Source organism: Candidatus Paceibacterota bacterium (genome assembly GCA_035452965.1).
In the GTDB taxonomy this organism is placed as follows: Bacteria; Verrucomicrobiota; Verrucomicrobiia; order Limisphaerales; family UBA8199; genus UBA8199.
This window is the reverse complement of the sequence record DAOTCE010000005.1, coordinates 57,227-111,422: the sequence shown is the minus strand read 5'-3', so window position 1 is coordinate 111,422 and position 54,196 is coordinate 57,227. Positions and strand designations below refer to the sequence as shown.

The following is a 54,196-nucleotide window of genomic DNA, read 5'->3' as shown; positions in this document are numbered from 1 at the left end:
GGGCGGATTGGCCGCCCCATACACCCGGCTCTTGCCGTCCGCCAAACCCGTCAACTGCGCCGGCGTGATATCAGCCGTCGTGCTCGTTGTTGGATTCGCCACGTAGTTGACCGCGTCCGCTCCAGCAATTGAAATGCCGCTCACGCTTACCGCTTTGCCTGCCCCTACGTTCCTATCGCTGAACTGTGCCGTCGCGTAGCTCGTGCTCAACACGTCCCCGCTCACCCGGTTGTCGCTCAAAGTAACAGTCGCGTTGATCGTCCCGTCATACACCCTGTCTAAACCGGTCGCGGCAACTACCAACGAGCGGGCGCTGATGTCCGCCGTCGTGCTCACGTTCGTCGCGGCTAGCATGTAGTTGATCGCAGTGCTGCCACTCAGACCCAGATTGGTGATATTGACCGTTTTGCCGGTGCCCACGTTTTTGTCCACGAAGACCGCCGATCCGCTGGAGCCCAGATTGACGTCGTCACTGCCAAAAATACCGCTTAACGACCGGTCGGTAATGGTCGCTGCCGTGGTGCCATCGTAGGTTTTGTCCGCCACCGTAATGTTGGGCGTTACGGTTGCCGGCGTAATGTTGGCCGCGAGGTCCATCGGCTGTACCAATACGTATTTGGAAGCGTCCGGCCCCCCAAGGCTCAACCCGCTCACACTCACCGGCAAGCCCGCGCCAACATCGGCAGCGCTGAAAGTGGCCGCGTAACCATTGGTTACCAACTCCACCACATCCCCAGCGATTACCCCGTTCAGCACCACCGAACCATTTGTCCGCAAGGTCGCTAACGCCGTCCCGTCGTATACCTTGCTGTCCGCTGCCAGCCCGGAGACAATTGTGACCGCGGGTTGGACGACTACCACATCCACCCAATAGTTGTTGCCATTGGCAGAGTTGGTCGGAAAAGCGCTGGCCGCACTCTGAAGATACACACCATTGGGCGTCGTCGGACTGTTGGTCAGTGCGTGGAGCGGCGGATTAATCACTCCATTTGTTAGATTCCCCGGCTGCACCGCCGTATCCACCGCATAACGCCCATTCGTAAGGTGATACGACACCACGTAGGTCGTGTCGGCCGCAATCGGCACTGGATTGGTGAATGCCTGATACTGCCACCCCGAAGTTGTCTCGTTCTCGAAGGGCACACGGGCCAGCAATGCCTGATCCGAGTCCCTCCACAGATTGCCCACGTGCGGTCCAGCGTTGCCCGCCCCTTTGTAAAAACGGACCCCCGTCACATACCCAGCAACCTCACTCCGAAACCGCGTCCCCAGCTCATAGGGATTCGGATCCCCCGGGTCATAGAAGGAGGGCATGGTGGGTGTCGCTGAATTAGCCCAGATGCTATAAACCGCTTGATCGGTCGTGGTGAACGAGGCGGTGAAGACATTCGTCAGCGCATTGCCCGCCACATCCTTTACCCCTCCCGCCCCGTTCGCCACCACCACCGTGTAGCTGCTCGAAAGCGACAGCTCACTATCGGGCGTCAGCACTGCGGTGTTGCTCGCAGAGTCATACGCCACCGTGCTCGCCACCAAAGCTCCCGCGGCATTCGTCAAGCTGATCCCGTTGCTGATGCTCAACGGATCCATCGCTTCACTAAATATCACTCGTACCACCGCCGCCAGACTCACTCCCACCGCCCCGTTGGCCGGTTCCACCCCAAGCACCACCGGCCCAGCTGTGTCCGGAATTACCGTGGTAAATGACGCCGTAAAGACATTCGTCAGCCCGTTGCCCGCCACATCCTTCACCCCCCCCACCCCACTCGCCACCACCACCGTGTAGCTGCTCCCAAGCGCCAACGCACTATCCGGCGTCAATACCGCCGTGTTGCTGGCTGTATAATACGCCACCGTGCCTGCCACTATCTGCCCCAGTGAGTTTGTCAGCGTGATTCCGTTGGTGACACTCAACGCATCCATCGCCTCACTAAACGTCACCGACACCACCGTCGCCGGGCTCACCCCCTCCGCCCCGTCAACAGGACTCACCCCCACCACCGTCGGCCCGTTAATGTCCGGCCCGGAATCAGGTGTAAATACCACATCGACCCAGTAGTTAGCGGCGTTGTAACTATTCGCAGGGAACGCGCTGCTTGTGCTGTAGACAAACACGCCATTGCCCCCCCCATCGCTGCTCGACAATGCCCGCAACGGATAGTTCGTCACACCCAACGTAAAGGCGCCCGCTGTGATAGAGTAGTGCCCCGCTGGCGCGTGATATGACACCACATACGTTGAGTTGGCCGCAATCGGCACCGGATTGGTGAACGCCTGAGACTGCCAACCCGTGCCCGTTTCGTTCAAAAACGTCACCCGCGCCAGCGGCGTCCCGTCCCCCCCCCACAGATTCCCCACGTGTGTGCCCGTATTGGCGGCGCTCTTGTAGAACCGTATCCCCGTAACATAGCCGCTCAGGGCACTCTGAAACTTCAGCCCCACCTCCACCGCACTCGAATCACCGCCATCCGCTGTCCCGCTGAATTCGTCCCAGAGGCTAAATTCTGTTTGATCCGTCGTGATGAACGACGCAGTAAACACATTCGTCAGCGTATTACCCGCGAGGTCCGTCACCCCAGCAGCCCCGTTCGTCACCACCACGGTGTAGGTCGTCGCGGGAGTCAATTGACTGGTAGGCGTCAATACCGCCGTCACCTCCAAGGCCGAGGGATTGTAAACCACCACCGCCGGCACCACCCCACCCCCGGAATCTCGCAGGCTGATCGTGTCGCCGTTGATCGTCGACGGTTCCATCGCCTCGCTGAACGTCACCACCACCTCCGTCCCCAGGCTCACCTCCACCGCTCCGTCCATCGGACTCACTCCCACCACCTCAGGCGGCGTCAGGTCCGGCGCTTCGGTCGTAAAGCTCGCCGTAAAATCGCTCGCCAGATAATTAGTCGCCACATCCGCCACCCCACCCACCCCACCTCTCACCCGCACCGTGTACACATTCGTATATGCCAACGGACTATCGGGCGTCAAAATCGCCGTGTTCGTCCCAGCGTAATAGCTCACGCTCGCCGCTACTAGCCCTGCCGTAGCGTTACTGAGCGTGATCGCCGTGCCGTTGGTAACGCTCGCCGCATCCATCGCCTCGCTGAACGCCACCGCCACCGCCGTCCCAACACTCACTCCCTCCGCCCCCTCCCCAGGATTCACCCCCAGCACCACCGGCGCATTCGTGTCAGGCCCCATACTTTCCACAAATACTACATCCACCCAGTAGTTGGCTGCGTTATAGGTCTGGTTGGGAAAAGAGCTGTTATTGGTCTGAATGAATACACCGTTGCCTCCGTCCACACCGTTCGCCAATGCGTGCAGCGGCGGATTATCCTCTCCCGCCGAGGTAAAATACCCGCCGTTGACCGCATAGTGGCCTTGCGGAGTAAAATACGACGCCACGTAAGTCGTGTTCGAACCAATAGCCACCGGGACCTCGAAATTGACCTCCTGCCACCCGTTGCTGGTCTCTCCAGTGAAAACCGCCGTGGCGAGATTCAGCCCGCTCGTGGTCCAGAGATTGCCGAGGTGTGTTCCGCCGTTCCCAGCGCCTTTGTAAAAACGAATCCCCGTCACATACCCGTCGCGGTCACTCCTGAATTTCACTCCCAACTCATACGGATACGCGTCGTCCACCGCCTCAATTGCTGGCGTCGCTGTGGTCGGCCAAATGTGGTAGTTCAACGTGTCGGTCGTCGTGAAATCAGACGTATAATCACTTGCCAACGCGTTGCCTGCCACGTCCTTTACCCCCCCCGCCCCGCCTTTCACCGTCACCGTATAAGCTGTCGAGATCAACAGAGTATCGGTAGGCGCGAGGACCGCCGTTGCGGTTTGCGTGGAGGGATTGTAGGTCACCGTGGCTGCCACCGGCACTCCACCCAAGGTTTCATTCAACCTGATCGTGTCCGTGTTGACCGTGATCTCGTCCATCGGTTCATTGAAGCTGATCGTCACTGCCGTGCTGACGCTGACCCCCGTTGCCCCGTCCGCAGGCGTGATCCCAGTCACGCTGGGCGGATTGGTATCGGCCGAGTAGGTTATCACGTAGTCGCCACTCACCACCGGAACGGCAACATAGTGAACCCCCTTCATCCATTTCAATGAGTAGACCACGGGTTCAACCCCACGGCGGACTTGACTGACTGTGTCCCCTGCAGGAATCGGCACCAAAGCTTGAATGCCGCGTGCCCTGGAATCTGCTACGACAGAGAAACTAAGATTAGTGTTGTCCCAGGACACCGATGCAAACCGGGAATTGTTTCGGCCATCGAGCCAAGTCAACATCTGCTGGCCCGAGACTACCGGCACACCCCGAGCGATGGCTGAAGTGATGATCGCGTTCCTCCACAACGAGGACTGGCGCTCGGGAGAATCCGCGTCAGTGTGTATGTTTGCGACATACGCGCCGTAATAGCTTTCGGGTCCCAATGCTCGATTGAGCAACGTATCAATGGTGTATGGGTAGCCTTGTCCGGACTCATCTGTCATTTGTGTGGCGGCTTGATACACGTCAATTACGTTGCCATTCATCGTCGCAAAACGCATTGGCATCGCCGAACCAGTGAATACACCCGGCTGATTGGCAACCCAGGCAGCGGGAAAATAGTAATAAGTTGTGTTCAAACGAATGCCGTAGCTCAACTCCACTTCAGGCAGCGTTGCGTAATCACTCCAGGCAACACAGTGAATTCGATGCGATGCGGGAGCCGGGAGACCGGGATGCTCGGCGTTGAATTGGGCAAATTGACTGGTGAAGTCATCGTCCAGACTCGCCGGCGTATAGCCGGAACACTCCGTGTCAATGTGAATCCCGATCTCGAATCCGTTCGTGTTATAGAATTGGTCATTCTTGCCCGTCTTGGTCAAATCCTCGCCAGGAAAAACGTAGACTGAGCTGCGGATCGTCTCCCAGTCCTCCACGGACCCGCCGACAGGGCTAGCCGCTAATTGCTGGTCGAAGGCGGCAGCCGTAGTTCCTGATCCATGATTGTCAGAGGTCATCACCACGACCGCCCTATGGCCGTGCGGAAAGTACCAAAACCGTGGCAACAGCTTGCCGGGAAAGGTCATGGAAATAATAAGGTTGGCCAACAGACGTTGCTGCTCGTCGGCTTGTGGGATGGCAATTTTGCTCGGATCAACCCAGTCAGGCTGAGAATCCCCAGGCGCGTTTCCGTAGAACATGTCGTCAGGACGGATAACGGCGTAAGGACCTTCAACTTCTACATCGCGGTTCTGATTCACCCACGCCGGGTTGCCTTGGCGCGTAAAAACAACCGATCGGGCCAGGTCGTAAGCAAACGCGGCCGCCTGTCCGCCATTCAAGCCAATGCTTCGCAATGTCACCGCCGGATTTACCGTCGCCAGAGTCGCGTTTGCATAGAGCGTCGCCACCGTTGTGGCACCGTCCAACGCATACAGATCCGCTGTCCCGTGATATTGGATCGTCTCGGCAACGATCCCCATCCCCGGACCCGACGCCGTGTTCACCAGCAGGTAGGCCTCCGAGAGGTTTGTGCCCGCGTCGCTCAACCCGAGCAAACCGGCCAGCTTCTTGTCCGGGCGCATGGCAACCAGCTTCCCTCCCCCATACACCCAATTGCTCAAGGTGGTCACCTGCGAAGAACTCAAGGCCATTTCCCCGAGGATCACCAAATCGTAATTCGTCAGGGTGGCCTCGGCCACGGCCGAAATGTCCTGCAGCGCAAAGCAGTTCAATCCCTCAGCCAGCAGAATTTCCGCATAGTACTCGCTGAACGGATTCCCGGCATTCGTTACCACAAGGATCGGCCCGCCAGGTCCTCCGTTGTAAGGACTGCCAGACAAGGCCGGGGATCCTAATCCAATCAACAACGCCACAAACCACATGCAAGCCAGTGCAATCGGCCGTTGTGGTGCGCAGCGTGACGGCAGGATGTCTGCCCCGGTTGCTCGGCTAAACGACATGTGCCGCAATACCAACTCAATCACCCTAAACCGATACCAAGCAGACCATGCCTCAGTCGCCTGCAGCCGACTACTCTTGATAGCGCTCATAAATTACATTGAGGAACACTGGCCGGATCCATGCTAGACACTGAAGCAGGCAGCCAGCGGCCCAGCAGACTGGGCAGGTTTGAAACCAGCACAAACAACTTGCTGAGGCCAGAGTTGCACATGGGTTATTATCTGAAACAAGTGTTGGCGATGCTACTCATTCCAATACGGAACTCTTTGTCCGTAGAAAACCCGACTCTGCCAGCTCGTGTTCGTGCAACTCGGCTTATTCAATCAACCTGATAGGAACCTGCGCGTGCTTCGCTGCTATCAACAGGATTTACCCCGTCCGGAAGTTCCATTAACAGCAGCTCCTCAACGACGCCGCTCTGGCAAGCGATTGGGTGGCCGTGAGAGGGCGACGACATTTGCCCCATTTGCTCGACGTAAAGCAGTCTAGACAAGTCTGGAGCGCATCCCCCCGCACACGGCCCCAGCGAAGCAGTTTGTGGCCGGATTCAGTGTCCGGCCACCTGCCAGACACCGCCAGCGACCAATAGGTAGTGCATACCAGACTACTCGCAAACACTCCTAATTCAGCAGCTTACGAGCCCCTCCTGGCACGAGTCACCGCCTTTGTTGCGCCTACGTCACGAAACCGAGTGGTTTAACCTAAGAATGCCCAAACCCTCCTGCGCCCTCACCGGATTCGCTCCTGCTCCTCTTCCTATCCACACCGGCAGTTCGAGAAGATCTCTCCCCAAAGGTGAGGGGAAGGCGGGCAGCTTTGCCCTGCGCATGAACCCGACCAGGCGACCACCCTCTACCTGTGTGCTGGCCGTCCCCCGTCCGACCTCCCGGCCGTCGCGTGGCCGTCCAAGGGCCATCCCATGGCGGCTACTCCAAAGCAGTGGAGGCGCCCTCCGCAGCCGGAACCTGCTGGAATAAAGCCTGAATATCCTTGCCTTAATCCCCTTCAGCCATATGCATCGGTTCCTCCGCTCGCCAGCTGCCGTCCAAACCATTACAATACAATGGCTTCAGACTGAAACTTGCCCCGGCTGCACCAGCAAATGGTCCCTCCTATTGTCCGAGACTCTTTACCCGATACAAGCGCTGCGTGCTGGTGCTAACGGAATTGGTCCCAACGGCTGTCGTTCCGTTCGCCCGCACATCCGGCAATATATCTGACCAATCTGCACTCGCTACATTATCCTTGTACTGTAGCCTATAGTCCTGCCCGACGATAGAAGTCCAGGCCACCGTCACGAGGTTGTTCGAGAACACCACCGATAATATTCCGATCGGATTGGACACCATGATGCTCACCGTCGCCGGGCCTGAATTCATCTCGCCATCGCTTGCTTGATAGGTGAAGGAGTCTACTCCGCTAAAGTGGTTTGTCGGGGTGTAGGTGAATCCACCGGCAGGGTTCATATTCACAAGCCCCTGAAACGGGCCATTCACCAGTATTGCCGTCAGGCCCCCCCCTTCAAGATCACTGTCGTTAGTCAACACCCCTGGGGCGGGAATATCCAACATCCCGCCGCCACCCAAGCTGTAATCATCGTCATTGGCCACCGGCATGTCGTTCACGCTGGTCACCTGGATTGTCACCGTCGCCACCTCACTGGTGAGACTGCCGTCATTAACAGCGAACGTGAACCTGTCCGGACCATAGTAATTGCTGGTCCCGCGATATACCAAATCCGGCGCTACCCCGCTCAATATCCCGTTGGTCGGCCCTTCCAACACCACGTAGCTGATCTCCGACCCGTCCACATCACTGCCCACAAGCGTGATCCCAAAGCTTTCGTCCTCCCCGTTCGTCACACTCTGACTGATGGCAATCGGTGCGTCATTAACTGGGCTGACCGTGATGCTCACTGTGCCCATCGCCTGCTGACCCGCCGCGCTGACGGCAAAAACGAAGCTGTCAGCCCCAAAATAATTGGTGCTGGGTATGTAGCTGACCGCCCCGGTGCTCATGTCCAAGCTACCCAAGGTACCATTGGTCGGATTGGTAAGAATCGCATAGCTCACCGTGCCGCTGCCACCGCCCAACAATGTCAGATTCGCGGTCGTGTCTTCCAACACCCCCACCACCAGGTTTGTTGCCACAGGCCCGGTCGCCCCATACGCATAAATGCAGTAGTTGTAACTGCCGCCCCAACTGGCGCTGATCGGATCCGGCCATGGACCGTAATCATGCAGTGCCGCAGCAAGTGTGCCCTCGCTATCGGAATAATAGACTCTCGCGTTAATGTCATCCGAGCAGATGGCCAGCCAGTAGTAGGCGCCGTTGGTCAGCACTAGGGAACTCATCAGGGGAAAGGCCTGCCAGCCATCGGCCGGATCGCTCACCTCGAATGTGCTGCCAAGTAGTCGCCTCGGCTGTCCATCATCGTCCGTGTAGATGGCACACTTGTAGTGACCGGAAACAGGCGTCACTTTCGCCTCAATCCCCGTCACAGTCATATTCGAGGCGGCTTGGAAGCGGCAAGCGTTGATCCAAGCCCCGTTGTACCAAAGGAGATCAAGCCCCCCCCCCTCCTTGTCGTTTCCAATGCTGGAGGGATGTCTGAATGTCGTGGCAAAGGCCCAGACGAGATCGTCGGCCAGAAGGTTAGTGGCCAAATCACACACGCCTCCCGCGCCGCCACGCACGATCGCTGTGTAGGTCGAAGCTTGTGCCAGCGGCTCAACGGGACTCAGTGTCGCCGTGAAGGTGGCATTGTCATAAGATACTGTAGCCAACACTGGTGCGTTAGTCGAATCGCGCAACAGGATTGTGTCCGTGTTGATGGCCGAGGCTTTCATCGCCTCGCTAAAAGTGACGCTGACCTTTGCATCCAACCTGACATCCAACGCACCATTCGTGGGCGCGGTTGAAGTGATGCTTGGAGGCGTCGTATCTAATGCGTAGCTGACTTCGTAGTTGCCATTTGTTGCCGGGAAAAGGACGTAGGGAATTCCTTTAACCTGCTTCACGTAGAAATTTGTCGCGGCTTCCCCGTTCCAGGTAATACTGGATATCTGGTAGTTGCTGGGTATCGGGACCATTGCCTGGAGGCCTCTAGCGCTTGCATTCGCTGAGACTGAGAAGGTCTGCTTGCCGCTTGTCCAATTGATGTCACGGATAGAGGACTGATTTCGGGCGTCCAGCCAGTTCAGCAATTGACGGGCGGAAATAATTGGCACTCCTCGGCTCACAGCCGACGCGAATATTGCATCCGCCTGCGGCTCAGAATTGGCATCCGTGTGCATATTCGCCACAAATGCACCATAATACCCCTCCGGTCCCAGCGCCCGGTCCAGCAAAGTGTCTATCGTGTGCGGAAAGCTCTGGCCTGATTCATCCGTCATTTGCGTCGTCGCTTGATACACGTCAATCACGCTGCCGTTCGCGGCGGCAAAACGCATGGGCATACCCGAACCAGTCATGAAGCCCGGCCGGTCCTTGACCCACGTCTCTGGCCAATGGTAGTAGCTGGTCTCCAGGCGAATGCCAAACTGGCGCCCCACCTCAGCCGGGGCGGTGTAGCCGCTCCAAGCGATACAGTGAATTCGATGCGTCACCGGCGCGGCCACACTCGGGTACTTGGCCATTAGTTGGTTGAGTTGATTGGTGAAGTACGCGGCCAATTGCGCCGGTGTGTAGTCAGTGCAATCAGTGGTTAGATGCAAGTTGATCTCAAAACCGTTCGTTTGATAGAAGACGACTTGAGTGTCATTCGTCAACGACGGACTGGGAGAAAGGAAGATATATGCAGTGCATCGAGGTGCCTCCCAGTCGTCCACCGAAGCTCCGGGAGGACTCGCCGCCAGGTATCGATTGAATCGCTGGACTGCATACGACCCGCCATACAAGGACGCATGATCATCACCTGTCATCACAACAACAGCCTCATAACCGTGGGGGAAGTACCAAAAGCGCGGCAGCAGGTTCTTGTCGGCTTCCATGCTGAGAATCAAGTTGGCCAGCAAACGTTGTTGTTCGTCGGCCTGTGGAATGGCGACTTTGTCCAAGTTGATCCAGTCTGGCTGCGGATCAAAGCTGGCCGGTCCAAAGAAGAGATCATCAGACCTCATCGGAACAAATCCATCGCGCTCCTGACCCGCCCATGCCGGATTGCCTTGACGGGTGTAAACAATGGATCGGGCCAGATCATAAGTGAACGCCGCTGCCTGCCCTCCGTTTGAACCAACACTTCGCAATGTCACCGCCGGATTCACCGTCGCATTGGTGGCGTTGGAATATAGCGTCGCAAGGCTGACCGCGCTCCCCAGCGTGTATCGGTCGGCGGTCCCGTGGTATTGCATCGTTTCACTGACAATCCCCGCTCCAGGCCCGTTTGAGGCATTCACCAACAAGTAGCCTTGAGAAAGGGTTGTCCCGGTGTCGGTCACCCCAAGCAATCCAGCCAGCTTCTTGTCCGGGCGCATGACGATCAGGTGCCCGCCGCTATTCACCCAGTTGCTGAACGTCGTCACTTGCGGGGTCGTCAAAGTCATCTCACCCACAATTACGACATCGTATGCCGCCAGCGTTGCGCTCGAAATTGCTGAAATGTTCGTAAGCGCGAAGTAGTTCAATCCTTCGGCCAATAAAATCTCCGCGTAATACTCAGTGAAGGGGTTCGCCGAATTCGTGACCACAAGGATGGGTCCCCCCGGACCGCCATTGTAGAGACCGGCCGTCATGGCACGGTAATCACCAACCATCAGAAGTGCTAAGACCCACCAAAGCAAGAGCCGCGCCCGGCGTTCAGGGCTTTCGCCTGCTCGCGCACGGCGTCCCGTCGTGACCCGGGCGTATGACAATTCCTTCGAAATCGGGCAGAACACGTTGAGTGAGCACGAAAGAAGTCGGGCAAGAGCCCGGCGAAGCGGATCAATGCTAATCGGGCCGATCCTCACCTGATAATTACCTCGCGCGAAGCATCCGCGCATGAATGCTGGGGTCCAACTTCAGTCTTGAGCACGTCAGTTTTCTCCTAAGTCACCGAGACATTTTACGCGGTAAAAGCGCTGCCCGGCCGTACCGACGGCATTGGTCTGGAAGGCTGTAGCCCCACTTGCAAGCACGTCCGATAGTGAATCCGTCCAATCCACCTCCGCCCAATTGTCCTTGTATTCCAACCGGTATATCCTTCCCGCAATCGCATTCCACTTTACTATCACCTCTTCATTCGACACGGCGACCGACGAGACTTGAATCGGGTTAGATACTGCGATGCTTACCGTCGCGGGGCCCGAGTATGCCTGTCCATCGCTCGCTTGATAGGTGAAGGAATCTACTCCGCTAAAATGGTTCGTCGGCGTGTAGGTAAATCCGCCGGAAGGGTTAAAGTCTAATTCCCCCTGAAGCGGACCATTCACCAGTATTGCTGTTAGGCTCCCCCCTTCGGAATCGCCGTCGTTGATCAACACCCCGGGTGCTGAAATCTCCAGGACCACTCCGTCGCCGAGAAGGTAAACTTCATCTGTTACCACCGGCGCGTCATTGAGGTTGGTCAACTGGATCGTCACCGTCGCCACCTCACTGGTGAGACTGCCGTCATTAACGGTGAACGTGAAACTGTCCGGACCATAGTAATTGCTGGTCCCGCGATATACCAGGTCCGGCGCCACTCCGCTCAATATCCCGTTGGTCGGCCCTTCCAACACCACGTAATTGACCTCTGGCCCGTCCACATCACTACCTGTAAGTGTGATCTCGAAGCTCTCGTCTTCCCCGTTGGTCACACTCTGGTCGAAGGCCACCGGCGCGTCATTGAGGTTGGTCAACAGGATCGTCACCGTCGCCACCTCACTGGTAAGACTGCCGTCATTAACACTGAACGTGAAACTGTCCGGACCATAGTAATTGCTGGTCCCGCGATATACCAGGTCCGGCGCCACTCCGCTCAATATCCCGTTGGTCGGCCCTTCCAACACCACGCAATTGACCTCTGGCCCGTCCACATCACTGCCTGTAAGTGTGATCTCGAAGCTCTCGTCTTCCCCGTTCGTCACTCTCTGACTGACGGCAACCGGCGCATCGTTAACCGCAGCAATCGTTATCGTGAAACTGATTGCGCCCGACTCGTTGGCCCCACCATTGGCCGTCCCCCCATCGTCCACCGCCTGCACCGTCACCTCTGCCACCCCCTCACTGTTGCCCGCAGTCGTAAACGTCAGCGCCCCCCCTGGCGAAATCGCCGGCCCACTACCAAATATTGTTGCGTTGCTCACACTCAATACGGCGATACTCGTTATCCCCTGAGCCAATTCGTTCACCGGCCCCACGCTCGCCGCTGCAAAGCCCGCCAGACTGACATCCCCGCTGTCTTCCAGCACTACCACGTTGTTGCTGGTCAGCGTCAATGTCGGCGCGTCATTCACTGAGCTGACCGTGACGCTGACTGTGCCCGTCGCCTGCTGACCAACCGAGCTGACGGCAAAAACGAAGCTGTCAGCCCCAAAATAATTGGTGCTGGGCGTGTAGCTGACCGCCCCGGTGCTCGTGTCCAGGCTACCCAAGATGCCATTGGTCGGATTGGTGAGAATCGCATAGCTCACCGTGTCACCGCCACCACCCAACAGCGTCAGACTGGCGCTCGTGTCTTCCAACACTTCCACCGCCAGATTCGTTGCTACTGGCCCGCTTGTCCCATGCGCATAAATGCAGTAGTTGTGGTTGCCGTTCGACCCCAAAATGACTGGATCAGGCCATGCGCCGTATTCGAGCAATCCAGCGCGAAGCATGCCGCCAGTATCCGAATAATAGACTTCCGCGTTGACGGCATCCGACCAGATGGCCAGCCAGTAATAGGCACCGTTGGTCAGCACCAGGAAACTCGTCAGGGGGAATGTCTGCCAGCCATCTGCCGGATTGCTCACCTCGAGTGTGCTGCCGAGTAGTCGGCTTGGCTGCCCATCATTGTCCGTGTAGATGGCACACTTGTAATGACCGGAGATCGCTACCACTTTGGCCTCCAACCCGGTCACGGTTATGTTCGACAAGGCTTGAAAACGGCAGGCGTTGATCCAATCGCCGTTATACCAGATGATATCCGTCAGGCTCCCGTTGTTCGTGTTGCCGATCAGACCAGGCGCTGGGGCGACGCCGACAAGGATACTGAGCGCCTGCGTCGCAGACTGGGACGGATTACCGCTATCGGTCACACGCACGGCAAAATTGGCGGTCCCGGGGGTCGCCGGCACCCCAGCGATGACGCCGCTATTCGTGTTGAGCGTCAACCCGGCCGGCAGCGCCCCGCTCACAAGTGACCAGCTATATGGCGTAAATCCACCGCTCGCCACAAGCGTTGCCGAATAAGCCTGGTTCAACAAACCGTTGGGCAGTGAACTGGTCGTGATGGTTACCGACTGCCCAGGCCCTGTCGTGCCATACGCATAAATGCAAAAATTGAAGTCGCTGTCCCAGCTCTTATTCATCGGATCCGGCCACGGACCGTAGTTGTAGCGTTCCGAGGCAAGCGTGCCTCCATTATCCGAGTAATAGACCTTCGCGTTGGGATCATCCGACCAGATAGCCAGCCAGTAATAGACACCTTGGGCTAGTGCCACCGGCGAAGCCAGCGGGAAGGCCCGCCAGCCATCTCCCGAGTTGGCGACCTCAACTGTGCTGCCAAGTAATCGGCTCGGCTGTCCATTGCTCTCGGTGTAGATAGCACACTTATAATGGCCGGAGATCGCCACAACTTTGGCCGAGATTTCTGTAACCGTTAAGTTCGACGAGGCTTGAAAACGGCAAGCGTTAACCCAGGCACCGTTATACCAAAGGTTATCCTTCAGGCTTCCGTTGTTCGTATTGCCAATCAAACCGGGCGGTGGGGCGATGTCGATGAGGATGCTGAGCGCCTGCGTCGCGGTCTGAGCCGGATTGCCGGCGTCGGTCACCCTCACCGTGACATTGGCAGTCTCGAGGGTCGCCGGGGTCCCGGAAATCACGCCGCTGCTCGTGTTGAGCGTCAAACCGGCAGGCAATGCCCCGTCCACGAGCGACCATACATAGGGCGTGAACCCACCACTCGCTGTCAACGCCGCTGAATAAGCCAGATCCAAGAAGCCGTCGGGCAGTGAGCTTGTCGCAATGGCAACTGGCTGGTTTGTCGCAGCCTCAATAGTGATTTGCTGAAACAGGCTTTTCGCCGCCTGATAACGAGCCTGAACCTCAGCTCGTTGGGTGGTGAAATAGGAAGCCCACGCCCCGCCGACTGACGTCCGTTGAATCAACTGCTCCATCCAATCAACGAAAAACTGCGCATCCGCCACGCTGGCCCGCACCGGCTTCTGATCCACAGTCACAAATACTGCCGCGGTGTGCACCGCGTGCCCACTGCTTCCCATCCTCCGCGCGCATAACCAGCCGCTGTTCGTAAAATTCACTGCTGTGTTCAACGTCACCGGTGCTCCAGCCGAGGCTGTCGCCGATTGGCTGGCAACCACCACTCCGTCGCGCACTAGCTCCAAGGTCCCGCTTAACGTCTGGGTCGCGGTCCACTGCACACTCACCTGGACGTTGCCGCCGCCCGTCAGATTAATCTCGTCTCCGGGGCTGTTCGTCCCATTCACCTTCAACTCTACAAACTCGCTTCGCCCGCTCCGCGACACCACTGTCCGGCCATTTTTGATGCCTTGCAGCCAGTTGTGATAAGTCAATTGGTTGCCCGCGCACTGCGAATACGTCAACCACGCGCCGATATCGGCACCGCACGGATAGTCCGATCCGGCGGCGATTCCCGGTCTGAAGCCACAGTTCAGCAACCGATAATATGCGCGGATGAAACCATCACCCCCAGTCACATCTTCAGAAATGAAATCACAAGCCCCCAAGGCCACCTCCACCGGATAGTCGACCGGCGTGCAGCAGGTCAGGGTCTGTGGAAAGGTGTCGTCGAGGAATTGCATGTGAACAAACCCGGCGATCGCGCCCTGCCGACGCGCCCAATCAAAAATGGGATAGGTCATTTCGTTCCAGATTTGCGATGCGTTCGTCAAGCCCAGCGCAACGATGTGTCCCCCGAGCGCCTGGTATGGATATTGAGTATAGGTCGCATCCCAGTGCCACTCGGCATCCCAATGAACTATGCGACCGGCGGTCGACACCGAGGCGTCCTGGCCCGTCACCAAGGGAAGGTCGGTCGCCGGATTCTGCACCTCGCCGTTGCCCATGTCCGCCAGCAGCGAAATCACCGACAAATCCATGCTCACCATCGTGTTGTAGATGCTCGACACGCTGACTGGGGCGCCACCACAACTGCGGTGGACATGCATGTCGCCCGAATACCAGCCCACGGGCTCCGGACCCGCCGCCTGGAGGCATAGGCCGAACCCCGGCAAAACGCCCAGAACGAAGAGCAACAAGGGGCGACTTAACACGAGGAAGTCTCTTCTGTACATCATCAATCTTCAGCTGGCTTGCCGACTCAGGCCTCTAACACTTCTCTCATCGATAAGGAACTGCTCGCGAAGGTTTAGCTCCGTCGAGAGAGCAACGCTACGAATCTGCCACGCCGGAATCCTCGCCGCGAATGGAAGTATTACTGAATCTGTTTACGTAAAAGACCCGAACCGATCGCCCCCCCCGCCCGGGCTCCTTGGCAGGCTTGCTTTTCCCCCGATCCGGGTTAGGTCACAACGGTGCCAGCCAGCGCTGTGCGCCGCCATTCATGCAGGCGCTGCAGCCCCTCTTCCAGCGTGACCTGTGCCGTAAAGCCCAAATCCTCACGGGCCCTTGTGATGTCGGCCAAACGTCTGGCAGCGAGATTCAGCGCTCGGGGCGGATGAAATTCGGGCTGGAGATGATGCGCACCAGTGATGTTCTGCATGGCCCGCCAGAGGTCCAGCAGGCTCGTCTCGCTTCCGCCGGCGACGTTGTAGAAGCCAAAATCCTGAGGCGATTGCGCCGCGAGGATGTTGGCTCGCGCAACGTCTCCGACATAAACAGTGTCCATTGTCGTGGAACCGTCGCCATGAATCTGTGGCCGCTCACCCTTGTCGATGCAGTCCAGCCACCGGACAAAGACCTCTGTGTAGGCCCCGGTGACATCCATCCGAGGACCGTACACGTTGAAATAGCGAAGCCCGATGCTGCGCAGGGCCTTGTGATCATAGAAGTGCGTTGCGATCCCCTCGTTCATCAGCTTGGCTGCACCATACAAAGTCCGGTTGTTGTACGGATGGTGGCGTTCGTCGGTCGGGAAGACATCCGCCGGACCGTAAATCGAGGCTGAGGATGCGAAAACCACCTTCTTCACGCCCGCCTCGGCCGCCGCTTCAAAGACATTTAGGGCGCCTGTGACCAGCACATCAATACACTCGCGCGGGAGCTCAGCGCACAGGGTTATGCGAATCGCCGCCTGATGGAAAACGTAATCGCAGCCGCGCACAGCGTCAGCGACCACCGCGCGGTCCCGAATGTCGCCCCGGATGAACTTGATCGGGTGACGTGCGGACGCCGCGGCCAGGTTATCCATGCGCCCCCGCACCAGATTGTCCAGTACACGGATCTCGCCGGCGCAGCCGTCTACCAGACAGTCAACGATGTGCGATCCGATCAAGCCGGCTCCGCCAGTAACCAGGACTGTCGCGTCTTTCAAACATTGCTTCATATGAATTTTGATTTGTATGGCCGGCCCGGTCAAGTGGCAGCCTGCCGGCCAGTGCGCTCCACCGTTACGATCGGACGAGTTGCCTGGCCGGGTTCCCCACCACCGTCACCCCTGCCGGGACGTGCTTCGTTACCACTGCTCCCATGCCCACCAGGGCCCCCGCTTCGATCTCAAGCTTCTGCCGGATCATTGCCCCGGCGCCTATGTAACAGCAGCACCCAACCCGGACAAATCCGCTGATCACGGCTTGTGGGGCGATCAAAGCGCAGTCGGCGAACACTGAATCATGCCCAATAACACAAGCGGGACTGAAGGAAACATGATTGCCGACGCTGACGCCGCCGCCGATGCTGACCCCAAAAGAGACATAAACTCCCAGCCCCAGCCGGGCCCAAGGTGAAACCGACGCCCGGGGATGAACCAGCGTCGCAAATCGGTCTGGAGCAAGACCGGTTGATTGAATAATCTCTGGCCGCCGCCGGTAGCTGACATCGCTGCCAATGACATTGATGAACCAGCAATCGTCGAACCGAGTTGCTTCGCGAAGACCACCCAGAACCGGCAGGTCGAGATAACGGCTCCCTGACGGTCGTGCGTCGTCCAGAAAGCCAGCCAGTTCCCACGTCTGCGCCTGGACATTAATGCTGTGGACGATGTCAAGCACGTCATAAGCGCTGCCACCTGTCCCGAGGATGATCAATCGGCGAGCCATGCCCCCATCAACGCGCCGGGGCCATAGCAACTACTTTGGCCAACTGCTCAACGACGTAATCCTGGTCCCGCTCTGTCATTTGATGATACAGGGGGAGGAGAACGCAATGTTCCTGCGCGCTTTCGGATTCCCGGAGCGGCCAGCGGCACGGGAGATCCGCGTAGGCCTGCTCGCGATGGATGCACATGATCCCGCGCCTTGTCGCCACACCTTTGTCAAGCAGTTGCTGCATGACCTGTTGCTGGTCCAAATCTTCCGACAGGCGAACGCAATAACTCTGCCAATTGCTTCGCGCCCAGGCTGGCTCGCGGGGCGCCTTCAACCCCGGTATTCCTTCCAGTTTCCCGCGATATCGCTCCGCCATCAGTCGCCGCTGCCGGATCAGGTCCGGCAGCCGTTTGAGCTGTTCCCTGCCAACGGCTGCCTGGATGTCGGTCATCCGGTAATTGAAAGCCGTCTCCGGATACGACTCAAAGATGACCCGCCTGGCTTGATGCCGCACCGTGGTGGTGACGTTCATGCCGTGATGACGCAACCGCCGAAACCGCTCGTCCCACGCAGCGTTAGATGTTGTGATCATCCCCCCATCTCCAGTCGTGAGCAGCTTGCGGGGATGGAAAGAAAAGCAGCAGACATCGCCATGAGGTTTGCCTATCTTGTCCCATTCGCCATTACATAGGATTTCACTGCCAATGCCGCAGGCGGCATCCTCCACGACCGGGAGAGAATGACGCTTGGCAACCGCCAGGATCGCCTTCATGTCGCAGGGCATCCCGATCTGGTGGACACAGAGGATCGCCTTCGTCCGGGGTGTAATCGCCTGTTCAATCAGGTCGGGATCCATGTTGAAGGTGTCCGGCTGGATATCAACGAATACCGGCGTGGCCAGGCAAAAGCGGACGCTGTTGGCGGTGGCGATGAAGGTGTGACTGACTGTGATCACTTCGCTACCGGGCCCAACTCCCACCGCAAGCAATCCCAAATGCAGCGCAGTCGTGCAACTCGAGACGGCGCAGGCGTGGTGGGCACCGGTATAGGCCGCGAATTCCTTCTCGAAAGCCTCAACCTCGGGACCCATCGTAACCCATCCCGAGAGAATGGGCCGTCGCGCCGCCTCAGCCTCCCGTTCGTCAATCCACGGGCGGTAAACGGGGATGAATCGTTGTGGCTCAGACATTTGTTGCCACCTCTTTCTTCCTCCAGTTGTGAATGATCTCCTGCCCCAGAAGTTCCTTTGGCGACTTCTGCAGGCTCTGATACCACTCTTTGAGCTTAGCCAGCCCCTCCTGCAACGAGACCTTCGCCTCGAATCCAAGCACCTTCTTCGCCTTTGAGGCGTCTGCGCGCAGTTGCATAATGTCAGCGGGCCGCGGCGCATCGTGCGTCACATTCACCTCTGTTCTCCCCACTACCTTTGCAACCTCGATCGCCAATTGGTTGATTGAAATGTCCATTCCGCTGCCAAGATTGAAGGTCTGCCCGACCGCTTCCTCTACCAGGCCGGCCATGAGCACCCCCCTGGCCATGTCGCCAACGTAGTTGAAATCACGGGTCTGTGTGCCGTCACCGAAGATGACCATTGGCTCCCCGGCCATGCAACGCAGCAGGAATCTGGGGATCACCTCTCCGCAGTCGCCCTCATGATGGCAGCGGGGGCCATAGTTGTTGAACATTCGTATGACCACCGCGGGAAAATGGTAGGTAACAAAGAAGGCGCGGGCATAAGCCTCGCCGGCCAGCTTTCCGGCCCCATAAGCGTTGGTCGGCATATTCCCATGCTCTTCCGTAATCGGTGTCCACAACGGCATTCCGTACACCTCGCCCGTCGAGGTATAAACAAACCGCTTCACGCCGGCTTCCTTGGCCGCGAGCAGCACCTGAAGCGTTCCCGTTGCGTTGACTTCATGATTCTCCAGGGGAGAGTGCAGCGAGTGCCGAAGGCAAAGACAGGCCAAATGATAGACGATATCGATCCCTCGCATCAACTCCGCCATGCGCGCACCGTCGCGGATGTCCGCCACTTCCAACGTGACCTGATCCCCAGGAAGGCCTGCGAGATTCTCGCGCTTTCCGTTGACCAGGTTGTCCACCACCACCACCTGGGCCTTGTTATCGCATAGCTGCCGCACGAGTTCGGAGCCGACAAATCCCGCCCCGCCTGTCACCAACACTCTCGCTCCGTCCATTGTCTTTGCATTCATTATCTGTGCTTTCCTTTCGCTAATAGTTTAGCCAAACGCCGGCTTGGCGGCGGTATCAGTTAGATATCCTCACTGGCCAGCCATTTTATTTGCGCGCTCGCAACAACACTCTTCGCCCGCAATTTCCAGAGCCTAGGCTCTCAAGGCACAACCGCTCCTACAACATCAAATACTACGGTAGGACATCCGTACTGCACCGGAAGCTGAGGAGGTCTTTGGGCACTTGGTAACGGAAATTTGGCAGTTGGCCGGACGAGTCGAGTGGGTGAACCGTGCAGAAGCTCGGGGTTGAGAAATGACTATTCACAGAACCTGCATTGACCCACCCCTACACACCACGCGCCTCGAAGCTCCAAATTAGAGTAACCGAGGCCTTCGGCGGAGCCGGAGGCGCTATGCTGGCGACCAGTGTTCGTAGTAAATCAGCTCGGCCAACGGCTTCCGTTCTTTGGCGGGGAGCTGATCGGCAGGATAGCCAAGAGGGGTAAACGCGATGGGCTCGATGCCCTCCGGGAGAGACAGGATTTCGCGGGCGGCCGCCGGGTCAAACGCGGCCACCCAGCACGTCCCCAATCCCGCGTTGGCCGCCGACAACACCAAGTGGTCCATTGCAATGCTGACGTCAATGTCGGCATAGTTCTTTCCATCGCACCGCACCCATGCTTCGCTCGGCACGGCACAGATGCAGATCACCCAGGGAGCCTGCCCAAACCAGTCGCGATGATAGATGCGCTTCAGCTCTGACCGGCGTCCCGACGTATTCATGACAATCAACCGGAAGGGTTGTCGGTTAGCCGCGGTTGGTGCCATGCGTGCTGCCTCCAATACGCATTTCAGCAGCTCATCTGGCACGGGATCGGGCTTGTAGGCTCGCACGCTATAACGCCTCACTATGAGTTCTGAGAAATCCATATTTGCCTCGTCCTTGCCTGGAGACCGCGCCGTTTACGGTCTGGCCCGGTTCAACTGCGAATTAGCACATCACGGATCATCCGGCGGTGTAATAGCACACTTCAGTTCTTTGACCAAATCCAGGCACTGGCTCAAACCAACCGCACTGACACGAGTTCAGCCTTGGGCTTCACCGCCCGCACTTGAGGTGGCGCGGGTCAGGTAGAATTCTGATGCTGTCAGAATAAGGTGTAGATAAAGGGCGCCACGCCCGTCCCTGATAGAAAGATCAGCAGCCCGAAGAACAGCAAGAAGAACAGGATCGGCAGCAACCACCACTTCTTATTGTGCCGGAGGAATCCCCATAGTTCCGTGAACAGGTTGCCTTGCTTCTGACCATGATCGGCAGCCGCCTTCTGGAATTCATTCAACTCTTGTTCGCTCATAGTTCCCAACTTCTGTGAGGTTTAACTTAGTATTGATGAAAATAGCTCTGAACATCGGAGGGGGTAGTTTTGGAGATCCAAAAGCTTGAACGGTCTGAAGCCGGTTTCCGCATCAGCAAATCCCGTCCCCGCAGCCGAAAGAACGCTGCTACGGGGGTGATAATCAGGTAGAAGAGTATGATCAACGTCATTTGCGAGATAACCCAGCCGATGGGAAAAGCCAGGATCATCCAGCCGACGAACAACCAGCGAACAGCTGCCGGCTTAAGCAGGCCTAGAACTCCGATGACGACCGCCAAAACTGCCAGGCCCAGACCCGCCTCCGGGTGCCGTTTGATCAGCCATTGATAAGCTCCGATGGCAAGGAAGAAGAGCAGCCATGTCGCGGCAAATTGCCGGAGGACCCTGCTGGTGGGATGGAGGGGCAGGTCAGACAGCTTCATAATCCGGTAGCATCAATCGAGTTCAAATTGGGCCAGATACTTGGCGCGTTCGGCCTCGGTGACAGTCTTGTTCATCTTCTCCTTGCGCAGGACGAAGTCTTCAAGGACAAGCACGTCCATATCGGTCGCCAGGAAGCAGCGCAGCGCATCTTGTGGAGTGCAGACAATCGGCTCCCCCCGCACGTTGAAGCTCGTGTTGACAATAACAGGGCAAGTCGTCAATCGCTCAAAGGTCTTCATCAGGCGATAAAATCGTCCATGTCGCCGCTCATCCACAGTTTGGACCCGGGCGCTATAATCAACGTGCGTTATGGCAGGAACGGTGGAACGCACAATATTCACCCGCTGGCGCAGATCCGGGTCCCCGGACATTTTCCGCATGTCGTTTTCGGAAAGGTTCAGCCGATGTTTCTCCCGCACCGGCGCAACCAGCAGCATGTAGGGGCTTTCCTGCGATTGGCGCATCTCAAAATAGTCGTGAACCCGCTCCTGGAGCACACATGGGGCGAACGGCCGGAAGCTCTCGCGGAATTTGATCTTCAGGTTCATCGTGGCCTGCATGGCGCTGCTTCGGGCATCGCCGATAATGCTGCGTGCTCCAAGCGCGCGCGGTCCGAATTCCATCCGTCCATGGAACCAGCCGACAATCTGTCCGCTCGCCATGGATTGCGCAATGTGTTCGAGCAGCGACCGTTCATCCGTAAAGCGCTTATAGGGGACACGCGATTCATCCAATACGCTGGCAATTTCCTCTTCGCTAAACTTTGGCCCCAGCAAGCTCCCTTTCTGGGCGTCCTGCCCCTGAGGCGCACGCGGGTTATTGAGCAGCTGATGCCAGACGAAGAGGGCAGCCCCCAGTGCGCCGCCAGCGTCGCCAGCCGCCGGTTGAATCCAGATATCCTCAAAAGGTCCCTCGCGCAACAGCCGCCCGTTGGCTACACAATTGAGAGCGACCCCCCCGGCGAGAACAAGGTGCTTCATCCTGGTCTGCCGCTGAATTTCCTCGGCCATGCGCATTACGGCTTCTTCGGTTACCTTCTGGATACTGGCGGCGATGTCCATGTGTCGCTGCTCGAGCATAGACTCCGGACGTCGCGGGCCGCCACCAAATAGCTGATGGAACCGATGATTGGTCATAGTCAACCCCTGGCAGTAATTGAAATAATCCATGTTCAACCACAGGCTGCCATCAGGGCGCAGATTCACCAGGTGCTTGAGGATAATGTCGTAATAGAGCGGCTTCCCGTATGGGGCCAGGCCCATTAGTTTATACTCTCCGCTGTTTACCTTGAAACCACAGAAATAGGTGAAGGCCGAATAAAGCAGGCCAAGGGAGTGGGGAAAAACCAGCTGTTTGAGCAAGCGCAATTTGTTCCCTTCGCCCACCCCGTAGGTGGCGGTGCTCCACTCGCCTACCCCGTCAATAGTGAGGATCGCGGCCGAATTGTAGGGGCAGGGAAAGAAAGCGCTGGCCGCATGGCTCTCGTGATGATCCGTAAAGACAAGCGGTGTTCGGGGGTTGGTCATGAAGCGCTGGCGCAAAGTGCGCTTCATGTGCAGTTTGTCTTTCAGCCAAAGGGGCATGGCCAGGCGGAAACTTCGCAGGCCGGCTGGCGCATAGGCCAGGTAGGTTTCCAGAAGCCGGTCGAACTTGGTCAGCGGTTTGTCGTAGAAAGCGATGTAATCCAATTGCTCGGCTCGCACGCCGGCTTCTTTTAGACAATATGCGATCGCATGAGCTGGAAATCCTGGATCGTGCTTCTTGCGAGTGAAACGCTCTTCCTGGGCGGCCGCGGCGATTTCTCCATCCACCACCAAAGCCGCTGCGCTGTCGTGATAGAAAGCCGATATGCCGAGAATGCTTGTCATGCAGTTCCTTTAGCGCTTTGAAGCCACCTTCCGATGTCCCCACTCAGGATAAGTCTTTGCCAGCTCGGCGGCAATTTGTTCGGCGCAGAGGCGAGATGGATGATAGTGATCATCCGTAAAGTGCTTTTCGAGATCCCCCAGGGTGGAGAAAGCCGATTCCATATCAACGAGATCCAACCCTTCTTCATGCGCCACCTGCCGCATCAGTTCGTTATAGTGCTGGATGCTCCTGCGGGTAAAAGGATCGATGCGCTGGCCGTCGCAAACAAAGGTGACGAGCACGAGGCGGGTGCCATGGCGTTTGCACATGTCCACCATGCTCCTCAGGTTGCGCAAATACCGCTGGCCATTGTGCATAATAATGTCGGCTCCATCGCCTTGCGCACCGGCGGGAATGCTGCCCTGCCTTCCCAACCAGGTCTTCAATCGTTCGCACTTTTCCGGGCCAAGTGTCCGGTTGGCCAGTCCTTTGCACTTTGGCAGCAAACTTTCACTGAAGTAGTAGTATAGCATGGTCCGGAAATACAGATTCCTATGGGCATTAACCATGCGGACATAACAAGACAGGCTGTCGCTGAATGCCACCGCATCTGGTAGAGCAATATCCTCCGGGTTGAGCCGGTGACGGCTGGTGTCATTGAAAGCCAGGTAATAGAGCAGAATATCTGGTTTATGCGGCAGGATCCGGAGATACAACCGCAGCAGTGCCTGGAAGGAATTATGGCCCCAATTGCCTGCATTTACCACCGTGACGGCGTTGCCGGCCTGGCGCAAATTGTTCTGGAGCAAGTGTGCCCAGGTTTCATCGTCACTCAGGAAACGTCCGAAGACCGATGAACCTCCGAGCGTAAAAACCAGGGGCGCGGAGGGTGTCAGGCCCTGTAAACGAACAGTTTGGTTGGTTCGTCCCTCAAACCAATTCGGGGTGTCCCGATTGACCCGAAAACCAAACTGATCTGTGTGATATTGAATCCAGCCGCCCGTTGGAGAAGGCCCGCGCCAGGAGAATTGGCGCTCCGCTTCAAATCCAAATGGGATGGACTTCCTATCTCCTGCCCGCCGGTATTCGCTAAAGGCATCCGGCGCCGTTAACCGCAGGAAGATCTCAGTCAGCAGAGCCGCTCCTAACAGCAAACAAAAAGGAACGACAAACTTAAACGCCGGTTGAAGACCTCCCTTTTTATGGCACCGCCACCCCAGCCACAAGCTGAGAACGAGACTGAAAAACCCAATCAGTATCAGCCCCGCAGCATAGCTCTGACTATACCCCCACCATCGCGCATTAGCCGATCGATGCCACAACAAAGGGGCAGTCGCGACCCATAAAGGCAGCACGCCCAGGGCGAAACCTCGCCAACCGAGGCGATACCGCGAAACAAGATCAGAGCACCTATTTTTGTCCATGTCGTCCCTGCCTTTCAATTACCCGAAGTTCTCCAGCCCACCGAATCGCTCGTTTCAGAACAAAAACTGCTTGATTGCGTCAACCGCCCCGCGACCCAGACCTGTCCACTTTCGCAAGCAAGCTTGCCTCCAACTTTACTCCCAATTCCGCGTTGCCATCTGCGCGAGCATTGTCTCCGGCGCGATGGGTAGCGATTTGAACCATTCTATGGTCCTTGCGATTCCGTCCTCCACGGAAACTTTTGGAACAAACCCGAACAACTCTTTGAACCGGGTTACATCCCCAATAAGCCTGCGCACATCCCCGGGGCGCGCCTCCTGGTATTCGATCATCTGCTGCGGGTCGAAGCCGCAGTTGGCGCAGATTATCTCGGCTATGCGCTGCACCGTCGTGTCAATGCCCGTGCAGAAGTTCACGGTCTGGCCCAGAGCCGATTCGCACTCCAGCACCTTGCACACCGCTAGCGCCGCCTCCTCAACATACAGGAAGTCGCGCGATTGTTGGCCATCGCCAAAAACGATCAGTGGACACTTATTAAGGGCGCGCACGATCATCTTGGGGATCAGCTCCCCTCGATGTCCCTGCCAATGCGAGTTAGGTCCATACATATTGAACGGCCGAATCGTGGCCCAAGGCAACTGGTAGGTCCTTCCGTAACTCGTGACCAGCATGTCCTGTGCAACCTTCGCCGCTGCGTAAGGCGTCTCGGGGTGCAGGGGATGCGTCTCATCCATTGGTATGTGCTTCGCATTGCCAAGCACTTCCGAAGAGGAACAGTTCAGGAAAAGCTTGAGCTTCAGTTCGAGCGCCACCTGCAGGCAATTCATCGTCCCATTGACAATCACCCCCGTAACCCGAACGGCATCACAAATTGACTGCCGAAGGCACAAGACCGCCAGGTGAATGATCGCATCGCACCCCGCACAAGCCCGCTCAACATCGGCGCGGATCGTGATATCGCCCCTGATGATCTTCAGCTTTGGGTGATCTTTCACAGCGGCGAGGTGGCTCTCCTTTCCATTTGAGAAATCATCAATCACCACGACCTCGTAGCCCCGCTGCAGGAGCAGCGGCACGAGGCTCGCGCCAAGAAACCCGGCTCCACCCGTGACCAGAACGCGTGAAATATTCATGTTGTTTTCAAGCTGCATTGCTTCGTTACGCTGTGTCAAGCACTCAAATGCCCAAAATCGCGATCAACCGCAAAAGGAAATCGTCCTCACACGCACGCCCGCAAGCGTCGGCGGACAATTTCACCAGGCCTGCCTAATGAAAGCAGGAGACGCTTGACCCGCGCCTTCACCATCCATGGATCCTGTTTCAGGGCCCGGGAATAGAACTGTTTGGCCTGGCCGAGGTCGCCCGAATCGAAACAGTGGTCTGCAACTTCGCTATAGGTCCGTGAGCGGACCCGCGTACGCTCGCGCTCATCCGCAATATTCCAGCACAATGATTCCTCGAACATCTCGAACGTGATTTTGGACATGTAAGACCGATAGTCCTTGCCGGTGAGATGCCGCGCATAGTCGATTGCCATCCAATCCAGGCACTTTCTGGAGACTGTGCCGCATCCTACCGCCTCAGCCTCTTGCTTGATCTTCCGGCGCATGGCAACTTCAGTGAAAAAGCAATTGAGAATCTTCTGCTTGGCTACAGTCACGGTCAACGCGAGATCATGGTCGCGATAGCACACCATCGGCTCTGCTAGATAGCCAACGTCATAATGGAGAGCGAACGCGCACCACAGATACCAGTCACCACACCAGCATAGATCTATCGGGACGGGCGCCCACGCCGGGTTAATAGGAAAGTAACTTATCTTCTCATAGCATTCACGTCGCGCCATTGCACCCGCCGTCAGGACGACGTCGTACTCGATAAGCTTGTGAAGGAAGGTCCGACCGGCAACTACTCGGTCACAATGCCCGTAGGTGGAATAGTCAATGAGCCCCGTTTCAATTCCATTTTTCAAACCCACTCCGGGACAAAACGCATAGCCAATCCCCGGATTCGCATCCATAAGATTGACGAAACGCTGCAGCACATAGGGACGCCTCAGAATATCGTCCGCTGAGATCAGCCACACATACCTGCCACGGCTAAGCTTAATCCCCTTGTTGTAATTGGCCAGCGCCCCGAGATTTGGGTCGTTGCGAACGTGTTTCACTCGCGGATCCTGAAACGACCGGGCTACTTCTGCCGTGTTATCTGGCGAGCAGTCGTCCATGATCAGCACTTCAAAATCGCCGTACGTTTGGCCGAGAATGGAGTTCACACATTCCGGCAGCAGGTGGGCCAGCTTGTAACACGGAACGACGAAGCTAACAGTGGGATTTGGCATGGTCAGCGCTTCCGAGGCTCGCTAAGAGGTAAGTAGCCTGTAATAGAGTTCTCCTCGTTTTTGCGTATTTTGCGCCTTTTCGCGGCTATTCCACCGTATCAGAATCAGCGCAGCGTCCTCAAATGATGCCCGAAGGCGCGATCCGCAACCACACGAGCAACTGCCGTATGGGACGCGGGATTCGATTCATAGGCATCAGGCGCACGAGTAGTCGAATCGAATACACGGCACTCGCCAACGTAGCCACCGATCCAACGGTGGTCGCAACCCAAAAAGGAAGCCAGTAGAAACTGCAGAATACTACTGTAATCACAGGAACAAATAACAACCCGATCCGCCGGTTGGCCGCGCACCATCGGAAGCCGCTGAGTCGGCGCACGATCACGTAGACAAATATCCCATAGCAAACATAGAGCCCGAAAAATGCTATCGTGGCGCCGGGCAACCCATAATAGCCAACGAACATGAAGGCTAGTCCAACGTGAATAACGGTGGCACCAACTTCGACCCAGAAGAAGATAGTCTGCAAGCCCTTTGCCAAAATGATGAATCCCATGGGCCAGGCGATGACACGCAGGGCCATCCCAAAACAGATCCACCTTAGGGGTTCCACTGCCGCGGCAAACCTGGAGCTATAGAACATTGCGATGACCAGCGGCGCAAAGGTCATAGTGGCGATCACCCCGGGCCCTGCCAACAACTGGCTGATTTCTGCTTGTTCGTTCACCAACCGATTGCATTCTGCGTTATCTCTGGCAACCGCCGTCAACCGGGGATAGAAATCGGCTACCATGGACTGTGTGATGAACGCCACATACATTCCGCCGAGGGCCCAGGCAGATTGATACAAGCCAGCGGCCTCAAAACCCACTTTTCGAAGAACGATGAGTCTAATCGCGTAAGCGGCACCCATGGTCAAAACGCCACTGGCCATGAATACGAAGCCGAGTTTCAACAGGGCGCTCGCCTCCTGTTTCACCTCATGCAACGTAACTCGCTGCGCCTGAATTTGCACCTTTCGGCTGTACCACCACGAAGTCAGAATCCCCATAGCTGCAATCGCCACGAGCGATGGCACGATGCCGTCTTCGCGAAAGAAATAGACCAGCGGAACGCTGATCATGACGCCGAAAAGGTTGCCCAGCACTCCCATCTTGGCAAGGTCCGAAATGCGTCGCATTCCTTGGATGAGCGCCCCTTGGCCGCCGGCTATGGCGCCAAAGAACACCGCCAGTGCAAGCACGGCTACCGCGGCGGTGTGTTGATCGCTTCCAAAAGTCAGCCTGGAAACCTCTCTGGAAGACACAATGAGCAAAAGCGCTCCCAGCACACCAAGCACAATCGCTGTTCGCCGCAGCACGGCCACGGTTCGCGCGATCCGCCCGGTCTCGCCGGAACCGACGGCCTCCGCAATCTGCCGCACCCCGCTGCTGTTGATACCCATGCCGGCAAGGCTATTCGTCAGGTCGAGAATCGAGCTGTATAACCCCATAAGTCCGACCCCGGCCGGCCCCAGGAACAAAGCCATCGCCTTTGTCCGAATAATCCCGATGCCGATGCCCACCACCGACGAACCGCCAATCAACGCCGAGGACTTCAGTATCTGGCCATAACTCTTCTTCCCTTCGTGTGCCGTTGGGTCCACCTGCGGTGGATGCTCGATCAAAGGAACTGCGGCCTGTGTGTTACAAGGATTCGACATTAGACCATCCCGCCCTGCGCTCGATAGGGGCCAATTCGGTACGGGAGAACGCGCTTGAGGTAGTGCGCCACCGGGCCAAGGCAGGCAGCACCAAGCAAGGCCCATCGCCGCAGTTCACCGGGATGCTTCCGCAAAAGCTTCCGCGCCTGGTTTCGTGTGGTCTCAAAGTTGCGAGCTGCAAATGCAGAGAGCGCCCATGACCACATCAGTTCATCCTCGGATGGCGCTCTGAGCTCAAGGATGGGAGCCGGGAGCGGACCTGGCCTTCTGCGCCGCGTCCACGCCTCTTCCAGCGCTTTGCGTGTCATCTGCCGTTGATACACTGCGCGGGCAAAAGTTAGACTCTTGGCATGAAGACGGTAGCACAAGAGGACTTGGGGAAGATTCGCCAAACGACCAACCTCCCCAAGACGCAACAGAAGATCGTAATCTTCTGCGGAGTCGTAGCCTGTCCGATATCCCCCGGCTTCAACCACCGCGCTCTTGCGCATCATCACGCTTGGATTGACGATCGCGCCACCCCGGCCAGCCATGTGATATTCGTCAATTTCTTCATGCTGCTCCGGCAAATGCCATTCATCAATGGCCAAGCCGTCTTCATCGATGCGCTTAACCTGTGTGCCGACGGCGCAACACTCGGGATGGCTGTCGAGGTAACTTAGCTGGCTGCAAAAGCGATTTGGCAGGGAAATGTCGTCCGAATCCATCATGGCAATCAACTCGCCCTGGGCCAGCCTAACACCTGTATTTCGCTGGTGAACGACACCGCGATGGTCACCATTCATGAGTACCACACGAGAGTCCTGCTCCGCAGCATGTCTGGCTATCTCCGCCGATCGGTCCACCGAACCATCCTCCAGAAGAAGTAGTTCGAAATCCCCAAAGGTCTGACGCAGTACACTGTCTATTGCCTTAACCAGATATGCTTCTGCGTTGAAGACCGGCATTATCACCGAAACACGCGGCATAGGCACTAAGTCTGTCGACTTGCGTTTCTGCTCGAGCTCAGAAGGGGCCGCGGCAGCGTATCAGTCCGATGCTCTTCACCCCACTTCTGAAACAAGTAGCATTCCTCGAGCCCTCGACGTTCATCCGACGGGTGACACTGGACGACTGTTTGTAACCTTCCCAACATTGACCATGCCACATTGCATGCCTTCAGCCACATACACACCTCCGGGAAACAGTCCCGTCCGCGCGGTGGCAAGGCAAACTACCTTGTGTCGTTGCTGCCTGAAGGAAAAGCGCATAATATTGCGACACCACCGACGAGTGGTCATATCGTTCTTGAAGCCGACGTCGTCCCGCTTCTCCGAGTCGGGCGCGAAGCGAGGCGTCCCCCGCCAGCTTAGCAAGCGCGTTGAGAAGGCGGTCCTCGTTCCCGTGTGGGACGAGGATTCCCGACACGCCGTCTTCCACAACCAACCGTTGGGCAGGGCCGTCACCGACAATAACCGGTTTCGCGTGAGACCAAGCTTCGAGGGTGGTGATGCCGAAGGACTCCTGGGCGGATGGCGAAGCGAACACGTCGCAATCAGCAAGGATCTGCGCCCGCTCCAGCTTGGTCAAATCGTCTGCAAACACCAGGCGTGAGCGGGCGTGTCGGGGTAGCGTTTCGGCGAGTCGTCGGAGCTCCACCGAGTACGGGGTGCGAGCGCCAGCGACGATCAACCATGCATCGCACCGGCGTTCAAGGAAGCTAGGCAACACGCGGATCATCGTGTCAATCCCCTTGTGCCCACCCTGCTGGCCAAGATAGGCGACGACAAACGCATCACGCGGAATTTCATGCGTGGCACGGAACACTCCCGGCTTTGCGGTAAAATCGCCAGATTCGATACCGTGCCCGATCACAAGCATTCTCTCTGGCGGCGCTCCCCGCTCGATCAACCACTCTCGCTCGTGGTCCGTGTGGGCGACGGTCGCGTAAGAACGCCCGATTAGCTTGATAAGGTGAGGTCGGTTGTAACCCCAGGCATTATTTGTGTGCACGGCGCCGACCAAGACCACAGGGGGGCGCAACCCCTTGCAGCGAAAAGGGTACGTCATGTGGTTAAGCGGGAATGACGCAGCGCAAAGAACATCGGCATCGAAGCTCCTCACCGCGTGCAGCATCTGGGGCGCGATCGGGCCGCCATACCAAGTGCGAAGTCGGTCATTGCCGGGGATTCTCAGGTGCCACGCAATGCGTTGCATCTGTTTCAGCAGCGCAGACCAACCCGTCACAACCGGGAACCGTCGAATCTTGACCCCGTTTTGCTCTTCGTCAACCTTGATCGGTACCGTTGGGAGAGACCCGTCATTGAAGTTTGCCACGGTGAACGCATTCGTGGTGAATACTGTTACATCGACATTATAGTCAGCGAAGAGCCGCTCACAGAGATCTCGCGTTGACACCTCAACCCCTCCTATCGCAGGCGGGTAGCCGTGGACAAGCTGGAGCAACCTAAGTCGCCGCGTGCTCCCCCTCCCAGTTCGTGCACCACTTCTTAATTGAGATTCCATGGAATACTCTCTATTCTCTCTATTTTCAATTCAAAATGCAAAATGCAACCATCGGAACGAAAGTAGATGCTAGACAGTCTATGCGCCCATAGGCCCGCGGCAGTCGGCAGCCCGGACGCAAGAGCAGTTCGGTGCTGCGTGACGGGCGAGTGCGGTCGACGTGGCAGCCTCACGCGCTCAACCAAACGCCCTGGAGTTGCGGATCAATGCCGGCGAGGCGTGGGAAGCCCTTCGCAACACATGAATTGTCTTGAGAAGGCCAATTCACGCAGTCATGGATCAATCATCCGCTGAAATTGGTACGGCAGCAGACTGTGAGGCGCCCTGCCCAAATTCCACTTCCGTGAGCGTCACCGTCGGCGATACTGCGGCAAATTTAGGTGCAAGCGGACCATCTTGATATAGCAAGACCTGGAACCGAAGGTCCGTCTGCCGCTTTAACCACTCTAGCAACCGCAGCAGAGCCAAGGGCGCTCCGGTTCGAGATGCGTCGGGAGACACAAATACTACCGGATGAGCGCTAGGTAGAGGTTGCTCTTTCAACAATGCCTCCTCTGACCATGTCCTCGTAGAGCGCTCTAGGGTCAGCCGCCCGCCTGGCGGGCTTATGCCGCTTCAGAAGTATATTCAGAGATCGAATGACGTTCCACTTAATCATCGGCCAACCGAAGTAGGTGATATCGATGCAAGGCGTAGGTACCGGTAATTTGGCCTTCCACTTGTTGCGAATCCACCAGCAATTCCGCCAGAACTGGTACGGCAGCAGGTTGTAACCGTTCGTGTTGTGAACACAGAAAGCGGATATAGCGTAGCATTTCATCCCCCGCCGCCGGGCCTCCAGACAAATATCGGTGCCGTACATGTGAAACCCCCTGAGTTGTTGATCAAAGCGAAGGCCGGAGGATTTGCGCAGGATCAACACGACCTCATCGAGCGACTCCACTTCCTGGCCACCCTCGAATGGGCCTCCGAGAATCCGCCTCCACCCACCGTCATAGACGAAGCCGGCGCGCTCGCCTGAAGGCCTGACGCCCCAGCATCCCAGAACACCCCAGTCCGGGTCGATCTTTGAGAGAATTCCCACCGCGTTCTGAGCGGTCCGAAGCCAGCCTTCCGGCAAGTAGACATCTTGATGCACAAACATCACAATGTTCGTTTTCGCCTTTTCGAGCGCGGCGTTGTAGGCCAGCGCAGCGCTGGGATACCCGGTCTGCAGAATCACATCTGCTGCCCGGCGAACATCAGGAGAACTCAACAGGCAACTATTGAGGACCTCTTCGTCGCTTACCGCCGAAATGATTGAACACTTCGAGCTTTCCTCTTCTGGGGGGGTGGTCCCGGTCGCTTCAGGCATGATGCGGAATTCGTAAGGCGAATTGTGTCGTTTGCTTAACCGCATACGTGGCACTCAGAGCGAAGTCTGATTGCAGATCACGAGGGTACCGCCCCTATCCTCGTTCTGAACAGAATTCCTTCGTCTCCTCGTTGCGGATGCCAACCGCCGCCGCGCATAGCCCAAGCACGACGCCGAGGAGGAAACCAAGCCCAAGGTCGGTCTGATCCAAGCAACTAACAGAAGTGAATGGAAAGCAACGGGCGAACAGGGCCGCGCCAACACACCATAGAATGCCCAAACGCTGACTATTGAGACGTCACAAGACGCAAATTTGATGGAGGCATCGGCCCCACATCTTTGACAATCGAAATGCGCTGCAATTGGGTATTCTTCTCGCGACCCCGAATGATGAGCTGATGGGTTCCCACCGTCAGGCTGAAGACCTTGTTTATAAACTGTGGCGCGTCCCAGGTTCCGTCCCCCTGCCAGGATACATAGGAGGTCTGGAATCCGCTGGTCACGGGAATGTGCCAACTCATGTAGGGGTCGGTGGGCTCCGCATCAATGTTAACGTAAAACGAATTCGCCGCATCACTCGGGGCGTTCACGACTGCTTGAACTAGATAGTTTCCAGCATTCGTAAGGCTAAAGGCGTAAAGAGCCCGCCCGCCATCCGACACGCCCGAATCTACAGATTGCGAAATGACTCCGCCGCTGCTCACAAACGGTGAACTGACCACTCCGGCGTCTGCCGCAAACGATGTGCCTGGCAATACAGCATAGGCTACGCCGCTAACCAACGCCACAGCACCGCCACCGCCAGTGAAAGTCACGTTGGCGCTGTAGGCGCCAGCCACCGAGGGTGCATAACGCACGGTTACGGTCTGACTCTGATTGGCCCCAAGACTGTAGGTTCCTCCGGAGAGAATCGAGAACGGAGCAGAGACAGTCGCAGTTCCGGACAGCGCCCCCCCCCCGACATTTTGAATTGTGAATGTCAGGTTGCTACTCGTCCCAAGTGCCAGAGAACCGAAGTTCCGAGCGCTGGGGGATACCGAAATGACTGCATTGGTGCTGGCGCTGCCGTACTCGAACGCCCCCCGCGTCCAAGTCGTGCGAGCATTCCCAAGAGCATCAACATTATACGGGCTGGCTAAACTGGTGCCCGCCGGGGTATTCGCCTTCAGCCGGTAGTCCATTCCAGCGCGATTGACGAAGGGGTCACCCGTTGCCGTGTACTTGTGCGTCCCTGAAGAACGCGAACATGAAAAAAAGGCATCGTAATCACCAGACCACGCCGAATTATACAGAACAGAAATGCAGTCGTATAAAAGGTTGTTCCCGCCGACATTGCCGCTGCCGGATGTTCTCCCGCAAATGGCGAAGCCTGCATCGTCGTTATCGCAATGGATAACCGTGTTGTTATAGAAGGTGGAGTTGTTTATGGAATAGCCACCGTTCGCCCCGATCACATAGGTGCAATGCGGAATATTGTCGAACACGTTGCCGTAACATAAAATCGGGCCAAGGCCTGAGCCATTGCCCGAGATCACTCCAGAAATACCATTGCCAACCATATCCTTAAAAACATTGTAGCGGATCGTCATATTGACGAGCGGCGCCCACATGGCGTTGATGACATTGCCATGACAACCGCTGTCCCCAAAGCTGCGCAGGATGATACTGTATTCAAGAACAGTGTTGTTCCAGGTGTTTACCCCGTTGCGAATTATCTCGCTGAAACCGTCGAACAGACAATACTGGATAGTTAGATCATTCTTGGTCGCCTGATTAACATCAACTTGGTAGATGCCAGTGGTGCAAGCGGGGCTGGTAAAAAACCGGCAGTGCGCGATGGTGATAAAACTGGCGGACCCCGTTAATTGGACTGGGTGGCTTCCAGGGATATAAAATCCATAGTGGCTTGTGTTGGTATCTGCCGGAACAACACGCGCACCGTCGCCCGTCACCCCATCAATCAGCCAGTAGCTTGAGCCTATGGTCAACCCGCCGATGCTGGCGGGAGTCGCGTAGGAGCTGCTCCAGCCCGTCGCGCTAACGTCAGTATAGTTTGATGCCGTCGCCTTCTTGATCGTAATGAGCGTTGACCCGCTTGCCGCCGTGCCAAGTGTCTTCGCAGCGTAAGTCCCGCCCACCAGATACCAAGTGTCGCCCCGTACGGGTGTGCTGCTCCAGGCCTTCAAGTTGTTCCAGTCCGCACCGCTGCCGCTGCCGGTGGGGGACGGGCCGACGCAATAGGTCGCTCCGAAAGCTGTGAAACCCAGGAACAAAACCAAAACAGAAATAAGGTTCCTCATTGGGCTGTTCGATTGAAGTCCTCGGCTTTTACCAAAATAATGGCTCATCTCAGAGGGGACGGGAGCACCGCTCATGCCAACAGAGCGCAAACTGGCTGACAACTGGGCCTTGCATTTCTCCGTCGATTCCTTCATTGCCGCAAATGGCCTCTCTGGCATGGCCACTCTCCCGCAGGTTCTCGAGATCGAATATGACGGGCAAACCAGATTCCAGAATCTGGACAGCCGCTGAACTAGGCTAGACACGATGTTGGCTATCGCTTCCATCCGAATTTCGATGTACTGTTTCGGTGACATGTAGCAAAGCTACACATTCTTCCGTCAGCCGGTTGCTGGAGATTTCCTAGGAAGCGCTGGGCTGAGCCTTATCCTTGGCACTTACTTCAAACGCCTCTCCCGGTCAAGAGCCAGCGCATGCAGACCGCGTGCTCCCTCAACTTGCCATTGCCTTGCCGCGCAGTTGATCCCCCCGCCTCCGCGAAGATGCGGGGCACCAATCGAAGGCCGTGGTGGGCGATAGCGAGCAGGCGGTATGCGCATTGGCCCACGAAGCCGTGGTGCTTCCTCCAATAGGCCAGGTTCGCCCGGAGCAGTTCGATGCTGTACCGGAGAGGCGCGTTTGAGGAACTGCCGCCTCCCGCGTGCGTGGCTGTGGCTTCAGGAACAAAAACGAGCTTCCATCCGCCATCCCAAAACCTCTTGCACCAGTCGACATCCTCCGCATAGAAGAAGAACCTCTCGTCTAGGTTTCCTACTGCATGGACAGCCTCACGCCGGGCCATCCAGAAACAGCCGCTGAGCACTTCCACTTCGGCCTGGTTTTCATGATTCCAATGGCGCATTTCCCGGCCGGAAAAAAGCGGCCACCGAAAGAGCACGTTGTCCAGCGCAAGCGCACGGCAGGTGGTGTTCCAAAGCGTTGGCAGACGCCGGCACGTGCGCTGCAAGCGGCCATCCTGTCCCAAAATCTTCGGCCCCACCAGTCCCACATCCTTACGACCCTTCAGGAAGGCAGCCAGCCGCTGAAGACAATCCTCGTGAACAACGACGTCCGAGTTGACCAGTGCCAGCAGTTCACCGGAGGCGTGCTTAAGCCCGAGATTGTTGGCGCGCGCGAAACCCAGATTCTCGCCCAAACGGATTAGGGTCGCTTCCGGAAACCGTTCCGCCACCATATCCGGCGAGCCGTCGGTGGAGGCGTTATCCACTACGATGACTTCCCGCACCAGCGAACCCCCGGTCTCACGGATCGAGGCCAGGCAATTCCGCAGGTGGTGGTAGGCATTCCAGCTAACGATGATAACAGAAAGATTGCTCATCGGCTGGAGGCGGTTCGCAAGCGTCGAGGACGCGCACGCTGGCGGGCGCTTGGGCTCTGACCGGTTCCACCACGTGAAGCGAACCAATGGCGGCCAGCAGGAAGTAGAGATACACAACAGTCTGATCAAAGTAACATATGGAGATAAAGGTTGTCGCATGAGCGAACAGGATGGCGCCCAGCGTCCAGATCAAGAACCGGCGCTCGAACGGCGCGTCCCTGTTCTGCCGCAGCGCCTTGCCGACAGCGGCAAAACCGGCTGCCAGCACCGCCATGAACAGCAGCATCAGCGGCAAGCCGCCCAGCACGCCCATGTGAAGGTAGTGGTTCGTGATGTCCGTATGGTTCGCGTTCCAGGCGACGCCGGTCGGCATCCAATGGCGCGTGTAATCCGTGCCGGCAAACCACCATTCTCCTAAATGATTGATGGACTGTTCGATCAAGTAGGCCCGGTGCCAGCCGGTGCTGCTGCCGGTAAGGTCAATGTGGGCCAACAAATAGTACACGGGCGCTTGCATCACAAGGCTCAGGGCAAAGACAAGTCCCACCGCCCCCCAGCGCACCGCCCGCATCTGGTCCCGCATCTGCCACAAGGCGAGACCGAAGAGAACCGTCAACGTGGTCATGATGGGCCCGCTGGAAGCGCTCGCGTAAACCATCGCCCCCGCCGCCGCCACGCCCACCAGCGCCAGCTTCCGGTCGCGCCCCCAGAAGACGCCCGCCAGGGGCAGGCAAACGGCGCCCACCGTGCCGGCGAGGATGGCGTGGCCAAAAGGGCCGTGCGCGCGGATTGTGCCATTGCGCACGTCCACTTCCAAGGGAATCCCCAGGACGGAGAAACAGTTGTATCCTTTCAGTTTCTCCCACAACATCAATATGGCCAGCGGCGCCAGAAGAAGGATCACTGCTTTGCAGACCTGCAGAAACTCGTCGAGGTTTCGCATGAAGACCCGGAACAGGAAGTAGATGATCACGTCATCAAAAACATTGCCGGCACGAAAGATCAGGCTGCTGGCAGGGTCCTTGTGGAAAAGGCCGCTGCACACCAGCCACCCCCCCCAGGCCACCATTAAGCGATCCATGGTCTGCCATCCGCCGGTTATGCGCTCCCCTTTCACCATCAGGCGGATCAGCCCCACCATCGCCACGATGCGGATGACGGTGAAGTCCAACCCGCCGATATCCAGCACCTGCCCTGGCGTCGTGTAGGTCGCCGCAATCAATATCGCCAACGGCGCCCAAGCCCTCGGCAGGGTGAGCACGTAGTACGCACAAATAACCGTTGCTGCAAAGCCAAGAACGGTCATGCTGTCGGTAGTAGCCTGTCTGACACGGTTCGAATATCAAGCAGACCCCAAGCAGTCTGAGTTCATAGGGCTTACCTGCTCCTCAACAACCTTTGGGCAGCGTCGACAGTCAATCACTCCGCCTTTGGAGTTGCAGGCCTTTTCTGAGCTTCTTTCTCTGCTCCCGGCTTCCGCCACAACACGTAAATTCTGTGCGTCAGCAATTCCTCCAGTGCATACTCGCTAAGTTCCCCCGCTGCCTGAAGCGCGCGCGCGTCGGATTCAGCGCCGGCTCGATTGGCAGGGGTCAAGGTCAGCACTGCTCCAGGCATCCAGGTGTCGAATAATCTCCGCCACTGCTCCAAACGCAGTTTGTTGAGGTAGGCACTGGTGTGGATCAGGTGCGCACACTCCGGTCGCAGGTGCAGCCAAAGGCCGACTTCCTTGGCGCGTTCCGTAAACACTCGCGGGTCGAGCGACCCGGTCTCGCTCGTGTAGAGGTGAAAGGAGATGTAAACCGTTCCGCCCGGCCGCAGAACCCGTTTAATCCCTTGGATGGCGGCGGCGGGATCCGAGAGATGGTGAAACACCGAAAGACAGTGGATGCAATCGAAGGATGCGTCTGCGAAGGTCAGGTTGCAGGCGTCCATCCGCTGGACGCGGACCTTGGGCAACGAGCAGACGCCCAGTTGGGCCATGAGTTCAGAACGATACTTGCGGTCAATTCCCAGCAGTTTGCGGGCAATGGATTTTGTGGTGCGTCGCAGTCCATTGAACCTGAACATCCGCAGGTACTGCAATGGGTTGACGCCGTTGGCAATCACATCAAAATCAATGCCTGTAACCCGGTTGTGCCGGCCGAAGTAATACATCTGCAACGGAAACTGGCCGGTCCCAATATCCAGCACGTCCCGGTCGTGGAGCTGAAAACCGAAATTTCCTTCCAGCAACCGCTCGACATTGCGCAGGTGATCCAAGGCATGTTTTACCTGGGCGGATGCCTGGCGGTTCTGCGTTTCGTACAAACTCCGCACTTCACGCAGGAAGCCCGCTAAACTGAGGCTCTGGGATGTGTAAGATGCCATGAGTTCGTTTGGCTTAGTCAACTGCAACAAGCAGCCAAACCACTGTGAAGTGAACGGGGCTAACTTCAATCTCCTGAGCCGTTTGCCTCAAAGCGGCCCGTCAATTATGGCACCGCCGCCGGCCGCCCCCTTACTAACCCCAGAGGCTCTTCCGCCCCAGCAAGCGTTTGATCTGTTGTTGACGGAAATACCGGATCAGAGCTCTGTCATCCACTTGCGGAATCCGTTTCACATATCCCTTCATGAACCCAAACCACAGCGCCGTGCTCCCGATCAGATATGGCTGCTCCACCAGACGCCGGATGCACTTCGAAAACATGAACAGCGGGTGGTAACCCGCGATATAATTGGCCAGGCCGTTCTTCACCATGTCGTTCCATTGACCGTAGGCCGCGCCGGCGGGACGATGATGAATCACGTTGATGCCTTCCAAGGTCCTGGTCACCCAGCCCAGCATGTTGGCCTTCACCTCATCCAACGTGTCCCAGCCCGGGGCGTGAATCAAACCGCCAATGGCCCGCCAGCATTCCGCACGGTAAATCTTGGTCGCGCCCCGCACGTGAAACCGGGGGTCAATCTTGGATTCCGCCTCGACCACGCCATTGCGCCGGTTGCAGATTAACCCGCCGCCGATGCCCAACCGCGGCTCAGCGTCAAAACGCGCAAAGCATTCCTCGAAATAATCCGGTTCGAAGGAAGTATCGCCATCGAGTTTCACGAGGTAATCCCACGGTTCACTTTCCAGCAATTGATAGCCGCTGTAGAAAGCATCAATCACTCCGCCACCCGCCTGGCGAAAGCCACGGTTGGCGCGATGCACAACGCGAATCCAATCATGCTGCTTCGCGGCTTTATCTGCAATGTTGCCGGTATCATCCGAACTGCCGTCGTTCACGATGACCCACCGGTACGGACGAATGGTTTGCTGCACCAGCGAATTCAGTGTCAGCGGCAGATACTTCGCCTCGTTGCGAACTGGAGAAATGATCACGTACTTGATCACGTATTTCATGGAGGGGCAGCACCTTTGCCGGTCAACTCGCGAGCGCCACCTGCCGCGCCGGACTCAGAACGACGGGTTTAAAATCTCCGAACGTCCCGAATCCGAAGCGGGACTTCTCTCCAGCCACGAATTCCAGGAACGGGCGCAGACTTCGCTCATTGTCGGCGGTGAAGAGTTTTGAATGACCGATCAATACAAACGGCAGGTCGCTGGAGAGCCAGGCATATCTGGCCTCGGCCCGTTTCAGCGCACCGACCAACTGCCGGCCTGTGCACTGGTTGAAATCAGCCTTCCAGGCATGATTCCGGGTCAACCATGAAAGGCTTCGCACCACTCTCGCAGCTCTTGAATTTCCCTTAGAGGGCACGCTGTATCCACCGGAAGCATCGGCAACTCGGTGGGCGCGGGATTGCAGGGCGCGGTAAATCCGGTTGCGGGTCAGGAAGGCGCCAATCCAACGGCTCTCACAATAGATGGGAAACTCGACCAGTTGCCCGGCCTCGTCTTTGCGGCAAACGTCATTCTCATCCACCGGCCACGGGACCAGGTCGCTGTGTGCGTTCGCGTAATCGAAGCTGACAATGCCCTCGCGGCGGCCATATTTGAAAACCGAGGTCTCGATCTGAATGTCGTTTTGGAGCAGCGCGCGAACCACATTTCGGGAAGGGCTGACCGCCCAGTTGGCCGCACGAAATGCATGGCATTTGTAGGCGGCCGAAACTGGTCGCAACAAATCCTCCAGGTATCGTTTCCCCGTGCGAATCAGTTCGTTCATCCGTTCGAACGGCAGGCCCGCAAAATTATACTCCGACCAATCCTGCACCCAACGACCCTCTGCATTCCGCGCGTTACAGTAGGAGGCGTGGAGGTGGAGTTGCACGTCGTGGCCTCGCCGGACGGCATTGCGCAGTTGGTTGGCTATGGCTCCATAGTAGTAAGCGTCGCGGCCGGTGTTCTGTTTGTATTCTCTGAATTTCAGAATCTCCGCCACATCAGCCATGATGGTGAGTTTGGCCCCGTAACGCTCGAATTGATCCATCAGGCGCGCGCTGGGTTCCACCATCAGGGCTGCGGGGTCCCCTTCCCCATTGCCATGAATCTCATAGTCCAGCGTAAAAATGGCCCTCAGCATTGTCTTGTTCTGGCTTGTTGGTTCGGGTAAGGAGACTCGGGTTCCCCTTGTGGGGAAAATCTTCACGACCTGGACACGAGGGCGCTCACGATACGGCTTGCCGCCCGGCCGTCCCACAGCGGGGGGATCTGGCCAAACCTCGATTCGCGATGGAGTACCTCGTCAATGTCCGCCGACAGGCGCTCCAGCCTCGTGAGCTTGTTGCTGCCCAGCGTGACGGTGATCGGTCGCTCGGTATTCTGGCGAAGCGTGAGGCAGGGAGTCCGGAAATAGGTGCTTTCCTCTTGCAAGCCCCCGGAGTCGGTGAGCACCAGACGCGAGTTGTCCGTGAGACACAATGAGTCGAGGTAGCCGATGGGTTCCAGAATCTTGAGACTCGGCTGATCGTCGAGCGCGATGCCGAACTGCCCGCACGTCTTTCGCGTCCGTGGATGAATCGGAAGCACCACCGGCATCTGGCGGGCCAAGCGTTTCAGTTCGTTCATGATCGTCATCAGCGAAGCTTGGTGGTCCACATTCGAGGGGCGATGCAGGGTTGCATAAACAAAGCCTTTTCGTTTCAGCCCCAGCCGCGGAAGTAGGCCGTTGGCCCGGACCTTCTCCAGGTTGGCCACCAGGGTGTCAATCATCACGTTCCCAACCAGTTCGATCTTGGAATCGTGAATACCCTCCCGCTTCAAGTTTTCATCCGCATCAGGGGAAGGTGTCAGCAGCAGGTCGGCCAGTGAATCAGTGACTATGCGGTTAATCTCCTCGGGCATGCTCCGATCGAAACTTCGCAAGCCTGCCTCCACATGAGCGACGCGAATTCCCATTTTCGAGCAAACCAACGTACAGGCCATCGTCGAGTTCACGTCGCCGACCACCACGACCCAGTCCGGTTTCTCCTGCTCGCACACCTTCTCGAATCCGGTCATGATCCTGCCAGTCTGCGCGGCGTGGGAGCCCGAACCCACGCCTAGATTGATGTCCGGCGGGCGAATGCCCAGTTCACGGAAAAACACCTCAGACATGGCTTCGTCGTAGTGCTGCCCGGTGTGAACCAGTCGCGCGGCAATTCTCTTGCCGCCGTTTCCGTCGCGCAAATTGTGCTCCTCCATTGCTTTCATAAGCGGGGCGACCTTCATGAAATTGGGGCGGGCGCCTGCGACAACTAATATCTCGATGGTTTCCATTCTTGTGCTGGTTGCTTTAGTTGTCCGATCTTGCGCGCGATTAATAGAACCAAGGGAGTCAAACTGGACCTAGCGCCGCAGACCCCGCGCGTATTCCGGGTGGCTCACGGCGGGCAACAGCTTGAAACTGCTCTCCCGTGGCATGGGAGAGCATCAGTGCACTCGCATTACCGCAAGGGAGCAAGGTCAGGAGCACGCTCTGAGAAAGAGCACGCGGTTGACCGCGCGTGGGCCCGCGAGGCGGATCCTCTTCAGACTCACGCCGCATATTTATAGAAATACTGACCCAACGCTCGGCAAACCCAAGGAGGTGACCCCCGAAGCACCGGTTGGAGGCAACGATACAAACGACCTGAGGACTCTTTGGGAGGCCTGATGCTCACAACAGAATAGGAGAGAGGTTCTTCCACCGTCCCCCAGCCATTCTTGAACTCCCGCAGGTTCTGGTCGTCCTCGTCGGTGCGCCCCATATCAAAAGCGCTGAATCCCTGATTGCAGCCCCACTGGATCGCTTCCCAGTACAGGAGGTTGTTCGGTCTTAAAGTCCAAAACTCCGGATCGGAGGCCGCATACTTGGCCGCCACTGTCTTGCCGAAACAGAGGAAAACAAGACCAGCAATCGGCGTTGCGTCCTTGTAAGCCAGGAGCGTGTAGCCGAGCCCTTTTGCGATGACCTTTGTCTGCAACAGCCGAAACAGGAGCTTCGGCTGGACGGGCACACCGAGACGGTGATGCGTCTTAACGAACAGTTGATAGAATATCTCCAAGTCTGCCGAGGTGTTGCCAAACCTGACGGTCACACCGCGCTTCGACGCCTGCCGGATCTTCTGCCCTACTCGACTCGGGCTAAACGTTTTGAAAACAAATTGTGCATCGCTGCAAAGAGGCAAAGCATGGTGGACAAATCTCCCCCTAGCGTGCACCCGTTTGTGTTCGGGGCATGGGCCACGCACCTCCGCGCTCGCCAACTCACCTCCCTGGCACAAGTCAGATAAGTGTTCAATCAGTAGACCGGCCGCCTGAGAATCCTGGTGCAAAACCGGACAAGCGTCGGTAAAAGGCAATGAAACCCATCGCTTTTTGCCCCCCCAATGGGCCACTTCCAGGACAGGCACGCCAGCACGCACCGTGTTTCCATCCGTAACAGCCGCCAGCACGAACGGACGAAAGCCGTAGCACTCCGCGATGAGTGAGCTCCATGCAGGCGTGTGATAAGGGGACGTGCCAGGGTTCTGGTCAATAAAGGCCAGCCACTCAGGAGCGTCAACACTCAGATAGGCTATTCTCATAGAACTGGGCTCTAGCTCGTCACAACGGAACTCCGAGTTAGGGGTCGCTGCAAGGACGCCAAACATGCACCTTCAGTCTCGAACAACCACTCCGGGGAAGGCATTTGCACCGTAAGAGGCTATTTACCACAACACGGGGCTATGAACCAAATCCTCATGTCGGTACCAGCCAAACACCCGAAGGAGTGATGCGGATCATTTATTCCTGCTGGATTCAGATGGTCAGTTATCATCTCTGCCTGCTGTCATTGCCCGCGCCCTCGATCCGGACGATGTCCTCAATGTGAGCCACGATGTCCTCTAACGCCTGCCTTGGGCGGCTGTCGGGTCCTCGGCTCTTATCCCGCGGCTGCAAGGAAATCCGAGTGCGGACCTCCCCGGCGCTCCGAATCATGATCAGCCTGCCATCCTGCTCAAGCTTGCGATCCACGGCGCCAGTCTTGCCTCGGAAAATGCTGTAAACTGGTATACCCAACGCCACAGCCTCGCGATTCATGGTACCACCGCCACTGACGACCAAGTCCGAAAACCATAGCAGATTCATCCCGTCAACCGCGCGACCCGGCACAACCGTTTTGCCTTCTGCGAACCAGTCCGGATGCGCGGCGCGAAGGTGTTGTTCCTGGCTCCGATTACGGGGCAGGAGTACGACCCGCGCCTTTTCCGTCCTGCAAATTCGCGCCATGAACTCGTTGAGCAGGACTTCGCTTTCCGGATTGTGATAATGCGCTTCGGTTGCGGGCGGTCGCACGGTGACTACAAGTTTGGCCCCCCGCAAGCCCAGTTCGTCCAACAGTGCTTCATCCGGCTTGAAATTCGGCGCATACACGTCCTCCTTGATGCCGCGATACTGACGCACGCGTTCAGGCGCACCACCAGACTCCTCCACCGAGATGGCGTCCGGGACGATGACCCAGCGCGGTGGCAGAAAAGGCACCATGCTTGAACACTCATAATCGTCCATGTGGACGGTGGGTATTCCAAGCACCCGGCCAAGCAATTCCTCCGACCGCGATCCGTGCGAGAGCAGTAGTTGCGGACGTTCCCGCAAACAGTGGGGCGCCAACTGGGCGGACCTCCAGAACAGACCCAGAACCTTCATTATCCGATTCTTACCGTAATGACGGCCTATTGTCCGACAAGACAGACCTTTCCGCTCCGCCAGTTCACGAACTTGGAACGCGTCACGGGCCGTCACCGTCACTTTGTGGCCTCGACGCTCTAGCTCACGAATTATCGGGATGAACAGGGGCACATGCGGCGTGTTGTCGAGATCAATCCAGATTTTGACTCGCGGGGTACCGTTCAGGGCGGTTTTCGCCGACACAGCCACATGCTGTGGGTTCGATTTTGAGATCATATCGGGGGATTTTGCTGGCCGTGTCGGGCGCCTTGGTTTGAACCGGGCACAATAGTCTGCCACCTCGCGCGGGAGCACGTGCCAATATTTGCCCTCATACTCGGTCCGGACGTATTCGAGCAGCTCCTCGTAGAAAACTGAGGGAAACTCAAAAGACGACCCGCCGGAATGATCAAACTGGATGTAGTCAGGGTGGACATTCACCAGCGCCATCCCCCCGTGTTCGGCCACCCAGTCGAGTTTCCGCTTCCAGAGCGCAATGGTTTTCTCCTGCAGGAACAGAAACAAGGTCGAGTCCTGTGCCAGCGTATACGGCAACTCCACGTAGCCGCCTTTCCCGTTTTCTTGGTCCACCCAGAAGGGGAAGATGGTGCCCATGCCGTCGGGTTGCGGTTCGAAGGGATCCGCGTCGAAGGTCGAGAGGTCGTAGCGAATGTTCAACTGATGCTGCCACTTGAGATTGTGAAACATGAATCCGGCGCGGAATCCGACCGAGCCCCATTCTCTTAAATACTCATTGATGCGGGCCGATTGCGCGGTGAAATGCTCATAATCGCGGAACAATGACCCGTCATGATGCAAATCGTGGACCCCCACTTCAAACCCGCGGCGCACGACCGCTTCGCGAAACGCTCGGTCCACACGGTACTCCCCCTCAGGAATAAAATTGAACGACGACCGGAAACCGTGTCTGGCCTCCAGGTCCATCAATTGCCAGCAGCGATCCAGACCTTTCTGTCCTTCGACGTCGTGGGTCAAAACGAAGGCGAACTGTCGGCCCTCCGGCCAGCCCGGCCAGTTAGTCGGTATCAGTTCGCTCCCGGGCAGGATTGGCCAGAAGTTTGAAATGCGGGAGCGCTTTCTCCGTGCATCAATTCGCCGAATCGTGTAGCGAAATCGCCTTGGCAGCAAGGGCTTCAGTGCGTAGTAGAATCGATGTAACAGCTTTTCTGACATGGTGACCCTCAAAGAAGATCACGATTATTCGTCAAAAGGGGGCAGTATTTCATGCGTGCAGGCAGGTGGCGGCATGTAAGGACACTGGCCGGCAAGGCTCGGCACCCTGGCATCGAAGGGCGGACTTCGTCCCCGTCAATTCGCACCTGGTGCGAAAGACTGGCGGACGCTTGTGCTTTTCATGCACGTCTAGTTGTCTCGGTTGCTCCACACCGAAAGGAATGGAGCGAACGCAAATCTGCTGGCGAGCCGAGCGGCGCGCCGACACCGCCAGCCGGCTCACCCTTCCTGTGAAAGGGCCGTCGGCATGTGGGAGCGGTGTTTGTTGAGGACCGCGGCCACATTCGCCCGCGCCTCCCGCATCAGCGCGCTCGCCCGGGCCGCTGAGTGCTGGCTGGTCTTCTCGGATTCAAGCACCAACAATGCCAAATCCATGTAACTCGCTAACCGCGGTGTTGCGCTGGTTTGCGTCACGGGGGGCATGTCGAAGATTATGTAATCGTAGTCGCTCGCCTTGAGCCTTGGCATCAGTTGATTGAATCGGTTCGGCAGTACTCTTACTAACTTGTCGTTGCTCCCGTTGTTAAGTGAGGCAACATACAGGTTATCCTCGACCTGTGCCCCGCTGCGATTCTCCGGCTCGAGTGCATCCGATATGCCGCAACCCGGTTTGCCCTTGTGAAAGGAATGAGCGACTCCCTGGTCCACATTCATGTCCACCAAAAGCACGTTCCCATCCCCGGTCTTGGAAAGCGCCGCTGCCAGTCCGCTCGCCAGGGTTGAGACGCCCGCGCCACCAGCACATCCCGTCACCGCAACCAACTTCGGCTTCTTGAGATTCAGGTTGTGCACCTCAAAATAGCTGACGATCCGCTCCCGCAGACCCTCCGTATAGCTCCGCAATTGATGTGCTGGGTCCCATGGCACCACAGAGGTTCCAGTGTGGCCGTCCCCATTGCCGCCGAGTCCGTGTGCCGCGGCGCTCTTGCCGCGCCTCAACCCAGTTAGCCAGCGCGGCATCCGGAGCCACCCGGCACAGGCAGTGTCCGGTATGCTCAGAAGCACTGGTAGACGAAGGTAGCGCTCGATGTCCGAAGCACGTTTGATGCTTCGGTCGAGAAATAGGTCAATCAGGAACGCCAGCCCCAAACCCATGCCAATGCAGCCGGCAAGAACCATGCCCACCAGTTTCATCATCTTCTTGGTGTCTAGTCCGGGCGGCGTCGGGCTTTCCACCTCGCTCATATTGACCACCTTGTCGGCGACCAGGGATTCGTCTCTCTGTTGCTGCTCAAGCCGGGCCGTAACCAGCTCGTAAGTCTTCTGGTGCTCGGATTTGACTCGCTCCAATTCGGCAATCTTGGGCTCCAAGTCCAGGACCTGTGTGGCCTGCTCTTGAAGGTTGCTCAGGATAATGCCCAGCGCCGCCTTCCTCGCCACCAGCACATCCGTGCTGACGGTATTGGTGCTGCCGTGCGCCGCAGTTAGGAGTAAGTGCGCCAGGGTGGGATACTGCTGTTCCAAGTCAGCCTTTTGGCGCGTGAGCTTCTGGATCCGCTCGCGGACGTTCTGGACGAGCGGATAAGCTTCCTTATACTGCAGCAGCAATTCGCTCTCCTGCCGTTTCAACTCTTCCAGCTTGGAGGTGGCAAAGCTATAATTGCTCAACGCGTCGGGCGGCACAGCGCCTGCCACACCGTTGGTAACCGCCAAGGCGCCGAGGCCCCGCTCGCCCACCATCGCATTGCGTTCGATTAGTTCCCGCTCTGTATCAAGTAGTTCATCCTGAACCTTGCCGATCTGAGCCTGGTAGGACTTCTTCATTTCGTCCGGGAACAGGATTTTGGCCTGCATCTTCAGATCTTTAAGCTGCTCCTCCGTCTGGGTGAGCTTGGCCCCCAGTTCCTCGCGCTGCTGCAGCAAGTAACTGTCCGGCATCAAACGCACGTCCCGATGCTTGCGCATATAGGCCTCAAGCACAGCTTGCAGGACGGGTTGGACGATGTCGCCGTCTGGATGTTTGAACGAGATGGTGAGAATGGAACTTCTCGGCGGGGCGACTTCGATCCCGGATGCAATCACCCCCGCCGCCGCCATACGGTCTGTGCCGCCGCCCTTCTTGGCCAGAATCTTCGCTGGGCCGATCTTGTCAGCGACGATCTGTGCGACATCCAGACTGGTTATGATCTCGGTTTCGGCGTTAATGATGCTCTGCGCGCCATACTCGATGGATTGCGCATGTGGGCTGTCTGGAGTCATAGTCGTCATGTCCCGCGTGTTAAGGACATAATGCACCATTAGCTTGGCTTTGGAGACATACGGTGGTGGCCGCACGAAGCGAACAGCCACCGCGCCCGCCACCCCCAGGCAGACAAACGCCAGAATAAGCCACTTATGCCGGAATACGGTAAAGACGGCGTCATCCACGTTGAAACCACCTGGCGCCGCACTTTGCCCGTTAGCTCCGTTAGAGGGATTGGCAGGGTTCATAGGAACGCCACCTCACGAAGCGACTTCTCCCCTGGCGCGTTCATCAGCGGCTCGCGTCCTCCGCGCAGGTCATGGAAGGGAACTTGCATAGTGGTCATAGCATCAACCAGTGCCGGCGACGCGAAGCAGCCGCGCCGGGTTGCCGGCAACGATCGCGCCCTCCGGCACATCTTTCGTCACCACGCTGCCGGCGCCGACCGTGGCCCGCTCACCAATAACCACCCCGCACAGAATCGTCGCGCCGGAGCCGATAGAAGCCCCTCTCTTGATCGTCGTCGGAATACACGCCCAGTCCGCCTCGGTCTGCGAACTGCCATCCGCATTCGTGGACCTGGGGTAACGATCGTTGATGAAAGTGACGCCGTGACCGATGAAAACCTCATCCTCCAAGGTCACTCCCTCGCATAGAAAGCTGTGGCTTGAAATCTTGCACCGGTTGCCGACTCGAACCCCCTTCTGTATTTCCACGAATGCGCCAATCTTCACGTCATCGCCAATCTCACACCCGTATAGGTTGGTGAAAGCGTATACCTTGACCCGTTGGCCAAGTTTCACATCCGGGGCAATGCGCTGAAAGAGTTGTTCGCTGCTGCTCATGCGGCCACTACGTTTCTGCCGGTGACTGGCACGACGCTGCCGTGGTGTCCGTTGCCATTGCCATTGCCATTGCCATTGCTCCACTGCGTTACGCTGCCGAGGGACACCGAGGCACCTTGCTGCCGCAGCGATTCACCGGCTGCCTCCAGAATGCGCACGACTTCGAGGCCCAGCCGGCCATTGGCGATGGGTGTGCATTTCTCGCGAATGCACTCCAGGAAATGCTGGCACTCCAGCTTCAACGGCTCATCCTGCTTGATGTAGGGCACGTAGGCGTCGCCATAGTGGTACGAGTAGTTGAATTCGGCGAACGTGTCGTAATGGGGCGGCACCTCCACCCGCGCATCGTATATCTTAAGCTTCTCCAGCGGCTCCATGTCGTCATACACAATCATGCGCTGCGAGCCCACCACGGTCATCTGGCGAACTTTCTTCGGATCCAGCCAGCTGTTATGGATGAAAGCGCAGCGATTCCGACCGAAGCTCAGATACATCATCGTCACATCCTCGATGCCGCGCGTCACATGACTGCTGCCCTGGCAGGAGACGCTGATGGGGCGCTCATCCAATAGGTGGAGCAGAATCGAGATATCGTGCGGCGCAAGGTCCCAAGCCACGTTGATGTCCTTCTGGAAAAGGCCCAGATTCAGCCGGCACGCCGCGATGTACTGCACTTCGCCGATATCACCAGCATCAACGATTTGCTTCATGCGCCGCACCGCCGGCGAAAACAGGAAAGTGTGTCCCACCATCACCACCAGATCCTCGCGTTCGGCCAGCGTGACCATTTCTTGAGCTTCCGCTTCTGTCCGCGCCATCGGCTTCTCAATGAATACATGCTTGCCAACGCTCAGAGCCGCCATGGCCATCTCGTAATGGAAGCGCACCGGAGTTGCAATGACCACCGCGTCGAGATCCCCGTCATTCAGCAGATCCTCAAAAGAACGTGTGGTTGCCACCTCGGGATACAGCCGCCGCATGTGGTTCAGACGTTGCTCGCTCGTGTCGCAAATGAGCTTGAGCTGGCAGTCCGGGGATTGCCGTAAGTTGCGGATCAGGTTCGGCCCCCAATAACCGCACCCCACCACACCAACCTTGATTGCTTCCTTCATTGTCTTCATATGCGATATAACTGAGCGGATTTTGTGTCGTCCACCGCTGGCTTGCTTGCCTGCGTGCGCTTCGGCGCACGAGATTCCAGGCACTGTCGCCAAATGGCGGGTAAAGTCTTTAATATAATCTCCAGGTCGAGCCAGAGGCTCATACGTTCCGAATACTCGATGTCGAGCTGGATCATCTGATTGAACGTCGTCCGGTTCTTCCCGCTGACCTGCCAGAGTCCGGTCAGGCCCGGAACAGCATCAAAGCGCCGTCGCTGCCAAGGCTGGTAATGTTTGTATTCGTACGTGATACAGGGCCGCGGCCCCACCAGGCTCATCTCGCCGCGCACCACGTTCAGGAGCTGGGGAAGTTCATCGAGCCCGGTGGCGCGCAGCAGAGCGCCCAGCGGAACGAGTCGGGGATCGTTACTCTCGTCCAGCTTCGTCATCGGAGCTTCAGTGCCCACCAACTCCTCGAAGTGCTCTTGATGCACCTGCGTGACCGCATCCACCTGCATCGTGCGAAACTTGAACATGGCAAACTCACGCCCTTTGTAGCCCACGCGCGGCTGGCGGAATAACACCGGCCCTCGCGACCCGCACGCCACAGCTAGCGCCACCGCGCCGCCCAGTATCAGCAAACCGGGCGACAGTGCTAGTATTACCGCCAGGTCAAGCACCCGCTTCCAGAGCGGAAGCCCCGTCACCTTCCGGTCCGGCGCGCCGCCATGCCTGTTGCTTCGTCTGTCCATATTCTGCTCTGCAAAACCAGCCCATACCTTTGGGCCCACAATCACACGCCACTATCATCCGTCAGGGGCAAAAAACAGCAACTCCAGTCATTACGGAAAGCCTGTCGGTAAAGCTACGGACGACGACTTTGCTGTTCTTGTTGCGTCGATACCCCACCCTGCCCTGCCCGTGGCGCGTTCCCTCTTTACGCGCTCTCGTTCGGCACAATTGGAATTGACGTGAATTCTCTGCAGCGAAGGATGCAAAGAGCCATCTTCGTCAGATTGGCTCTGGGAATTCCCTGCCCATCGCAGACCGCTGGTTAGGTCGGAGCCGCTAGCCCGTGATCAGCGCTATGCCGCCTGGCAGTTGGCAGGCGTTACGGATTGAGGAGTTGGGACGGTCGTTCTGATCTGCTCCGCCAGGATATCGCATCCGGGCGCCACTTTCTCATCTGGGCACGGAACCGGACGCGCGGCAGCGCCGAGCAGCGCCAGGCAGAACGCCATGGAGAGGCAGCCCCAGGTAACAAGCAAGATTGCCATGTCCTAAATTGTAGCATTCAGCGTGCCTCTCGCCGTGCATCATCCTAACAGCCCATGGACTTGTGTCTGTTGGTAAGGGTGGCCCGCCAAACGCTAAACACGAAGAAACGCAGCATTGAATCCCTCTCTCCGCTGTGGCCACCGTTCACCTGCCGGGTGAAGTCAGCGTGCCGCACAAACCCTCATTCCAGCCTTTGTTTTAGCATGTTTAGCGTGTTTAGCGGGAAACTCAAACTCGCTAATGCCAGAATCGCCCTGTCCTAAACTGGGGCAGTTACTTGTCTCGTTCTACGACAGTCTGGCCCCCCAGCATCCAAGCCTTAACCGTTGCAACGCCGATCACCTGCGGCGACGGGCAATCATCAACGCGGCAGCACCCAAGCCAGCCAGTGCGAATGTAGATTGCTCAGGCACCACCGTGATCTCAAGGCCCCACTCCGTAAGCGTGCTGATATGGCCCGAGGACACGTCCGCCAGGTACAATATCCATTCCCCGTTCGGGTCCAGACCATTGAACATACCAAGCGGATTAGACCGCAACGCAGTGTCAAACAAGCCAGCCGGGGACTCCGGGTCGAGGATGCGCCCGTCGGGCTGCCATGCCCCGATCAACTGGCCGCTGGTGTTGAGCGTGTAAAAACCCGCCTGATAGAAATGCACATCCTGCGCCGCCTGGTCATCCAGGGTGAATTGGATTTGCTGGGCATCCATGCCAAACCCCGGGTCCGCATATCCAACCGCGTTCGCCGAAGAGACTCCCACTCGGTTGAGTAAAATGGCCGAACCTGAGCCGTGGGAGAGCCAGGCGTACAGATCGCCATTGTAGCCGTTGGAGATGTCCAACGTCACATTCACGTCGGAGATGACTCCTGGCATCCCACCCACAGTGCGGCTGTCCAGGTGGCCGTTCGGGTCGTTGTCCGGAATGGCGGCGCTCCCGGCGTCGAAGTAGAATGCGTAGTCTGCCTGCACGTTGAAACCGAGGCCGAGTGCAAATGTGAATGCAACTAGTTTGGAGTTCATAGGCGTTTATCTCTTGATTCCTGTTTCAGGCTCATGGGAACACCGTGCGATAGAACGCGCTGCCCGGTGGCGGGTTGCTGTCTTCAAAGCTGCCGATGCCGGCCGGGCCAACGGTCGCCGTGCCAATGGTGACCCAGGGACCCGTCACCGCCGGCGCGCGCTGGACCGAGTACGTGCGCCCAACGATCCCGGCAAAGCGGACCAGCAGTCCGCCAGGAGTGTAGACGGCCGGAAGCATGTTCGACGATGCTGTATTGCCCTCTATCACGGTGACCACTATCTCACCTGCTGCCGTGCCGCCCCAGCCATCGTTGATCATGTAAGTGAACAAATCGGAGCCGATGAAGTTAGTCGCCGGTATGTACGTCAACCCGTCTCCCGCAAGACCAACCGTGCCGCCATTCACGCTATTGGCGCTCACGCCGCTCAACCTGATCGCGTAACCCATAGGGCTTGAGGAACACAGCAGCAACTTCGCCACGGGAATCGTTAGCGGCTGGTTTTGAATCGCCTGCGCCGCCATGCTGCAAGCCGTTGGCGGAGGGGTCCACTCGAAAGCCCCAATATCGCTGCCATCACCTGCATTGGGGGTGCTTGACACATCGAATGGACGTGGCCCTCCTCGTTGGTCGGTGGCCAGGCCCCCGGAAGTTCCCTGGTCAATGCAGGGACTGTTGGTCAGCAACGCATGGGTCCAGGTCGGGCCCCCGTTGTCCTGCAACGGACCCAGGAGCGGATCGGCCCCGTAGATGTTCCCTGTCTGGTCGTTGGTTATTGTGCAACCGTTCGTGTTTTGAATCAGGTTGTAGCCCTCCGAAATCAGCACGCCGGAGAAATCATTGGGGCCGTTGCCTGCAAAGATGCTATCGTGAGCATGAAAGATTCCGCGGTTCTCAACTACCGCAGGCATATAATGCGTATTTGTGGTAAACGCAACGGTGCAATGATTCGCATAAGCTGTCGGGTTGGTGCCTCCCCACACAAAGCCGTTGAAAATTCCCCCGACATCAGCGCTATTTTCACTGACAGTGCAATTAAACATCCTGAGCTCACCTATATTGCATATTCCCCCACCCATATAGGCTCTATTTCTAGCTATCGTACAACCCACCAGCCAATTGGTTCTGTTGAGGAAGAGTCCCCCGCCGAAGTCGGCGGAACTTGCGACCACAGTTGAATTCGTAATGGCGAGGGTTCCCCAACTAGATATTCCGCCGCCCAAGAACCCGACACAATTTGACACGGTGCACCCATTGAGCGCCGCAGACCCTGCGTTATATATTCCGCCCCCGTCATAATCAGCGTATGACCGGCAGGATTCAATAACCGAAGCACTCATCGTTAGATCGCCCACGTTGAAAACCCCAGCCCCCGACACTTCCGAGTCAACCCCCATGGCAATGCAACGTGAAATTCTGCAATTCGTCATCCGCAGAGTGCCGCTGTTATAGATCCCCCCGCCGGGTCCCGTAAGGGGTCCATAGGGGGGACTATAAGGGTCGCTGCCACAATTAGCCACGACGGAGGCTTCTATTTCCATCTCCCCCTCATTGTAAATGCCCTGCCCACAACTGACAAAATTCGTGCAGTTCCGGACCACGCAGTTCAGCAACTTCAAAAAACCGCTGTTGGCGATGCCCGACGCGTAAGTGTAGATGAAGTGGGGGGGATCATAATAGCCTTCCGCCGTTCCATTGGCAATCGTGAGTCCTGAGAGCGTGTTGGTTGTTCCGCCTTCCATGTAGAAGACGCGAAACTGGTTGTTGCCGCTGATCGTGAGCAGATTGGTCCCCGGCCCGGTGATCGTGATGTTGGCTGCCAGGGCAGGTAGCGCCGAAAGCAAAGTGATCGTCCCCGTCACGTTGGAGAAGGTGATCTCACACCCGCTGGACGCATTCGCGTCTAGAATTGCTCTTCGAAGCGAACCCTCCCCCGAGTCGTTTGTGTTCGTTACCAGCGGGTTCCAGAGCACGGCTGGAAGACCGCCAAAAGTCGGACCCCAGCCCGTGGTTCCAGCCAGGTAATAGACGGTTGCATTGTTGTCACCGTTGAATACATCCAGATCACCGAGCGTGGGGGCGTTGCCCCCGAAATAGACTCCTGCCAGGCTGGCACAGTTATAGAGCGCGTGAGCTCCGATGTTGCTAACGCTGTTGGGGATCATCACGGTGGTTAGGCTGGAACAGCCATAGAACAAGCTATTCCCGATGCTGGTGACGCTGCTGGAAATGATAACGTTGGTCAGGCTAGTGCAGTCGTAGAACGCCTCGTCTCCGATGTTAGTGACGCTGTTGGGGATCGTCACGCTGGTCAGGTTGCTGCAGCCAAAGA

At 57.4% G+C, this 54,196-nt stretch carries 34 protein-coding genes (1 of these 34 only partly in view); all 34 read right to left on the bottom strand.

Going from position 1 to position 54,196, the window contains the following annotated elements:
- A partial coding sequence (locus tag P5205_06780; GenBank protein ID HSA10061.1) for a DUF4082 domain-containing protein occupies window positions 1–5,787 on the bottom strand: 5,787 nt, incomplete at its 3' end.
- A 1,278-nt stretch (window positions 5,788–7,065) separates the two neighbouring features.
- On the bottom strand, window positions 7,066–10,686 hold the full coding sequence (locus P5205_06775) for a tandem-95 repeat protein (GenBank protein HSA10060.1): 3,621 nt from the start codon (window positions 10,684–10,686) through the stop codon (window positions 7,066–7,068).
- 282 nt (window positions 10,687–10,968) lie between these two features.
- The gene (locus P5205_06770; protein ID HSA10059.1) at window positions 10,969–15,396 is read right to left on the bottom strand and encodes a tandem-95 repeat protein; all 4,428 of its coding nucleotides are present in this window, start codon (window positions 15,394–15,396) and stop codon (window positions 10,969–10,971) included.
- 224 nt (window positions 15,397–15,620) lie between these two features.
- On the bottom strand, window positions 15,621–16,592 hold the full coding sequence (locus P5205_06765) for an NAD-dependent epimerase/dehydratase family protein (GenBank protein HSA10058.1): 972 nt from the start codon (window positions 16,590–16,592) through the stop codon (window positions 15,621–15,623).
- Between the two features lie 76 nt (window positions 16,593–16,668).
- Entirely contained in the window at window positions 16,669–17,316 is a 648-nt protein-coding gene (locus tag P5205_06760) for a NeuD/PglB/VioB family sugar acetyltransferase (protein HSA10057.1), read from the bottom strand.
- A gap of 7 nt (window positions 17,317–17,323) precedes the next feature.
- Window positions 17,324–18,493 (bottom strand): DegT/DnrJ/EryC1/StrS family aminotransferase, encoded by a 1,170-nt coding sequence (locus P5205_06755; GenBank protein ID HSA10056.1) that lies wholly within the window; start codon window positions 18,491–18,493, stop codon window positions 17,324–17,326.
- On the bottom strand, window positions 18,486–19,517 hold the full coding sequence (locus P5205_06750) for a GDP-mannose 4,6-dehydratase (protein ID HSA10055.1): 1,032 nt from the start codon (window positions 19,515–19,517) through the stop codon (window positions 18,486–18,488). The genes P5205_06755 and P5205_06750 overlap by 8 nt, the downstream gene beginning before the upstream one ends.
- A 393-nt stretch (window positions 19,518–19,910) precedes the next feature.
- Window positions 19,911–20,429, bottom strand: a complete 519-nt coding sequence (locus P5205_06745; GenBank protein ID HSA10054.1) for a nitroreductase family protein — start codon at window positions 20,427–20,429, stop codon at window positions 19,911–19,913.
- 218 nt (window positions 20,430–20,647) lie between these two features.
- On the bottom strand, window positions 20,648–20,788 hold the full coding sequence (locus P5205_06740) for a DUF5989 family protein (GenBank protein ID HSA10053.1): 141 nt from the start codon (window positions 20,786–20,788) through the stop codon (window positions 20,648–20,650).
- Between the two features lie 92 nt (window positions 20,789–20,880).
- Window positions 20,881–21,297 (bottom strand): SxtJ family membrane protein, encoded by a 417-nt coding sequence (locus P5205_06735; protein ID HSA10052.1) that lies wholly within the window; start codon window positions 21,295–21,297, stop codon window positions 20,881–20,883.
- 12 nt (window positions 21,298–21,309) lie between these two features.
- On the bottom strand, window positions 21,310–23,166 hold the full coding sequence (locus P5205_06730; GenBank protein HSA10051.1) for a carbamoyltransferase: 1,857 nt from the start codon (window positions 23,164–23,166) through the stop codon (window positions 21,310–21,312).
- A 9-nt stretch (window positions 23,167–23,175) separates the two neighbouring features.
- Window positions 23,176–24,570, bottom strand: coding sequence for an SGNH/GDSL hydrolase family protein (locus P5205_06725; GenBank protein HSA10050.1), 1,395 nt, complete (start codon window positions 24,568–24,570; stop codon window positions 23,176–23,178).
- Window positions 24,571–24,705: 135 nt separating this feature from the next.
- Window positions 24,706–25,704 (bottom strand): GDP-mannose 4,6-dehydratase, encoded by a 999-nt coding sequence (locus P5205_06720; GenBank protein ID HSA10049.1) that lies wholly within the window; start codon window positions 25,702–25,704, stop codon window positions 24,706–24,708.
- Window positions 25,705–25,790: 86 nt separating this feature from the next.
- The gene (locus P5205_06715; protein HSA10048.1) at window positions 25,791–26,912 is read right to left on the bottom strand and encodes a glycosyltransferase family A protein; all 1,122 of its coding nucleotides are present in this window, start codon (window positions 26,910–26,912) and stop codon (window positions 25,791–25,793) included.
- A 118-nt stretch (window positions 26,913–27,030) separates the two neighbouring features.
- Window positions 27,031–28,578: an O-antigen translocase gene (locus P5205_06710; protein ID HSA10047.1), complete on the bottom strand. Its 1,548-nt coding sequence runs from the start codon at window positions 28,576–28,578 to the stop codon at window positions 27,031–27,033.
- A 35-nt stretch (window positions 28,579–28,613) separates the two neighbouring features.
- A complete protein-coding gene (locus tag P5205_06705; GenBank protein HSA10046.1) occupies window positions 28,614–29,582 on the bottom strand; it encodes a glycosyltransferase in 969 nt (322 codons plus the stop codon).
- Between the two features lie 190 nt (window positions 29,583–29,772).
- The gene (locus P5205_06700; GenBank protein ID HSA10045.1) at window positions 29,773–31,119 is read right to left on the bottom strand and encodes a glycosyltransferase family 4 protein; all 1,347 of its coding nucleotides are present in this window, start codon (window positions 31,117–31,119) and stop codon (window positions 29,773–29,775) included.
- A 520-nt stretch (window positions 31,120–31,639) separates the two neighbouring features.
- Window positions 31,640–32,473: a hypothetical protein gene (locus P5205_06695; protein HSA10044.1), complete on the bottom strand. Its 834-nt coding sequence runs from the start codon at window positions 32,471–32,473 to the stop codon at window positions 31,640–31,642.
- Between the two features lie 287 nt (window positions 32,474–32,760).
- Entirely contained in the window at window positions 32,761–34,908 is a 2,148-nt protein-coding gene (locus P5205_06690) for a hypothetical protein (GenBank protein HSA10043.1), read from the bottom strand.
- Window positions 34,909–35,156: 248 nt separating this feature from the next.
- Complete coding sequence (locus P5205_06685; protein ID HSA10042.1) at window positions 35,157–36,092, bottom strand: glycosyltransferase family 2 protein; 936 nt, start codon at window positions 36,090–36,092, stop codon at window positions 35,157–35,159.
- Complete coding sequence (locus tag P5205_06680) at window positions 36,064–37,398, bottom strand: hypothetical protein (protein ID HSA10041.1); 1,335 nt, start codon at window positions 37,396–37,398, stop codon at window positions 36,064–36,066. The genes P5205_06685 and P5205_06680 overlap by 29 nt, the downstream gene beginning before the upstream one ends.
- Window positions 37,399–37,511: 113 nt before the next feature.
- A complete protein-coding gene (locus P5205_06675; protein HSA10040.1) occupies window positions 37,512–38,462 on the bottom strand; it encodes a class I SAM-dependent methyltransferase in 951 nt (316 codons plus the stop codon).
- Between the two features lie 133 nt (window positions 38,463–38,595).
- Window positions 38,596–39,474 carry a glycosyltransferase family A protein gene (locus tag P5205_06670; protein ID HSA10039.1) on the bottom strand — a complete coding sequence of 293 codons (879 nt, stop codon included), beginning with the start codon at window positions 39,472–39,474 and terminating at the stop codon, window positions 38,596–38,598.
- A 22-nt stretch (window positions 39,475–39,496) separates the two neighbouring features.
- Complete coding sequence (locus tag P5205_06665) at window positions 39,497–40,597, bottom strand: hypothetical protein (GenBank protein ID HSA10038.1); 1,101 nt, start codon at window positions 40,595–40,597, stop codon at window positions 39,497–39,499.
- A 62-nt stretch (window positions 40,598–40,659) separates the two neighbouring features.
- A complete protein-coding gene (gene wecB, locus P5205_06660; GenBank protein HSA10037.1) occupies window positions 40,660–41,772 on the bottom strand; it encodes a UDP-N-acetylglucosamine 2-epimerase (non-hydrolyzing) in 1,113 nt (370 codons plus the stop codon).
- Between the two features lie 257 nt (window positions 41,773–42,029).
- Window positions 42,030–43,061, bottom strand: coding sequence for a GNAT family N-acetyltransferase (locus P5205_06655; protein ID HSA10036.1), 1,032 nt, complete (start codon window positions 43,059–43,061; stop codon window positions 42,030–42,032).
- A 229-nt stretch (window positions 43,062–43,290) separates the two neighbouring features.
- The gene (locus P5205_06650) at window positions 43,291–45,378 is read right to left on the bottom strand and encodes a DUF354 domain-containing protein (protein ID HSA10035.1); all 2,088 of its coding nucleotides are present in this window, start codon (window positions 45,376–45,378) and stop codon (window positions 43,291–43,293) included.
- Window positions 45,379–45,657: 279 nt separating this feature from the next.
- Window positions 45,658–47,868, bottom strand: coding sequence for a cellulose synthase operon protein YhjQ/BcsQ (locus P5205_06645; protein HSA10034.1), 2,211 nt, complete (start codon window positions 47,866–47,868; stop codon window positions 45,658–45,660).
- A 102-nt stretch (window positions 47,869–47,970) separates the two neighbouring features.
- Window positions 47,971–48,465, bottom strand: coding sequence for an acyltransferase (locus P5205_06640; GenBank protein ID HSA10033.1), 495 nt, complete (start codon window positions 48,463–48,465; stop codon window positions 47,971–47,973).
- Window positions 48,462–49,586 (bottom strand): Gfo/Idh/MocA family oxidoreductase, encoded by a 1,125-nt coding sequence (locus tag P5205_06635; GenBank protein HSA10032.1) that lies wholly within the window; start codon window positions 49,584–49,586, stop codon window positions 48,462–48,464. Before P5205_06635 ends, P5205_06640 begins: the two co-directional genes overlap by 4 nt.
- Window positions 49,583–50,317, bottom strand: a complete 735-nt coding sequence (locus tag P5205_06630) for a sugar transferase (protein HSA10031.1) — start codon at window positions 50,315–50,317, stop codon at window positions 49,583–49,585. The genes P5205_06635 and P5205_06630 overlap by 4 nt, the downstream gene beginning before the upstream one ends.
- A 333-nt stretch (window positions 50,318–50,650) precedes the next feature.
- On the bottom strand, window positions 50,651–50,842 hold the full coding sequence (locus P5205_06625; GenBank protein HSA10030.1) for a hypothetical protein: 192 nt from the start codon (window positions 50,840–50,842) through the stop codon (window positions 50,651–50,653).
- A gap of 339 nt (window positions 50,843–51,181) precedes the next feature.
- Window positions 51,182–51,865, bottom strand: a complete 684-nt coding sequence (locus P5205_06620; GenBank protein HSA10029.1) for a PEP-CTERM sorting domain-containing protein — start codon at window positions 51,863–51,865, stop codon at window positions 51,182–51,184.
- Window positions 51,866–51,896: 31 nt separating this feature from the next.
- On the bottom strand, window positions 51,897–54,196 hold the 3' portion of the coding sequence (locus tag P5205_06615; protein HSA10028.1) for a leucine-rich repeat protein. 1,018 nt of this gene lie beyond the right edge of the window; 2,300 of the gene's 3,318 nt are visible here — the last part of the coding sequence; its start codon lies beyond the right edge, outside the window; its stop codon occupies window positions 51,897–51,899.

Bases quoted from the DNA above. Each gene is read 5' to 3' on its own strand.
- P5205_06775 (HSA10060.1), bottom strand. From the start codon at position 10,686: ATGACGGCCGGTCTCTACAATGGCGGTCCGGGGGGACCCATCCTTGTG.
- P5205_06770 (HSA10059.1), bottom strand. From the start codon at position 15,396: ATGATGTACAGAAGAGACTTCCTCGTGTTAAGTCGCCCCTTGTTGCTC.
- P5205_06760 (HSA10057.1), bottom strand. From the start codon at position 17,316: ATGGCTCGCCGATTGATCATCCTCGGGACAGGTGGCAGCGCTTATGAC.
- P5205_06755 (HSA10056.1), bottom strand. From the start codon at position 18,493: ATGTCTGAGCCACAACGATTCATCCCCGTTTACCGCCCGTGGATTGAC.
- P5205_06750 (HSA10055.1), bottom strand. From the start codon at position 19,517: ATGAATGCAAAGACAATGGACGGAGCGAGAGTGTTGGTGACAGGCGGG.
- P5205_06745 (HSA10054.1), bottom strand. From the start codon at position 20,429: ATGGATTTCTCAGAACTCATAGTGAGGCGTTATAGCGTGCGAGCCTAC.
- P5205_06735 (HSA10052.1), bottom strand. From the start codon at position 21,297: ATGAAGCTGTCTGACCTGCCCCTCCATCCCACCAGCAGGGTCCTCCGG.
- P5205_06730 (HSA10051.1), bottom strand. From the start codon at position 23,166: ATGACAAGCATTCTCGGCATATCGGCTTTCTATCACGACAGCGCAGCG.
- P5205_06725 (HSA10050.1), bottom strand. From the start codon at position 24,570: ATGGACAAAAATAGGTGCTCTGATCTTGTTTCGCGGTATCGCCTCGGT.
- P5205_06720 (HSA10049.1), bottom strand. From the start codon at position 25,704: ATGAATATTTCACGCGTTCTGGTCACGGGTGGAGCCGGGTTTCTTGGC.
- P5205_06715 (HSA10048.1), bottom strand. From the start codon at position 26,912: ATGCCAAATCCCACTGTTAGCTTCGTCGTTCCGTGTTACAAGCTGGCC.
- P5205_06705 (HSA10046.1), bottom strand. From the start codon at position 29,582: ATGCCGCGTGTTTCGGTGATAATGCCGGTCTTCAACGCAGAAGCATAT.
- P5205_06700 (HSA10045.1), bottom strand. From the start codon at position 31,119: ATGGAATCTCAATTAAGAAGTGGTGCACGAACTGGGAGGGGGAGCACG.
- P5205_06695 (HSA10044.1), bottom strand. From the start codon at position 32,473: ATGCCTGAAGCGACCGGGACCACCCCCCCAGAAGAGGAAAGCTCGAAG.
- P5205_06690 (HSA10043.1), bottom strand. From the start codon at position 34,908: ATGAAGGAATCGACGGAGAAATGCAAGGCCCAGTTGTCAGCCAGTTTG.
- P5205_06685 (HSA10042.1), bottom strand. From the start codon at position 36,092: ATGAGCAATCTTTCTGTTATCATCGTTAGCTGGAATGCCTACCACCAC.
- P5205_06680 (HSA10041.1), bottom strand. From the start codon at position 37,398: ATGACCGTTCTTGGCTTTGCAGCAACGGTTATTTGTGCGTACTACGTG.
- P5205_06675 (HSA10040.1), bottom strand. From the start codon at position 38,462: ATGGCATCTTACACATCCCAGAGCCTCAGTTTAGCGGGCTTCCTGCGT.
- P5205_06670 (HSA10039.1), bottom strand. From the start codon at position 39,474: ATGAAATACGTGATCAAGTACGTGATCATTTCTCCAGTTCGCAACGAG.
- P5205_06665 (HSA10038.1), bottom strand. From the start codon at position 40,597: ATGCTGAGGGCCATTTTTACGCTGGACTATGAGATTCATGGCAATGGG.
- wecB (HSA10037.1), bottom strand. From the start codon at position 41,772: ATGGAAACCATCGAGATATTAGTTGTCGCAGGCGCCCGCCCCAATTTC.
- P5205_06655 (HSA10036.1), bottom strand. From the start codon at position 43,061: ATGAGAATAGCCTATCTGAGTGTTGACGCTCCTGAGTGGCTGGCCTTT.
- P5205_06650 (HSA10035.1), bottom strand. From the start codon at position 45,378: ATGTCAGAAAAGCTGTTACATCGATTCTACTACGCACTGAAGCCCTTG.
- P5205_06645 (HSA10034.1), bottom strand. From the start codon at position 47,868: ATGAACCCTGCCAATCCCTCTAACGGAGCTAACGGGCAAAGTGCGGCG.
- P5205_06640 (HSA10033.1), bottom strand. From the start codon at position 48,465: ATGAGCAGCAGCGAACAACTCTTTCAGCGCATTGCCCCGGATGTGAAA.
- P5205_06635 (HSA10032.1), bottom strand. From the start codon at position 49,586: ATGAAGACAATGAAGGAAGCAATCAAGGTTGGTGTGGTGGGGTGCGGT.
- P5205_06630 (HSA10031.1), bottom strand. From the start codon at position 50,317: ATGGACAGACGAAGCAACAGGCATGGCGGCGCGCCGGACCGGAAGGTG.
- P5205_06625 (HSA10030.1), bottom strand. From the start codon at position 50,842: ATGGCAATCTTGCTTGTTACCTGGGGCTGCCTCTCCATGGCGTTCTGC.
- P5205_06620 (HSA10029.1), bottom strand. From the start codon at position 51,865: ATGAACTCCAAACTAGTTGCATTCACATTTGCACTCGGCCTCGGTTTC.